Below are 56,666 nucleotides of genomic sequence, written 5' to 3' on the forward strand. Positions count from 1 at the left end.
GCCATCCATTTCATCCTGATCGGGATCACAAACATAAGAAGCAGCTGAAGATCCGGATATGTGACTGCATAGGCAAGGAAAATAGAAAGACTGATATAATATGTGGTAAAAATATTTCCGCCAAGAGAATAGGCGATCCCGTTCATAACCACATAACCACCTGTAAATACATGTAAAAGTACTGCTGCGATCACAGTAAACAAAACACCTGAAAAAATATACAATGTGTACCGGAAAGTTCCCCAGGTACGTTCCAGTGAAGTACCGATCGGATAATAGAAAAAAAAGATTGCGAGAAGGAACATCACAAGATTGCCAGTTCCTCCCACACTGGACGGCGGATAGATCACCCATGTCACCAGTCTCCAGATCTGTCCCTTCATGACCATGGACATATCAAGACTCAGCATGTTCAAAACTCCCGGAGCAAACATAGCCAGAAAATACCCCAACACATAACATCCGATGATGTAAACAGTCAGATTCGGAACCCCGAATCTTCCGAATTTACGTTCCAGTTTGTCAATAAATTTCATTAAAATCTCCTTTCAGAAAACTTTTGAAAATCAGAAAAATCGCTTCTTGGAAAGAATGATCGCTGCCACAACACTGATTGCCACAGAAATCAGGATAATGATCAGAAATCCCAATGGACTCCTTGATAAGGGCATACCGGAACCAGCCACATTCATTCCGTAAGCACTGAACACAATAGTCGGAATACTCATGACAATAGTAATGATTGCCAGTACCTTCATAACGATATTCATATTATTGGAGATGATCGATGCAAAAGCATCCATAGTTCCGTTCAGGATACCGCTGTACACATTGGCCATTTCGATCGCCTGCTTATTCTCAGTGATGACATCCTCCAGAAGATCGGTGTCCTCCGGATATTTCTTGATGCTGTCTATCTTCAGAAGCTTCTCCAGCACAACCTCATTGGACCGGAGTGATGTGATAAAATAAGTCAGGGATTTCTGCAGCTCCAGAAGCTCGATCAGCTCTTCATTTCTTGTGGAAAGATGCAGTTTTTCTTCCACCTGCTCACTTTTTTTGTCAATGATACGCAGATAACGCAGGTACATGCTCGCATTTCTGTAAAGGATCTGAAAGATAAAACGGGTCTTCATATAGGTAAAAAAGCTCCGGACTCTTCCCTCCATAAATCTGGTAAGAACCGGTGTGTCCTCTAGACAGATGGTAAAGATCATAGACCCCGTCACAATGATGCCAAGCGGTATTGTCCCATACCAGTCCTTGTCATTACGTTCCTCGATCATAGGAACATCAACCAGGATCAGTGTATAATTATCCTCAACTTCGATACGTGACCGTTCTTCCTCATCCAAAGGGGATCGTAAATCGTCAACCTCTATATCAAACTTCTCGGAAAATTCAAAAATCTCTGTTGCCGTCGGATTCGTCAGCGCAATCCAGCAGCCTTCCTCCGGTTCCTGTATCTGGTGGATGGCTCCGTCTATTGTCTTGTAAATCCTTACCACGATTCCCACTTCCCTTCTCTTGCTTTTCTTTTGCCAGGGCAAAATTCTTTTTTATTATAAATAGTCAAAATAGCTTTGTCAATTCATACCTTTTCTTTTTAAAAGAGCTTTTAAATAATTTCACATGATCTTTACATAAAAATTTATTCTGCCTTCCACGTTCTTTACATTTTTTCCGGCTTCCTATATAATGATTCCAGAATTCCAACGAAAGGAAGTTATACAAATGAGTCAGTCATCATTCGGAAAAAAATTCGTGGTTACCACCTGGGGAGAATCTCACGGCAAGGCTATCGGTGCCGTTCTCGACGGCTGTCCCGCAGGTCTTTCTCTCTGCGAAGAAGATATCCAGGTTTTTCTTGACCGGAGAAAGCCCGGTCAGAGCCGTTATACAACTGCCCGTAAGGAAGGAGATCTGGTGGAGATCCTTTCCGGAGTTTTTGAAGGAAAGACTACCGGTACTCCAATTTCTCTTCTGATCCGCAATACAGATCAGCGTTCCAGAGATTACGGAAATATCGCATACTCCTATCGTCCCGGTCACGCAGACTTTACCTTTGACCAGAAATACGGATTCCGTGATTACCGTGGAGGTGGACGCTCCTCCGGAAGAGAAACCGCCGGACGTGTGGCAGCCGGTGCCATTGCCATCAAGCTGTTAAACGAACTTGGCATTACATTTACTACCTACGCAAGATCCATCGGTCCTGTAGAGATCCGGTCCTTCTCAGAAGAAGAGATCCGAAATAATGCACTCTGCATGCCAGATGCCGACGCAGCCGCAAAGGCATCTGCCTATCTCGAACAATGTCTGAACAGTCAGGACAGTGCCGGCGGTGTGATCGAATGCCGCATCAAAAACGTTCCTGCCGGTCTGGGCGATACGGTTTTTGACAAGCTGGATGCTACCCTCGCTCATGCGATCATGTCCATTGGTGCTGTAAAAGCTGTTGAGATCGGTGACGGCATCAACGTGACACGTCTTACCGGTTCCGAAGACAACGACGGTTTTGTACAAAAAGACGGCATTATTTCCAAAACTTCCAACCACGCAGGTGGTATTATGGGCGGTATGAGTGACGGCAGCGATATCATTCTCCGTGCACATATCAAACCTACTCCTTCCATCAGTCAGTCTCAGTCTACTGTGACCAACACCGGAGAAAACCTGGAGCTTGAGATCAAGGGCCGGCATGATCCGGTGATCGTACCGCGTGCAGTAGTCGTTGTGGAAGCTATGGCAGCACTTACCATTACAGATGCACTTTTTAACAATATGAGTGCACGGATGGATCGTATCCACGAATTTTATCAGCGGTAATTTCACATTTTGACCTGTCAGATAAAAAAATATAAATGCACAAAAAAACAGACTCAGGGAAAATTCCTACTCGTCCCTGAGCCTGTTTTTGTCTGCCTGTGCAAGACTTACTTTGATCAATCCTGTTCTTAATCCAACTGCTCCCATGTATCCGGTACCGGCCAGATATGGATACAGTTCGGTGTCTCGATCTTTCTCGGTTTTTCGTTCATCATGATGATATTCTTTTCATAATCCACAGTGAAAACGGTAATACTGTTGCTGGCATGATTGGCAATAGCAATATGCTTGTTATCCGGGAAGATCATAAGATCCTTCGGGTAATCACCACTGATCGGAAGTGTAAATTTCTTGGTCAGAAGGCCTGTTTCCTGGTCTACTGCATACATAGTCACAGTATTTTCCCCTGCTGTTGTACAGAAAAGATATTTACCGTCCGCAGAAAGAGACATACCGGAAGCTGCGTTATGGAGCGCATCATTGGAATCCTCTTTTCCAAGAGTGGTAATGCTCTGAAGCAGCTGAAACTCCGGATTCTTACCACTTCCGTCATAGCTGTATACCTTCACCTCATTGCTGAGCTCAAAAAGAAGATATGCAAATCTTCCGTCATCACTGAAACGGATGATACGAGGGCCGCTCTCTCTCGGGCAGCGAAGAATGTCAACCAGCTCCAGTTTGTCTTTCTTCTTATTGATACGATAGATCTTAACCTGATCGATACCATTATCTACCGCACAGAGATACTTATTATCCGGTGTCGGACGTACACAATTAACATGCGGACGGAAGTTACGCTCTGCCACGCTTCCAAGTCCCTTGTGGAAAACGCCGTCCATAACACTTCCCAGACGGCCGTCTTTATGTGTATGTACAACCGTTACCTTACCATCATGGTACCCTGCCACATAAAGATATCTTCCGTCCACATCTGTTGCAAGATAGCAGCCTCGCATTCCGTTGATATCCACACTGTTGAGGCGGGTAAGATCACCGTTCTTGTCTCTTTCAAATACAGCTACACCCTCATCCTCAATGGAATACAGATATTTACCGTTTTTTGATACTGCCAGATGAGAAGCATTGCTAACTTCCACTTCGCTTCGTTCTGTGAGTGTTCCTTTTTCTACATCTACATCGTATACCTGAATTCCCTTACTGGTTCCATGGGTATATGTTCCCACGTAAGCCACGTACTTCTTTTTTCCCATAAGTTCTGGCCTCCTGCTTTTTACATTGGTTACGTATTTTTGTGTTTATTTTATCACAAAGCTTCTGCAAGAACAAGTTACCATCCTGTTATCTTTTGTGCAATTTTTTATGCAAAGCTGCCGTTCACTATGGCGTTCACACATGATCCACGCAAATGGATCGGCTCCTGCGCATCCATTACGCCTCTTTACAGATCTCCCAAAGCGCCTCTCATTGCTTCCAGAGTTTCATCAATTACTTCATCTGTATGCGCTGTGGAAAGGAACATCGCCTCAAACTGGGAAGGTGCAAGATGAATGCCTCGTTTCAGCATTCCCTTGAAATATTTTGCAAAAAGCTCCAGGTTGGATGTTTTTGCAGAAACATAGTCTTTTACCTCCTGGTCTGTAAAGAAAATACTTGCCAGAGAAGAATCATAGTTTACCTGATATGGAAGACCTTTTTCCTCCACGATCTTCTTCAAGCCGCCGTAAAGCTTCTCACCTTTAGCAGCCAGATCTTTGTAGATTTCCTGATGCTCATAGAGATATTTCAGCTGTGTGAAACCTGCAGCCATGGCAACCGGATTTCCGCTTAAGGTACCTGCCTGGTATACAGGACCACACGGTGAGATCAGATCCATGATCTCCTTACGTCCGCCATAAGCGCCTACCGGCATTCCTGCGCCGATTATTTTCCCGTAGGTGACAAGATCCGGACGGATACCAAAATACTCTGCTGCTCCGCCAAAGGCAAGTCGGAAGCCTGTGATCACTTCATCAAAGATCAGCAGACAATTGTGCTCATCGCAAAGCTCACGAAGCCGCTTTAAGAAGCCTGGTTTCGGAGGAACCACACCCATGTTTGCTCCTACTGCCTCCACGATCACGGCTGCCACATTTCCCTCTTCCTGTTTGAGAAGTGCTTCCACACTGGCGGCATCATTGTAGGTAGCCGTCATGGTATCCTGTGTACAGCCCTTCGGAACACCGGCGCTGTCCGGAATACCGCTTGCCATGACACCGGAACCGGCACTTACCAGAAGGCAGTCACTGTGTCCGTGATAGCAGCCTGCAAATTTGATGATCTTATCTTTTCCGGTAAAGCCTCTTGCTGCACGGATGGCGCTCATAACAGCTTCTGTTCCGGAGTTTACCATACGGATCATATCTACATGTGGGATATGTTCACAGATAAATTCCGCAATCTCCACCTCAATTCCTGTGGCGCAGCCAAAGCTCAGACCATTTTCACAGGCTTTTATCACGCTTTCACGGATCGCCGGGAAATTATGTCCCAGGATCATCGGGCCCCAGGAATCAATGTAATCCACATAACGGTTTCCATCTACATCATAGATGTAGCATTTATCTGCTTTTTCAATAAAACGAGGTGCCTCACCGATGGCTCCGTAAGATCTTACCGGGCTGTTTACGCCTCCCGGGATTCTTTTTACCGCACGCTCAAATAACTGTTCTGATCTTGTCATCAGCCGATCCTCCCTTCATCCATAAGTCTTGCCAGAAGCTCCGCATAATAGGTAAGATAGATCTGCGCGCCGGAACGGAATGCTCCTGTAGCCATCTCACCCACGATCCTTTCTTCGTCGATCCAGCCGTTTGCAGCTGCTGCTTTTACCATTGCATACTCACCACTGACACTGTATGCGGCAACCGGAACGTTTGTGATCTCCTTTACCTGCCAGATCATGTCCTGGTATGCAAGAGCCGGTTTTACCATGATGATATCTGCACCCTCTTCCACATCTGCAAGTGCCTCTTTCAGCCCTTCTCTGCTGTTGTGAGGATCCATCTGGTAGCTTTTTCTGTCCCCAAAAGACGGAGCAGAATCTGCTGCCTCACGGAACGGGCCATAAAATGCAGAAGCATATTTTACTGCATAGGACATGATCGGTGTTGTATAATGTCCGGCCTTGTCCAGACACTGACGGATCGCTGCAACACGACCATCCATCATATCAGACGGAGCAACCATATCTGCACCTGCCTCCACGTGGGAAAGTGCTGTTTTTGCAAGAAGCTCCAGCGTCTTGTCATTGTCCACATCATGACCGCAGAGAACGCCGCAATGGCCATGGGAAGTGTACTCACACATACATACATCTGTTACATAATAAAGCTCCGGAAATTTCTCTTTTGCAATGCGAAGAGCTCTCTGAACGATCCCCTCCGGATCATAGGCACCGCTGCCCACTTCATCCTTATGGTCAGGAATACCAAAAAACATCACACTGCCTACACCGGCTTTGGAAAGCTGTTCCAGTTTATACGGAAGACGGTCCAGGCTGTAACGGTACTGCCCGGTCATGGACGGAATTTCTTCTTCCTTATTTTCTCCTTCCATTACGAACATAGGATACATAAGAGAAGATTTATCCATTCTTGTCTCACGTACCATCTTACGAAGGTTTTCGCTACCTCTTAATCTTCTTGGTCTTTTTGTCAGTTCCATGATCATTCGCTCCTTTTCATATCCTCCACCAGCTTGACAAGACTGTCAATGGTGGCTTTTTCTGACATATATGCTTTCATTCCAAAGCTCTCAGCAGCCGCCTTCGTCTGTCTGCCGATGCAGGCCGCCTTAACCTTTGAATAATCCAGTCCTTTTGTTCCCTCTACAAATCCCTTCACAGTGGAGGCACTTGTAAACACCGCACAGCTGATCTGTCCTGTTTCAAATTCCTTCTTCTCATCGATGAGCTGGCTCTTTTCGTAAAGAGTCTGATAAGTCGGAACATCCTCGACCACAGCGCCTGCCTGTGCAAGAAATGCGGTGAGCTTTTCATTACCCTTTTCTGCCCGCGGGATAAATATCTTTTCTCCACCGGAAAGAAGCTCTGAAAGTTCCTTTCCAAGAGTATCCCCGTCATATACCGACGGCACAAAATCTGCCAGCAGACCTCTTTCCTTCAGGGCCTTTTTTGTTCCTTCCCCGATCACGGCCAGACGGGCATTTCCCATGGCACGGATATCTTTTCCATGGCGGATCAGTTCTTCAAAAAATACCCTTACACCTGTAGGGCTGGTAAATACAAGCCACTGATATTCCTCCAGGTGATCCAGCGCTTTATAGAGACGGCTCTGGTCTTCCATGGGGACAGTACGGATCGCCGGAAGCTCCAGAACCTCCGCACCTTTTTCACGAAGCTTGTCCGCAGTTCTGGAAACAAGCTCTTTCGGTCTTGTGACAAGGACCTTCCATCCTGAAAGCGGCAGTTCTTCATACCAGCCAAACTTTTCTGCCAGTGTACATACCTTACCCACCACAATGATCGCCGGTGTCTCGATCCCCTGGCGTTTCACCTCTTCTTCCAGGGTAGAAACTGTTGCTACGATCCGTTTCTGACCTGCTGTAGTTCCCTTCTGCAGGATCGCCGCAGGCATGTCCTTTTCCATTCCTGCACCTATCAGACCCTCGCAGATATCCGGAAGTGCGGACACGCCCATCAGAAATACAAGCGTTCCCCTTGTATCAACAAGTGCCCGGAAATCTATATCATATTCTTCTCCGGCTTTCTTGTGTCCTGTAATGATGTGGACTGAAGAACAGAAATCCCTGTGTGTTACCGGAACCCCGTTATATGCCGGTACTGCAATGGAGGAAGTAACACCCGGAACAACCTCATAAGGGATCCCATTCTCCCGAAGAAGCTCCAGCTCCTCTCCTCCTCTTCCAAAGAGGAATGGATCTCCGCCTTTCAGGCGCACCACACGAAGACCCCGCTGTGCCTCCTCAAGAAGTACCTGATTGATATTTTCCTGACGCATGATATGGTGACTGGCACGTTTGCCTACATTGATCAGCCTGGCATTTTCCGGGATTCTTGACAGAACTCCCTGACCTACCAGACTGTCATAGACGACCACATCTGCCTGTTCCAGCACTTTGAGGCCTTTTAATGTAAAAAGGCCGATATCGCCAGGGCCCGCTCCTACCAGCCATACTTTTCCTGTTTTCATCTGTTTTCTCCTTTTTTCCGAAGAGTTTCTGCCAGTTCCTTGCCTAAGCTTTCCGCATCTGCCTTATTGCCACGCAGTGTTCCTGTTACATAGGAACCGTCTTTTTCATTATAATAAAGCCCTCTGAGATAGATCTCATCCCCGAGAATTTCCGCATGGGCAGCCACCGGAGAAGAGCATCCTCCATCCAGGAGCTTTACAAAAGCACGCTCCGCACTTCCCGCGGTCCAGGCATCCTTATCACAGTAGCCCTCCAGGAAATCATAAGCTTCCCCTTTTCTTCCCTGTACAGCAAGGATTCCCTGACCAGCAGCCGGAATGATCTCATCTGCTGTAAAATACCGGTTGATCCTGGATTCCAGTCCAAGTCTCTTAAGGCCGGCAGCAGCCAGGATCAATGCACTGTACTGTCCTTCATCCAGCTTCCGGAGTCTTGTCTGAAGATTTCCGCGGATACTTCTGACATCCATATCCGGATACAGTTTTTTAAGCTGTAAAGTTCTCCTTAAGCTGGAGCATCCAAGGGGCTTGCTTTTATCAAGTTCAGAAGCTCCCTCAGGAAGAACCAGTACGTCTCTCGGATCTTCTCTTTTGGAAAAAGCCAGAAGCGGCAGCTCCTCCGGAACCTCCATAGGCATATCTTTCAGGCTGTGTACAGAAAGAATACTTCTTCCATCTATCAGTGCTTTATCCAGCTCCTTTACAAAAAGCCCTTTTCCGCCAACCTTATCCAGTGTACGGTCCAGAATGATATCCCCGGTAGTTTTCATAGTGAGGATTTCCACTTCCAGATCCGGATTTTTTTCTTTTATGTAGTCACGGACCATTTCGCTCTGCAGCACTGCAAGCTTACTCTCTCTGCTGCCGATCACGATCTTATCTCTCTTCATCTTCATCCTGCTCTCCCAATACTTTTTCCAGCGCATTCTGGATCTCTTCCCTTACACGCTTTGCTTTTTTGTGATCCAGTCCGCTGGCTGTAACTCCAACTACCATTTCATCCCGCATATATACGCCCGGGAAATAAAAATCACAGGCTTCCCGGTCGGAGGCTACATTAACATAAATGCCCTCCTCCTTACAGACACGGTGGATCTCATCATTCAGCTTCCAGTCATTGGTGGCTGCGATCACCATATATGCGTTGGCAAAATCTGAACGTTTCACGGGACGGATATATAAAGTTACAGTTCCTGCTTTTCCAAGATCCATAAGCTCCTGGGTCACTTTTGTAGCCACTACCGTGATATTTCTTGTAAATTTCAGAAGAGTCTTTATTCTTCTGGTAGCAATATTACCACCACCTGCCACAACGATATTTTTATCGGACAGGTCTATAAACATGGGGAAATAAGGTTTATTCTTCATAAAGTTTCTCCAGTCCTTCCACACATTCCAGAAAAGCATCCTGGTTCAGACTGTCCCGAAGCCCGAAGATCAGCTTGTTCACAACCTTTCCGGCTGCAGTATCCACTGCTTTTTTCAGGTTTTCTCTGTCTGAATCCTCCATAGGAGTTTTCCGGAAGATTTTTTCGATCCTCAGGTTCAGATCTTCCACAGCATCCGCTTTGATCTCCTGGATGCGCGGGATGATATCACGACCTTCCAACCACTGGAAAAATTCGTTCATCTGGGCCTTCACAATGGATCCTGCTGCTTCCAGGTTATCTGCAAGTTCCTTCGGTGTCTCGCCGGTTCGGAAGCTGTCCATATCATAAAGTGTGATGTTATCTTTTTTTCGGATCTCCGGATCAATATCTCTTGGAACTGCCAGATCGATAAGGATCATAGGTCGTTCCACACGTACATCCTCAAACAATTCTTCCGTCAGTGTATAATTGGGGCTTGCTGTTGCGCTGACCACCAGGTCACACTCCGGCAGATAATCCATTCTCTCACCATAATTGATCCTGCTGCATCCAACAGGAATGCTCACAACACCACTTCTGTACTGACGGATCGTAACCGTCACATCCGCTCCTGCTTCACGCAGTGTCTGGGCAGCCATCTTCCCCATCTCACCGTTTCCGATCACCATACAGACTTTATTGCGAACATGATAACCGCCCTCTTCCAGAAAACGGATGGCCTGATGGATCACAGAAGGATTTCCATGAGAAAACGGCACTTCCGTTTTGATCTTCTTGCCTGCAGTTACCGCCATACGGAAAAGCACCTCCAGAACACTGTCTGTGGTAAACTCATCCCTTGACATACTCAACGCCTCTTTTACCTGGGTCAGGATCTGATCTTCCCCCAGGATCTGGGATTTCAGTCCGCTGGTAAGATAAAAAAGGTGCTCCACCGCCTCTTCGTTTTCTCTGCTGGTAAAATACTTCTGGTATTGTTCTCCCTGCACACCTTTCAACGAGCAGAGCCACTGATACAGGTCCGGCTTCTCCTCATCTGCAGTACTTACCCACAGTTCCAGCCGGTTACAGGTCGACAGAATAATACACCCGCAGATCCCAGCTTCTTCTTTCAGCCTGCGCAGCGCCTCTCCGGTATTTTTACGGGTAAAAGCAAACTGCGCTCTGACATCTACAGGTGCCATATTATGATCGATTCCAAGCATGAATATACTCATGTCCTACATTTCTCCTTTGTTTCCACAATCTTTTATAATGATAAACATTTCCGTAAGGAAAGTCAACTACGATTGACAATGTCAGCCCTCCCTTTTATAATATCTTATGGTAGAAATTGCGGATCATCTTTATATTCCAGCGGAGAAATATAAAGAATTTATCATAATCACCATAATTATCAGGATGGAGGAAATCCCCGTATGAACTCAGCTTCAAAAAAAGCGATCCTAGTAGTAAGTTTCGGCACAAGCTATGAAAACACCCGTAAGCTTACCATCGAGGCAATCGAGCACGATATTGCCGATGCATTCCCGGCCTGTCCCACCTACCGTGCATGGACAAGCAAAATGATCATTGCCAAACTGAAAAAGCGGGACGGTCTTACGATCCACACGGTAAAGGAAGCTCTGGAACAGATGCTTCTGGATGGTATCACCGATGTGATCGTACAGCCGACTCATGTGATCAACGGTATCGAAAATGATCAGATGAAAGCCGATGCGCTTTCTTTTCGTGACCGTTTTTCCAGTATTGTTTTCGGAAATCCTCTTCTCACAACAGAAGAAGATAACCAGGCGATCGTCCGGGTAGTTGCAGATGAATTCCGGGACATGGATCCGGACACTGCACTTGTACTGATGGGACATGGAACAGAACACTACGCAAACACGGTTTATGCTGCTTTGGATTACCGTTTTAAAGATACCGGACATAAAAATATTTTTCTTGGAACTGTAGAAGCCTATCCGGCCCTGGACTCCCTTCTCCGGGCTGCCGACAGCTTTCATCCGAAAAAGATCGTGCTAGCGCCTTTCATGATCGTAGCCGGCGACCATGCACAGAACGATCTGGCCGGTGCAGATCCGGACTCCTGGATGAACCGTCTTTCTTCCGAAGGATATGAAGTCACCCCTGTACTGAAGGGACTTGGAGAATATCCCCAGGTCCGGCAGATCCTTGTGGAACATGTACAGCAAGCCATGAACGTTTCGGTCTGACAGAGATCAGATGATCCATATATATCCCTCATAAAAAAACTGCACCGTGATCCATCCCTGGATCTTCCGGTGCAATTTTTTATTTTTTATGAAATTACTTGAAATTCTGAAATTCCTATTATTTATGCCATCAGTTCATCCAGTTTTGTCTTTACAGCAAGGATAAACTCTTTGCTGTTCAATACCTGTACCTCTTTCAGGGAAGTGATCAGTGCAAGATCCTTGGTCATCTTTCCGCTTTCAATGGTATCCAGTGTTGCTTTTTCCAGTTTTCCTGCAAAATCAGCAAGTGCTTCATTTCCGTCCAGCTCGCCTCTCTTGCGGAGAGCTCCTGTCCATGCAAAGATCGTTGCAACAGAGTTTGTGGATGTTTCTTTTCCCTCAAGATGACGATAATAGTGTCTCTGAACTGTTCCGTGGGCAGCCTCATACTCAAAATATCCCTTCGGGGATACCAGTACAGAGGTCATCATGGCAAGAGAGCCAAATGCGGAAGATACCATGTCGCTCATAACATCTCCGTCATAGTTCTTGCATGCCCAGATAAAACCGCCATCTGCCTTCATAACACGGGCTACGATATCATCGATCAGACTGTAGAAATAGGTCAGGCCGGCTTCCTCAAATTTATCCTTAAACTCTGCATCAAAGATCTGCTGGAAAATCTCTTTAAATCTTCCATCGTATGTTTTGGAAATGGTATCCTTGCTTCCGAACCATACATCCTGCTTTGTGTCCAGTGCATAATTAAAGCAGCTTCTCGCAAAGCTCTTTACGGAATCATCAAGATTATGCATGCCACGGAGAACACCTGCTCCATCAAAATGCTGGATCAGCTCCTTACGCTCTTCTCCGTCTTCGCCCTCAAATACAAGATATGCATCTCCCGGCTTGTCAATATAAAATTCTGTATTCTTATAGATATCTCCATATGCATGACGTGCAAGTGTGATCGGTTTCACCCAATTCTTTACACATGGCTCGATTCCCTTTACAACGATCGGCGCACGGAATACAGTTCCATCAAGAATGGCACGGATCGTTCCGTTTGGACTCTTGTACATTTTTTTCAGGTCATACTCTTCCATTCTGGCTGCGTTTGGCGTGATCGTGGCACATTTTACGGCTACTCCGTATTTCTTGGTTGCTTCTGCTGCATCAATGGTAACCTGATCATCTGTCTCATTTCTGTGCTCAAGACCAAGATCATAATATTCTGTATTCAGTTCCAGATACGGTGTGAGAAGTTCATCCTTGATGATCTGCCACAGGATACGTGTCATCTCGTCTCCGTCCATCTCAACTAAAGGTGTCTGCATTTTGATTTTTTCCATATTATTTTCTCCTTTTGAGGTTTATTCTCCTGTTCGGATTCCAGGTGCTCTTTCCTTTAGAATCTTTCTTCAGCACTTTTACTGTACATTGTACTCATATTTTCCGGTTCCGTCAACGCTTTTGTGCTTTACCACACTATGTTTATAAGAATTGTATAATAATTCAGCCTGCCAACAGTTTTTCACAGTTAAATTTTCCCCATCCCTGCTGATTTCTGGGAAGTCCCATATCTTCTGCATTTTCTCTTAACAACATCTTTACCTCCACATTAGAAAGCCGGGGATCTTTTTCCAGAAGGCAGGCGATCCCTCCTGACACCAGAGGCGTCGACATGGAGGTTCCGCTTTTGAGCCCATATGAGTACGGCAGTCCCGGTGCACAGGCAATGACCTGGCTTCCCGGCGCTACCAGATCCGGTTTGCACACACAGTCAAAAGTAGGGCCTCTTCCGGAAACTGCCTTTCTGCCATTCAGCATATCACTGGAGCCTACGGTAATGATCTTCCGGCTGCTTCCCGGTGCTGTTACCGTGCCGGCCCCCGGTCCCTGATTTCCTGCTGCAGCTACCACCACAAATCCCAAATCCCAAAGTTTTTCCACTCCTTCAAGAAGATCTGTCTGTTCCTTATGATCCCGGGATGTTGTTCCCACTGAAATATTAACGATACGGATATGATAAATGCTTCCAAACTCCATGATCCACCGAAATGCCCGCATCACATCCTCCCTGCTTCCGTTCCCGAAACGATCCAGAACCTTCAGAGCAGCGATACTGCAGCCAGGTGCAGCCCCTTTATATTTTCCACCTGATGCAGTTCCGTCCCCTGCAAGGATCCCGCTGACATGAGTCCCATGTCCGTTATCATCATATGGGCTGCGTCTGACTCCTGTAAAATCACGAAACACGGAAATACGGCTGCCAAAATCTATATGAGGAAAAATACCGGTGTCCAGAACCGCCACGCCTATCCCTTTTCCTGTATACATCCTTTTATACCTTTCCAAAGCTCTCCCGTCGGACAGCTGACCTTTCTTTAGCTTATTCTGCGGACATCTTTCCCGCTACTCGTTTTATATAAAAAGACCCCGGGATCTTTGCTGTATATTTTATTTAGTTTCCTCTTCCTGTACGAAAATTAACTGTTTTCTGGATCTGATTGTCCATTATGGTGATCACTAGATCCTGACCTGCCGCATCCTTGGAGTCTTTCTTTTTGCTGTCATCCTCTTTTGCATCCTGAAGCTCTGCGGTTTCCTCCTTTGTCGTTATCTCGCCTACAAAAGCAGCTGTCGGTGCCCCCAGACACATCGCTGCGATCAATGCTGCCCCTAAAAGCACCTGTACTGTTATTTTTCTCATTTCTTATGTCCTCCTTTATAGCGTCAGTCCGCCTATTATACGGGCTGAATCTTTGTTGCCTGTAAGAATTTCGATCTGATTTCCGTCTGCTGCAAGAAGTGAACAGTCCAGATATAAGCAAAAACCGCTGCTGTCCGTTTTTCCATCTTCTGTGGAAACATCCATCGGAAATGCTTCATAAATCTTATCATGGTTCAATCTTATATAAATCCTGCTGTCTGTATCCAGATATTTTTCTTCAATACAGCCTGTGATCTTTTCCAGATTTCCCTGGATCTCGCACTGAACTGCTCTGGCACCGGCAGGAACCTTATTTGCTGATCACGTCCAGTACAATTTCCTTCCCTTTTTTGTCTTTGTATGTATTGACCCAGAATCTTGTGTATTCCAACAGATATTCCTGTCCGTCACCATAACAGCCATCTGTCTTTCTGGTACGAAGAGGTCTGCCAAGGACTTTCCGCAGTGCTGCAGAACTCTTTTCTCTTACAAATGCTTTCCTTATTCTTGAAGATGTTCTAGCATCGTATACACCAGTTTTTGTATTAAAAGCATAAAATCCGGCTCTGGACTGTCCATATGCGGAATAATAAACGCCTTTTACCATCTGTGCATACCGGTTAAATCCATAGTATTTCCCGCCGATCTTTTTTACAAGGAGATAGTTCTCCCCGAAGAATGTTCCACCTTTATAAGCCTTTCCGGTGTTGGAAAAATAGTATCTGTATGTCATTTTTTTGCCGGTAGTCTTATTAGCGACAGTCACGGTTTTCCATGTATTCTTTACTTTTTTTCCCTTCACATAATAGTAGTATTGTCCGCCCTCTTTTTTCCAGCCATTTTTAACAGCTGCTTTTGCGGTTGTTGTGGTTGCTGTTGTTGCTGCCTGCGCACACACTGTGCCAAATGTCAGGCAAAACAGCATTGTGATCATGAGAACAAGCTGTGCGAATCTTCTCTTTTTCATGGTTTCTTTTCCTCCTGTTTTAAAAATCTCCATACCCGGTGATAATTATATTTTCTTGCAATATAATGTATAAAATACATTATCTCCTCCAATACTTAACATATCTGAAAAATAAAGGAGGTTTTTCTATGCTTCTCTTTTTTCTTGTATTCTTCGGACTCCAGATCTTTGTTCTTTTCTGCTGTGCCGCTGCAGGAAATGACGCCGCTTCCCAGGAACTATCTGACCAGGAACAGCTTCAGTTTATCGCAGAATGGAAAAAACAACATCAAAAAAAGGACGTCTGCTGAAGAACGTCCTTTTTGCTTTGCAATTCTATTCTCCATTCATATGATGATACACACCAGTCCGCCTTTGCTGTCATTTACGATCTTCTTCATAGTATCCTGAAGCTTCACCTGACTTTCTTCGCTGATCATGGCAAGCTTGTTCCGGATTCCGTCTTCCACCAGCTGCTGTATGGATTTTCCGAAAATATTGGTCTCCCAGATACTTTCCCCTCGCTCCGGGCTTTCTCTGATATACTTTATCAGGTCCTCCGCCTGCTGTTCTGTACCAACAATCGGAGCGATCTCCGTTTCGATTCCCGCCCGGATCATATGAATGGACGGACTTTTTGACCGGATCTTTACTCCGAATTTATTTCCCTGACGGATCACCTCAGGTTCCTCAATAGTGATCTCGGAAAGCTCAGGCACCACAACCCCATACCCTGTTCCTTTTACCGCTTCCAGGGCAGCCTGGACTTTTACAAATTGTTCCTTCATACCGGCAAGCTCTTTTATGGTCTGGATCAGTTCATATTCGCTTTCCATAGATATCCCGCTCATTTCACTGAGCATCTGATAATAATAAATGTCTTTTACTGCGATCCGGATACGGACTTTTCCATCGGAAAGACTGACCTGCTCAAGCAATGTATCTTCCACATATGGACTTTCCAGATATACTGATTCTCTGCTTACATCACGCACATGAGTAAGTCTGGTCATCTTTTCCCGAATCTCATTTAACAGAGCCGCCTTTACCTCATGTTCCGGAGAAAGCATCTCCACCCATCTGGGAACAAAAAGCTCTATCTCACTGACCGGGAATTCATAAAGGATCTTCTCCAGGATTCTGGTCACATCCTCTTTTCGAAGCTGTTCACAGTTGACTGCCAGAACGGATACTCCAAATTTCTCTTCCAGATGTTTTACAGTTTTTCCGGTTTCCTCACTGTAGGGAGTCTGGGAGTTTACCAGGATCAGAAAGGGTTTTCCCTGGACTTTCAGTTCTTTTATGGTCTGTTCCTCTGCCGGAATAAAATTTTCTCTGGGAATCTCCCCAAAACTTCCGTCTGTTGTGACTACAATCCCAATGGTGGAATGCTGGCTGATCACTTTTTCCGTTCCAATGCGGGCTGCATCATGGAACGGGATTGCTTTTTCCTGCCAGGGAGTTTTGACCATCCGCTCCCTGCCTTCTTCCACATTTCCGGATGCATCCTTTACCAGAAAGCCTACACAGTCAATGAGTTTTACCCGGATTTTCTGGTTTTCCCCTATGGATACTTCCACTGCTTCTTTTGGAATAAATTTGGGTTCTACGGTGGTGATCATTTTTCCGGCACCGCTTAATGGCAGTTCATCCTGAAGTTCTGCTCTTTTTCCCTCGCTGATCGATGGCAGTGCTATCAGCTCCATAAATCTCCGGATGAATGTGGATTTTCCTGTACGGACCGGTCCCACAACCCCTATGTAGATATCCCCGCCCGTCCGCGCCTGGATATCACGGTAAACCTGAAAGTTTTCCATATAAAAAAGCCTCCCTGCATATACTGGCCTGTAAGTTCCGGGAAACGTCTTAAAAAAGACAGTTCCCGCATACCACAGTATATGCCCGGAAGGCTTCTTATATGCTGCTGTTCACCGGGAACAGCAGCTCTTTGTATTCCTCATATCAGTCTTTGATATAGAACTCATTGTGAAGCAGATGATGCTCTTTGCCTTTGAGGAGTCCCTCATAAAGCTCCAGAACCAGTGGGTTCTCATCGGATTTCTTGATGATCATGGTATTGTCTGCATTGTACAAACCTCTTGCTCTGGCTGCCTTGGTTCTGTCACCGGATCTGGTCGGCTGACCTCCACCCATGATACATCCACGGCGGCATGCCATAACCTCGATCAGATGATAGTTTGCCTCGCCGTTCTTTACACGTTCCATAACGGTTCTTGCATTTGCAAGGCCACTGGCTACGCATACATTGATATCCATTCCCTTGTACGGTACGGTAAATTCCTTGATTCCCTCTTCACCACGAACACCGCACTCTGCAATCTCATGCATGGCTTCCTTGCTGTGATCCGGGCTCAGTCTTCGAAGAACTGCCTCGGTAACACCACCGGTAACACCGAAGATAACGCCACCGCCGGAACCAAATCCAAACGGCATATCGCATGCTTCCGGATCCAGTGTTGCAAAATCAAGACCAAAGTTATCGATCATGCGGAGAAGCTCTGTGGTTGTGATAACGATATCGGTATCCTGCTCGCCATCGGTAAAGCTGTTGGGGCGGATTGCCTCTGCCTTCTTGGCTGTACATGGCATAATGGAAACCATAACGGTCTTCTTGCCTGCTGCATGCTCCGGATCACGGAAGTATTCCTTGATAACCGCAGACATCATTCCCTGTGGGGAACGGCAGGTAGAAATGTTCGGAACATATTCCTTATACTGATCTGTGATGAACTTCACCCATGCAGGACAGCAGGAGGTCAGAAGCGGAAGGTTCTCACCCTTCTCTACTCTGTTTAAGAACTCCTTGGTCTCTTCCATAATAGTAAGATCGGCACTGAATGTGGTATCGTATACTTCATCAAAGCCCATTCTGTGGAGTGCGTTGACGATCTTGCCCATAACGCTCCTGCCCTTTGTGAGGCCGTAGTGATCACCAACTGCTACACGGACTGCCGGCGCGATCTGGGCAACCACACGGGTATCCTTGTCCGCAAGTGCATCCCAAACCTCATCCATATGTGTACGAATGGAGATGGCTCCTGTCGGACAGTAAACACGGCACTGACCACAGTTTACACACTGTGTCTCAGCAATCTTTTTATTGAATGCAGGCATAACCATGGCCTCTGTTCCACGGAATGCGAATCCAAGAGCTCCGATTCCCTGAAGTTCCTCGCAGGCACGTACACAGTTGCCGCAGAGGATACATTTGTTCGGATCACGGATGATGGACGGTGAACTGTCATCGATCTCGTGCTGTTCTCTTGTATTTTCAAAACGGATATCCCGCACGCCAAGGCGATGTGCCAGCTCCTGCAGGATACATTCGCCGCTCTTTACACAGGTTGTACAGTCACGGCAATGTGCTGCAAGAAGCAGCTCCACGATCAGTTTACGATATTTCTTAATACGACCGGAGTTGGTATAGATAACCATTCCGTCTCTCGGCTGCTCGGAACAGGAGGCAAATGTTTTGCCTCTGTCATCCTCAACTGTACAGAGACGACAGGCACCAAAGGTGGAAACCTCTGAATGATAGCACAGTGTGGGGATATTGATACCGGCATTCCTGATGACTGTCAGGACATTTTTTTCGTCAGTAAATTCTACTTTTCTTCCGTCAATTGTCATTGTACCCATAAGATATCCTCCCTTCTATGCTTCCACATAAATCGCATCAAAGTTACAGTTATCCTTACAGGATCCGCATTTGATACATACGTCATTGTTGATTACATGTGGATGCTTGATCTTTCCTGAAATCGCACCAGTCGGACAGTTCTTTGCACACTTGCCGCAGCCGATACAGAACTCAGGATTGATATGGAATTGACGGAGCGCCGTGCAGACCTTCGCACGACATTTTTTATCTACGATATGCTCTACATATTCGTCACGGAAACGCTTCAGAGTACTGATGACCGGAAGCGGTGCACTCTTACCGAGTCCGCACAGGGCCATGCTCTGAACCATGTTTGCAAGCTCTTCCAGCTCATCCAGATCGGAAAGCTCACCCTTACCTGCGACGATTCTCTCCAGGATCTCAAGCATACGTTTGGTACCCTCACGGCAGGGAACACATTTACCACAGCTCTCACGCTGTGTAAAGCTCATGAAGAAACGCGCAACCTCTACCATACAGGTATTCTCATCCATAACAACAAGTCCACCGGAACCCATGATGGCATCCAGCTTCTTAACAGAATCAAAATCAAGCGGATGATCGATCTGATCGTCGATCAGACATCCACCGGAAGGACCACCGATCTGTACACCCTTAAATGCAGCACCACTCTTAAGACCACCACCAATGTCATAAATGATATGACGGAGGCTTGTTCCCATCGGCACCTCGATAAGGCCGGTGTTCTCAATGGAACCGGTAAGTGAGAAGGTCTTTGTTCCGGGGCTTCCCTCTGTACCGATGGTGTGGAACCAGTCAGCACCCTGAAGGATGATCTTCGGTACGTTGGCATAAGTCTCTACGTTATTGAGAACGGTAGGCTTACCCCACAGACCTTGCTCGACAGTTCTCGGAGGTTTTACTCGAGGCATACCTCTGTTGCCTTCGATAGAAGCAGTCAGGGCAGAACCTTCACCACATACGAACGCTCCGGCACCGCGATTGATATGTAAGTGGAAATTAATACCGGAACCAAGGATATTATCACCAAGAAGGCCATAGGACTCTGCCTGCTCAATAGCCATTCGAAGTCTCTGTACAGAAAGAGGATACTCGGCACGCACATAAATATAACCATCTTCTGCACCTACTGCATAGGCAGCGATCACCATACCCTCGATCATCTTGTAAGGATCACCTTCCATTACGGAACCATCCATAAATGCTCCCGGGTCACCCTCATCACCGTTACATACTACATAACGGACTTTTTCCGGCTGGCGTGCAACCTGTGACCATTTCTTGCCTGCAGGGAAGCCTGCACCGCCACGGCCGCGGAGACCAGACTTCGAGATCTCGTCGATAACACCCTGTGGGGTCATCTCAAAGAAAGCCTTCGCCATAGCGGAAAATCCGCCTACGGAAATATATTCATCAATGGACTCTGCATCGATCTTGCCACAGTTCTCAAGAACGATCCTTGTCTGCTGGTTCAGGAACGGAATGTCACTGGGATGTGGACAGGCCTCATCATTATGACGATAAAACAGACGCTCGACAGGCAGTCCGCAGATCACGGTCTTCTCTACGATCTCGCGACAGTCGTCTACCTGAACATGTACATACTGATAATCATAGGGTTCAATTCTCATAAGAGGACCCAGTTCACATAAGCCCTGGCATCCGGTCTTAACGATTCCTACATGAGGAACATCCTTTTGCATCTCAACCGCAACACCCTCGATTCCCTCACAGAGTCTTGACATTTCTTCATAAATCTTCTGAGCACCGGAAGCAATACATCCGGTACCGGAACAGACGAGAACACGGCAGGTATAGCCATCAAGATTCTTCTTAACCTCAGCCTGTTTGTTTTTCAGATCTTCCATACTGGTTATACTCATACGCTCTCACCTCTCAATTCATTTAAAAGCTCAACAGCCTTCTCAGGAGTCATCTTCGGGTGAACTTCATCATTTACAGTCAGTGTCGGTGCAAGTCCGCAGGCACCAAGACAGGAAACTGTCTCAACGGTAAACATCATATCATCTGTAGTATGCTTCTTATGACTCAGTCCAAGTTCCTTCAGCATTGCTTCCTTTACAGGCATGGACTTACGTACATGACAGGCAGTACCGTCACATACCTTGATGATGTACTTGCCTTTCGGCTCAAAGGAAAAGTTTTCATAGAAAGTAGCTACACTGTACGCCTTCGCTTCTTTTACACCAATCTGTTCCGCAACATAAGTAAGAAGCTCTCCCGGAAGATAACGGTACTCAGCCTGAATATCCTGCATGATCGGAATCAGTGATGCAGCTTTCCGGCCGTAGTGCTCGATGATCTCGTCCGTTTTTCTGTAATACGTCTGGTCTAACATTCGGTTCCCTCCTTGTTTCTCATAGATTTTCCACTTGATCAACCTGTTCCACTACAGGTTAATGCTTTAACACTCTGTCAGTGCCGCGCATTTATGCAAATCATTATTTTGCACTATTTCATGCCTTTAATTATAACTTATATGGTCATTTTTCACAAGCAGTTTTTTTGCTTTTTTCAGAATATATCGAAATGTTTACAACGGCTTACTGATTTTATATCTATTTTCCATAAAATATGTTCAATTTTTAACAGCTTTGATAATAAAGATACAAATCTGCTCTTTGTTTCTGCCCCAAAACATTAAAGCCGGTTATTGATTTTATTTCTCAATTACTTTAAGATAGATAAAAAGTGCGTGGAAAACATTTAATTAATTTATTTTGTAAAGGAGAACATCTATGCGAAATCTTGACACACCAGTAAAACAGATCCGGCGAAAGATTTTTACCGAAATTGCTAAGATCGGATTTGAATCCACGGACGAATCAATGATCCATGATATCGAATCCATTCCCTACAATATTGTAGAGGAACGCGCGAAATACCGTGAAAGCATCTATCGTGAAAGAGCTGTTGCAAGCGAACGTGTCCGTCTGGCCATGGGACTTTCCCTCCGCCCGGAAAATCGTTCCGTCCACCTTACCGATGGCGTGAAGGCCAGCAACATTGACGAGAAATATTATGAACCACCTCTTATGCAGGTGATCCCTTCCGCATGTTCCGCATGCGAATCCAACAAATACGAAGTCAGCAACATGTGCCGCGGCTGTGTCGCACATCCCTGTTTACTCACCTGCCCCAAAGGCGCCATTTCCATGGTAAACGGAAAATCCTTCATCGACCAGGACAAATGTATCCATTGCGGAAGATGCAAAGCTGTCTGTCCTTACGATGCCATCGCCCATAAAGAACGCCCCTGCGAACGTGCCTGCGGTGTAAAAGCCATCGAGAGCGATGAACAGGGACGCGCCTCCATCAACCAGGATAAATGCGTATCCTGCGGCATGTGCATGGTCAGCTGTCCATTCGGAGCTATCTCCGACAAATCCCAGATTTTCCAGCTGGCACATGCCCTCCGAGAAGGAACTGAGATCATTGCAGAAATCGCCCCCGCCTACATCAATCAGTTCGGCGAAGACGTCACCCCGGGCCAATTCCGCTCCGCTCTCAAACAGCTGGGCTTCTCAAACATTTATGAGGTAGCACTGGGCGCAGACATCGGCTGCATCTCTGAAGCACACCACTACGCCAAAGAAGTAGCAACCGGCCACCTCCCGTTCCTCCTCACCTCCTGCTGCCCATCCTGGTCAGTCATGGCAAAAAAATACTTCCCGGCTATGATCGACAACATCTCCCAGGAGCTGACCCCGATGGTGGCAACTGCCCGGATCGTAAAAAAAGAGCACCCCCATGCGAAAGTAGTCTTCATCGGACCATGCGCCTCCAAGAAACTGGAAGCCATGCGTCATTCCGTAAGAAGTGATGTAGACTTCGTGATCACCTTCGAGGAACTCTGGGGCCTGTTCGACGCCAAAAGCATCACCCCATCCACCTGCGAAGAGCTCCCGGAAGAAACCCAGGCCGCAACCGCAGCAGGAAGAGGCTACGCCATCGCCGGCGGCGTAGCTGGAGCCATCGAAAACTGTCTGAAGGAATACTATCCCGATGTACCAGTCCACATCGAACACGCAGAAAGCCTTGCCGAATGCAAAAAAGTCCTCACTCTGGCAAAAGCCGGCAAGATCAAAAACTGCATGATCGAAGGAATGGCCTGCCCCGGAGGCTGCATCGGAGGCGCCGGAACCAACGCCGGCTTCGCAAAAACCTCCAAGGCCCTCAAAAAATACGTAGACAGCTCAGAACCAAAACTCCCCTCACAGGAACTGGAAAACCTGGAGTTGAACTAAATACCTCAAAATATTCCACTATATAATTCCCCAAATATTTCAATTTGATTGAATAAAAAACGGAGATGCAACCTAGATCTTTAATCTTCAAGGTTGCATCTCCATTATTTTATCAACCAGGACAGGGCAAAGCCCGCCTCCATCCCTCATCCACATCCTATCGTTTAGCCAGACAACTTACCCCAACCAACGCACAGGCCCGGAAGGGAGTGCGGTACTGTCTGCGGACGACTCTGCAGGAGGTGTGCTGGATCTTAGGCGGCGGGACTTCTGCGTTATTTTTCAAAAGCCAGCTGTCTGAGCGGCAAAAAGCCGCGAGTTCTGGCTTTTGGAAAATGGTTTTAGCAGAATCCCGGCGCCTTAGATCTAGCCGCCGACGAAGCCCGGCCGCGGACAGAACCGCACTCCCTTCCGGGCCGTCCCATCTGCCACTACCGTCCCGTTCGCCACCACCACTACTTCTCCACCGTCTCCGTACTCTCCGGCCAGGTATACTCCTCCCCCTTCAACTCCGCCAGAAGACTCCTAAGCTTATATCCATAATTCCTCCCGGCGGCCCATCCGCCCCCATAAGGATTCTCCTGGATCCCAAGCCACTCCACATAAGGCGCACTCTCACGGGAAACATACTGGAACCGATTATCCACGCAAGCCTGGTTCAGCTCCTCCGAAGAAGCATAAGCCTTCAAATGCTGCACCTGCGCCCGAATTCCCGTCCTTACATCAGGAAAAGAATTACCGGCAACACCACCACCGGTAGTCCCCAGCCCCGAAAAATTAAACTGCCCTGCACTGGCATCCCCACCAAACTGAAGCCATCCGGTCTCAAGCATCGCCTGCTCAAAAACAACCTCTCCACGGACGCCCTCCGCATCCGCTTCCTCTATCACAATCGTGCAAAACGTATCAATATCCGGTGCACCACCCTCCGTCAGGATGCCGGAAGGATACTCCACATTCTGCGCCTCATACTGCACTACCATATCCTCCGCATCCACTGTGGTACACCCCATGATTGTATAATATCCATAAGTATTATCTGTGGAATCATCCACAAAACCCTCTGTATCACTCTCTCCAGATGACTGAGGCTTCGAAATCTGACCCTCCATAGAATGATCCGCTTCCTCTGCCAAAACACTTGCAGGCGTTCCGAACACCAGAACGCCTGCAAGTACCATCATCCGTAAACAAAAACTATTTCGGAATCTGTACATATATAAATGATCAATCCTTTATTACTGTTATTACTGCGCTTTTCTCATTGCAGCTTCAACCACATGACCTACAAGAACAGAAGTTGTAACACTTCCTACTCCGCCAGGAACCGGTGTGATCGCATCAACGATTGGCTCAACTGCCGCATAATCAACATCACCACAAAGCTTGCCCTCTGCATTGACATTGATACCAACATCGATAATAGTCTGTCCCTCTCTGACATAATCAGCGCCAACAACACCAGCACGACCAGCTGCAACGATGACGATATCCGCCTCTTTTGCAACAGATGGCATATCAACGGTTCTTGTATGGCAGATCGTTACTGTCGCATTTTTCTTAACAAGCATCATGGCAGCCGGTTTACCAACTACAAGACTTCTTCCGATAACAACCGCTTTTTTGCCTGTGCAGTCGATTCCATAGTGATCAAGGATCTCCATGCATGCCTGCGGTGTACATGGCGGGAATCCGATCTTCTTGCCTGTAAATACACCAGACATGGAAAGATCTGTCATACAGTCAACATCCTTCTCTGCTGCAAGTGCATTCTCGATCACTGCCTGATCCAGATGTTTTGGCAGCGGACGGAACAGAAGAACTCCATGGATCTTGTCATCTTTGTTTACTTTATCGATGGTTGCAAGAAGCTCATCCTGGGAAACATCCTCCGGAAGAAGGATTTTCTCACATGCAACACCAAGAGTCTCACAGCGCTTTGTAGCACCTCTCTCATAGGAAATATCGCTTGGATTCTCACCAACACGGATAATGCAAAGTGTAGGATCTACACCTTTTGCCTGAAGCTCTGCAACGTTAGCTTTGATCTTCTCGTTAAGAGCTGCTGTTACTTCTTTACCTAATAACTGCTTTGCCATTTGTCTGGTTCCTCCTATTTCAGTCTTCCGAGAACACTGTCAAATGTCTCGTCTGCAATCTTTGTATATTTCTCAAGCATAGCGTCTGCTTTTTTGTTTAATTCCTCTGCATACGCACGGTCAGCCATAGATTTTGTGTTAATGTACACATTCAGGCTTGCTCCCTTAAGAGCTGCTTTGCAGAATGCAGCACCTACACCAGCATCACTGATTGCAAGCTTGGAACCTTTTGCTCCGAACTCAACGATAAGTTCAATAGCCTCGCAGCATTTCTCCATGATCTCCATAGGAACAGAGCATGCTTCCTTGAGGGCAGCTTCCATTACTCGAGCCTTCTCAGCCTTCTCTTCTTCTGTCTCTCTCGGCATTCCGTAAGCCTTGGAAAGAGGCTCAAAAACTTCCGCATCTCTCTCGATCAGATGAAGGAAATCTTTCTGAAGCTGATCACATTTCTTTTTCAGCTCCCACATTTCATCTTCTACATCTGCATATTTTTTCTTACCGACAGTAAGGCTTCCAACCATGTTTCCAAGAGCTGTACCAACCGCACCTACAAGAGCAGAAGCGCCGCCGCCGCCAGGAACCGGTGCCTTGGAGCTTAATACCTCAACAAATTCAGTACATGTACTTGTAGAAAATCCCATAGGACTCTCCTCCTTATATTCTTATTTTAGCACTCTTTAGAGCCCATTGGGGGCTTTATAAAAAGCCCCCTCCGGTTGTTTTTGATCTTATGTTCCGATTAGAAGAGACCTGTGATCTTACCTGTCTCATCTACATCGATCTTGGTTGCAGCCGGTACTTTCGGGAGACCTGGCATAGTCATGATCTCACCTGTCAGAGCAACGATGAATCCTGCACCTGCGGAAATCTTCAGGTTACGTACTGTTACCTCAAAGTCTGTCGGTGCACCAAGTTTTGTCTGATCATCAGTCAGACTGTACTGTGTCTTAGCAACACAGATCGGGCAGTTGCCAAATCCAAGTGCTTCTAGCTGTTTTGCCTGTTTCTGAGCATTTGCTGTAAGAACAACTTTCTTACCACCGTAAACTTTCTGTACGATGTTATTCAGTTTATCCTCGATGGATCCCTCAAGCTCATAAGCATATGTGAAGTCATTCGGCTCCTCAACAAGACGGATTACTTCCTCAGCAAGCTTCATGCCGCCTTCGCCGCCTTTTGCCCATACCTCGGAAAGTGCAACGTTAACGCCAAGCTCTTTACATTTTGCCTCAACCAGGTCAAGCTCTGCCTTGGTATCGGTCGGGAATGCATTGATAGCAACTACACATGGAAGTTTGTATACATTCTTGATATTGCTTACATGTTTCAGAAGGTTTGGAAGACCTTTCTCAAGAGCCTCAAGGTTCTCGTTGTTCAGATCTGCCTTCGGAACACCACCGTTGTATTTCAGCGCACGAACAGTAGCTACGATAACAACTGCGCTTGGATGAAGGCCTGCCATACGACACTTGATGTCAAGGAATTTCTCTGCACCAAGGTCAGCACCGAATCCAGCCTCTGTGATAGCATAATCTGCAAGTTTCATAGCCATCTTTGTAGCTGTTACGGAGTTACATCCATGAGCGATGTTTGCGAATGGTCCGCCGTGTACGATTGCAGGAACATGCTCCAGTGTCTGTACAAGGTTTGGTTTCAGGGCATCTTTCAGAAGTGCTGTCATAGCACCCTCTGCATGAAGATCACCAGCTGTTACCGGTTTCTGCTCGGAAACTTTACCATAGGTATATCCGATGATGATTCTGGAAAGTCTCTCTTTCAGGTCTTTGATGTCACTTGCGAGGCAAAGAACTGCCATGATCTCAGATGCAACTGTGATGTCGTATCCGTCTTCACGAGGCATACCGTTTGTTCTTCCGCCAAGACCATCTACTACATTACGAAGCTGACGGTCGTTCATGTCCACGCAACGTCTCCATGTGATCTTTCTCGGGTCAATGTTCAGGTCATTACCCTGGAAGATATGGTTGTCGATCATTGCTGCAAGAAGGTTGTTTGCCGCACCGATCGCATGGAAGTCACCGGTAAAGTGAAGGTTGATATCCTCCATCGGAACTACCTGTGCATAACCGCCGCCTGCTGCACCACCTTTTACACCGAATACCGGTCCGAGGGATGGCTCACGAAGAGCTACCATTACTTTTTTGCCCATTTTCTGCATTGCATCTGCAAGACCAACGGTTGTTGTTGTTTTTCCCTCTCCTGCAGGTGTCGGGTTGATAGCTGTTACGAGGATCAGCTTACCATCTTTCTTGTCACTCTCTTTTAACAGATTGTAATCAATTTTTGCTTTGTACTTACCGTACTGCTCCAGATATTTGTCGTCAATACCTGCCTTCTCTGCAATCTGTGTGATTGGAAGCATTTCACACTCCTGTGCAATCTCGATGTCACTTTTAAATCCCATAATGTTACCTCCCTTTAGGTATTTTTACAGTTTTTAATCCCTTAAAACTGCATCTCTATAAAAACAGGTCCCATCCTGTTCTTAACTATTTTTCATTTTTAAAGACATTTCAGAAATGCCTTTAAAGACCCAATGATAACGTCTCCCATAACAGCCATGTCCTCGGCTGCAAAGGAAACCGGAAAATTATCAGAAAACAAGATCTGTGAGGACGGCGGAAATTCATCATCCCCCTCCCAGAGGATCATCTGAACTACATATCCCGGAAAGATCTCCACCTGATATGCAATATCTCCATGATCCACGGGAACCGCATGGATGTGTTCCATGATCTCCTTGAAATCCTTAAGTCTGTTTCCATATGTGAATGCCAGGCGTTTGATGCACCTGCCATCAAACTGACGGAGATAAACCTCTCCCCAGGGCATTTCCCTGTATGTTTTAAACCTTCCGCTTCCCTGAGATACATTCCCGTTCAGCAGAAAACGGATAGCAAGGATCTTTGCATAATGCATTTCCTCAAGAGGATAATATCCCGCATCATCTTCTTCATGAGTTACCTGAAAATCCGGCCAGGAAATATGATAAACGCTTCCCAGGAATTTCAGAGTCAGTTCTTTCTTCTCTTCGTCATAAGGAAGTGAAAGACGTCCGGCAATTTCTGCCGGGTCTGCCTTAGCGAACTCCTCTGTATAATGCTCCCAGGGCATTCTTTCCTTGCTGTCTTTTTCATAATTCAAGTCATTTATACTAAAAGCCATGTTTTACCTCTGCTGTTTTAGTCTGCTTTATCTCTTCTGCTGTTCTTCCATAACAGACGGAAACAGATTTGTGTCCGTATGCGGAATAAAGCATGCACCTACAAACTCATCCATATAGGTAGGAACTGTAGAAAGCTCCAGGTAAGTCATATTTGAAGCCAGTTCATAGGTTTTCTTCTCTGCTGATGTGGAATGAAGCATCAGATAAGCACCCGTCAGAGAAGAGTTACCAATATAATGGAACTTCTCAAGAGGGATATCCGGGAACATTCCGATATGTACTGCATTAGCCATATTGATCCCGCTTCCGATTCCACCGGCAACATATACGTCATCGATCATGGAAACATCGAAATCAAGAGAATTCAGCATAGTACGGATTGCAGAGAAAATAGCGCCTTTGGCACGGATAAAGTTATCAATATCTACTTCTGTGATCTCAACATCCTTGGCAGAACCGGCTTCCTCTTCAAACGCGATCACATAGCTTCCCATGCCATAGTGATCGTGACGGATTCTTTTGCCCTCACGGACAAATTTTCCCTTCGGATTGATGATTCCTGTCATAAAAAGTTCACTGATCACATCAATGATACCGGAACCGCAAAGTCCTACCGGTTTGGTTCCAGGTTCGCCTACAACCTTATATGTCGGCTCCATAGTTTCTTTATCAATGGTACATGCCTCAATAGCACCGTCTGTAGCACGCATACCGCAGCTGATATCTCCACCCTCAAAGGCAGGACCTGCGGAACATGCACAGCTCATCATAAAATCGGAATTACCGAATACAAGCTCTCCGTTAGTACCAAGGTCGATAAACAGAGAAAATTCCGGTCTGTTCCAGATCATACTTACCAGTGTACCGGCAGTGATATCTCCACCTACATAGCTTCCGATATTCGGAGCCATGATAATATGTGCATCCGGATTGATCTCAATTCCCACATCCGATGCAAACAAGGAATTTGTTTTGAAAAACGTAGGAATATACGGTTCCATACGAAGCGGATCCGCATTGATCCCTGCAAACAGATGATTCATGGTCGTATTGGAAGCAACACACATCCGGTAGATCTGTTCCTCCGGGAAATGAATGCTTCTGCACATCTCATGGATCATCGGGTTAATGGTCTCTTTGATCACTGCATCCTGAAGTTTCTTCTTTCCGCCAGGTTTCTGAGATTCGATGATACGGTTGATAACATCCGCACCAAAACGGATCTGTCCGTTTCCGGAAGAACTCTTGGCCAGGATCTCTCCTGTTTCCATATTGATCAGGACTGCAGAAACGGTTGTGGTACCGATATCTACAGCAAGACCACCGATCACAACATCTTTCTTACTGTCAAAAATATCATAAACATACATGTCATTTGGTGCTGTACGAACCACGCACTTCACAGAAAATTTACTCTCACGAAGTACATCCGGAAGCTTCTTAAGCACCGCATACGGAATTCTGACACGCTTCAGGTTCATAAACTTCTGAAGTGCACGGGTCAGTCTTTCATTATCCGGCATGGTATCATCCAGTGATGGAATATCCATCTGAAGTTCCACAACATCAAGACTGTTTGTAAGTTCTATGCCAGCCATCTCAACTTCATGCTTGGCATTTTCAAAAATAGCGATTTCTTCTTTTGAGCTCAAATCAGCCACTTTCATTCGGCTCTTATACGCGGATGCAATATCCGGAACAAGAACCTCCACATCTGCACTGATCTTGCTCATACAGGCCAGACGCCAGCCTGCGCCATATTCTTCATCCGAAATATGAAGAGTTTTCTTTGAGTCCAGTTCTCCGCTTTTTAACTGTACCCGACATTTTCCACAGGCTCCGTTTCCGGAACATGGTGCATCGATAGCCACATTGGCACTACGAGCAACCTCCAGTAAATTATCCCCCGCATTGGCAAATGCTTCTACCGTACTGCCATTTTCAAAAGCAAAAGTCACCTTAAACATTCGGCAACCACCTTTCTCGCCTCGTAAAAGTTATTCGTCTTCCACCTGTGGCGTTGGGAGTTAGACTAAACTATATTAGTAAAAAAGAGGCTGAAGGCCGAAGCCCCCAGCCTCTGAAACAGCGCTCCTGTTTTGTTCACACGCCAAATTAGATCTCAAGGTAAGAATCTGCGTAAAGTGTGTTACCCTTGAATACGTCACAGGATTTGATTGTCTCCATAAGACGAAGGTCGTTAGGGTTAACGATTGCAGATGTAAGACCATTCATCATAGCCATAGCTACAAGAGCAGAGTCCATGATCGGACGGATATGTTTTGGCATACCGTTACTGTTGTTGGAAAGACCGCCAGTGGAGTTCAGACCCATCTCGGAGAACATCTTGATTGCCTCAAGAACTTCCATCTGTTTGTCCTGCATTCCTTTTACAACAAGGAAAAGCGGATCAAACCAGAGATCCTCTGCTTCCATACCAAGGCCAAGACCTCTCTCAAGCATGTTCTGGCAGTGCATCATACGCTCGTCATTGTCTGATGCAACCATACCGGAAGAGCAAAGTGCGATACAGATCGCATCGTTAGCTGCTGCAAGGTCGATATTGGAAATTCTGTCTCCAGCATCTGCAGAGTTTACGATCGGTTTACCTTTGCTTCTGTTGTATACGGAAATACCAGCCTCAATAGCTTTCTGGTTTGTAGTATCCAGAGCAAGCGGAACATTGTCAAACTCAGACTGAAGGAGCTGTACTGCCCATTTCATAAGGTCCTCGCCATCGTTCTCAGCCGGTCCGATGTTTACATCAAGATATGTAGCGCCCGCATCAAGCTGCTGTTTTGCTCTTTTGATGATCGGCTCAGGATCTCTCTCAGTAAATGCTTTATTTACTGCCGGTGCTGTTGTTGAAAGTCTCTCCCCAATTGTTACAAATTTTGCCATACTCGTGTTCTCCTTTACATATTAGTAGGATATGGCTGTGCAGCAAACCTGCACAGCCGTTTATAACTGCCGGCGATATTGCCGGACAGCTGATTTCTTAAACCTTAAGTTTATGCATCAAGGTCTTTTAAGAATTTCACAAGCTGTACTGCTTCTCTTGGTCCTACGATGATCTCCCATCCAGGAAGCTTAGCCTCAAGATCGCCCTTAAGAACTGCTACTTTACCAGGAATAACCAGTCTTCTGCATTTAACCTTCGGCTCAACATTCTCTTTGATATACTCGGAGATGCTGTTTCCGGAGAATTTACCTGCTGCCCAGGATGTAAGTACGGAAAGTCCGCCTGCATCATTGATCACCAGGTTAAGCGGAACACCGGAACGCTCCAGCTCGCCAGATACTACGAAATATGTAAGAGCAAAGTCTACTGTTGTTACAACGAGAGAATTCTCGTCTGCTCCGTTCAGAGGATAAATGCCCGGTTCTACCTTCATTGGCTTCTGCGGGTCTGTAAATACGTTCTGACGAAGACCGAACAGCGGAAGTGCCTCTGCATATGTCATCTGCTCCATAACGATGATAGAACCATATTTCATAGTAAACATGGAAGCAAGTGCTGCCTGTAAATGTTTGTCACCCTTCGCAAGTTTAACAAGGTTAACGATAGAAGGATAACCAAATGTTCTGTCCTGATTCTTAAGAGCTGCACGACGAACCTGTACAGTATTTGCAAAGGTCTCTTTGATGTCAGCTCCTGTTGTATCAAGTACGAGATTCTTGTTGCCAAGTTTCTCAATAGCTGCTGTAGTATCATATAACTCATTGATGTCCTTACCGGATACACCGAGAACTACGCCTGCATCTGTAGCAACCTTGCTCATTGCCTCGTAGTTGGAAGCGTTTGCTCCGTTAAGAACCGGTTTGCCGTCCTTACATACTTCAAGGGCAGCTTTTGCGATCTCAGGATCTGTACAGCCAAGGATCAGTGTTCTTCCAAGACCTTTAGCCTTCTCTACAAGTGCTGTAAATTTTGCAGCATCTGCATTCTCATCGCAGTTTACATACACAAGCTCTACATGCATTCTCTCACCGATACGATCATAGTCAACGTGTGGGATCTCTGCAAGTTTTGCTTCTACTTCTTCATCACTCATGCATGTGCAAAGTGATACGGCATATCTTGTTTTGCTTACAAATGTCTTCTCATGTCTGAAAAGAACAGTCTCTCCACCAAGTGTAAACTCTCCATCGCCTGTTCCGATCTTGATAGTTTTCATTGGCGGTGCAGTTGCCTCAGAAAGAGATGCTAATGCATCCTCGGACATATGAGGACACTGCTCAATTTTCATAGCGCCCTGTGCAACTTTCATAGAGAAAGCCATACATGTAGGGCATCCACATTCCTTACAGTTTTTCTTTGGTGTTAATTTAAAGATCTGAATACCATTCAGTGCCATAGCTCTTTATCCTCCTATTTATTACGCAAGTGCTTTGATCAGCTTGGAAATTGTCTTAACAGATTCCGGATGTCTTAAGATAACTGCATCAGAACCAGCTGCAAGATCAGCTGCTGCTGTCTCAACTTCCATGTCGATTCCACGCTCGTCCTGTGGTCCCCATGCCGGCATGTCTGCTTCAGAAGCCATTGCCTCTTTAACATTCCATGTCTCAGCGGATACAGGTGTAATAATAGGCATCTGCAGCATGTTATCATTCTGCCCTAAAGCGGCACCTTTGATACGGTCCATAGTAGATACTACGTACTCATATCCATAACCAACTGCTGCACTACCGATATTCATAACGATCTTCTTAGCATCTACACCAAGCTGTGTAGTAACAACGTTAAGCTGTTTAGCAAGGTTGATATCAACGGCAGACTCAGCGCCTACGATCTGATTGTAAGCAAGACCTGCTGCTGCACCGATCGCTTTGTAGTTCTCCTCTTTCTCGGAAAGGATCAGTGCATTTCTGCCCTGAAGAGCCTCTGCAACCTTCGGAAGGAGCTCTGCATCCTTCTCAACATTCTTGCAGCCCTCTACAACCAGTGGACAGTCAACTGCATCTGCAACTTCTTTAACAACTGCGATCAGCTCATCGATAGATTTGTTAACACCGTTCGGGTCGCCGCCCTCAAGAATAAGTGCAACAAAGTCAGCACCCTCCATAGCTGCAGCTTTCTTAGCAATGTCAGCCATTGTAGTAGCGCCTTCATAGTAAGCTTTGATACCTTCAGATACGCCCTCAAGACCCATATCAGAGATCTCTACACCGATCTTCGGGCAGTTCTCTGACTCTGCGTCAAAGGAATAAAATGGGAATGTACAATCCCCACCAATTGTCACAGTCTTATCTCCGCTTCCGATTGTGACAGCATTAATCTTTGCATTGAACTTTTGTGGTTTCTGATTAAACGGCATTTTTCGTTAGCCTCCTTAAAAATAATAATTAAAAAACTACAGAGCTTCTTATATTATACTACATAGCACCAGTTATTGGCAAGATGCAGCACTATATTTCTGTTAAAAAATCAACAAACTTTTTAACAGTTTACAGGAGAAAGGATGTCCGCACATCCTTTCTCCCTGATAAATTACATCATCGGATCAAGTCCGAGAGCCGGATGTCCTTTTTCTGTAAGGAATGCAACCAGTGTCTCCGGATCTTCTGCGATCGTCTCATCACCGATCATGTCTGTAAAGTTATCGATTCCGTAAAGCTCTTTTGCAGTCTTATTAAGTCTGTCAGCTACGAATTCTTTCAGTTCTTTCGGCATCCATACGATACGCTCGATACCGCCCTCAGCCTTCATGAACTTCTTGGAGGAAATGAAATGTTTACCATGTCCCATGAATCCAGGTGTCTGAACTCCACCACCTGTCATGGATGCCATCTCAGGGAATGTCATTCCAAGTGGTGTCATGCCTGCATACTCACGGTTAGCAATAACAACACCGTTGGAGAATGGCTCGATACCACAGATACACTCGAAGCATCCGCAGGAAGTCATCGGATCCTGCATGATGGAGTACAGTGTAACGTGCTCCAGAGCACCCTGGGAGAATTTCTGAACTGCCTCATCAACGTCCTCATAAGAACCAAGATTCTCATCGATCGGACGCTCTTTTGTGATGATCTGGCAAGGACCAGCTGGGTCAAGCTGATGTGTAGCTTTTGCATCCAGCCATGAAACCGCACCGCAAAGACCAAGTCTCTCAGGTGTTACTACACATACGTGGCTTGGTGCGAATGCCTGGCAAAGGATACAGCTGTAATATACGTCAACAGACTCATCTGTCAGAGTATCAAGACGCTCATCACGTTTGTCAAAGATCGGAATTGCAACCTCATGACGGATTCTTGTACACTCAGCAGGATCTGTATAGATAACAACCTCACATTTATCAACAACCGCATCGAACTCATTCTTAACAGATGCATAAAGAACCTCACCGATATGTTTGATTCTGAAGCCTGCATTAAATGCGTCAATGCTGATACGGATACGCTGCATATCACGCTGTCCTGTATGGTATACACCCTCGATACAGTTGATGTAGTTGTGGAATTTACGCTCGATAACCGGCTCAAAGTCAGACTGCATATTCTTACCTGCAACTTTAACAACATATGCAATGCTGTTCTTGCTGCCGAATTCCATCTCATCTACTTCAGGTCCGATTACTGTGATCTTGTGATCCTCGATCTCAGAAGCATCGCAGGTCTGTACAAGCTCTGCACAGTCTACACGGGAACCATCGAACTCAACCTGCATATCTTTACGACGGATGATCTCACCCTCGAATGCAGATGCGAAAGCAACCGGAATATCGATATTTGTAATTTTGATCTTAATGTCACGTGCCTCAAGGGAAGTAGCGTTGAATTTGCTTACGTCCTCCTGAACGATAAGGCTCTTCGGTACACGGAAGATATTCTCTGTCTCATTTGTAACAACCGGGAATCCAAGTGCGATAGCGCCTGCACCGCATGCTACGATCACATCATCCAGAGGTTTGAATGCGTTAACAAATGCCGGTACACGATCCATTGTGTATTTCATAAGTGTTCCTGCATCTCCAGGTGTTACGTTACCGAAGATCAGAGCTGCACGGATCGCAACGGAAACTACATGAACAACAGATGTAACATCTTTTCCAAGAGGAATAACACGAACGTTGGCACCTGTCTTCATTCCGGCTTCTGCAACCTGATCAATGATTCCGCCAACAAGTGTTACCAGGATACCCTGTGCCTGATAGCTCTTTACAAGAGCAACACCCTCTTCTGTAGTAGGAGCAGCACCAAGGATAACAGCAACGCCTGGGATATCGCCTGTTACAAGCGGTACACCGAGCTCACGGATAACAGCATCACCAAGATGTCCATAGCATGGCTCTTCGTAAGGAGTTGCTCCGTCGATATATTTCAGAACCTCGATGAACTCTGCGCAGAGTGCTGTAGCAACACCGGACATGAATGCATCGTTCAGTCTTTTCTCTCTTGTCATAAGTGTTTTTACAACGCCAAGAGCTTCTTTTAATTCTTTTAATGTTGTAACTTTTGTTCCTGTTACAGCATAGTAGCAAGGAAGGCTGTAAGCGGTATTCGGGAAGCTGACAGCTTTGTCTTCGCCATACTGAGCGATCGCGCCGTCAATAGCACCCTCTGTTAAACCATATACAGCATCGTTTCCGCCGAATACTCTATCAAATAAAGTCACTGTAATACCTCCTATTTTTACAGAATTGAATTCTGATCAATTTTGTCTTTGATTTTTCTGATTTCAGCTGTTACAGTTTCACTGAAATCGTAGGGAGATTTTCCCTGACGATCAGCATCTATAACTTCTGTATTGTAGTGGATCATTCCAAGCAGATCCTCTGCCGGAATCTTACTCCGGATAAATTCCTCATCCTCCGGATTTCTTACCTTATTGGCCACGACCTTAACCTGAGAAACTCCCAGATCCTTTGCAAGACGTTTAACATTCTTATATGTCTGTACACTTCTTGCCCCTGGTTCGATCACTACAATAAATTCATCCATGCTCTCCGTGGTGCCCCGGCCCAGATGTTCCAGGCCGGCCTCCATATCCATGATCACCACATCATCTCTGTGGATCACAAGGTTATTGATCACTCTTTTAAGCATCACATGTTCAGGACAGACGCATCCGCCTCCACCTGTTTCCACAGTTCCAAGGACAAGCAGCTTTACGCCATTACAGGTTTTTCCATAAGTATCCGGAATATCGTCTACCTTTGGGTTCAGTTTATAAAACTGATTCTGGCTGTTGGCTCCGGTGCGTTCTTCTATGAGCTTACGCATTTTTGAGATTGGAACAATAGAATCCAAGGTTTCCTCGTCAAATCCAAGGGCAAGACCCAGGTTCGCATCCGGATCCACATCCGCCGCAAGGACTTTTTTTCCCTCATCTGCGTATAGTCTTGCAAGTGTTGCTGCGAAAGTTGTCTTTCCTACTCCGCCTTTACCGGTTACTGCTATTTTCATTTTACGTCTTCCACCTTTTATAACATTTTAAAGATCGCAACGGATTAGATTCCTAATGCTGTTCTCTTCTCTTCAATTCTCTCGATCATAAGATCAACTAATTTCTCGATGTCTGTCTCTACTGTGTAAGCAGCACCTGTCCATTTTCTTGTTCCCTCTGTAAGAAGTTCGCACATTTCTGAAGAACCGGAAACATATGGATCAACGCCAAGGAATGTATCAATACCAGTACCAACTACGTAGTTACCGATGGATACAGCTTTTTCAGACATCCACTCAGGAGCACATCCTACTACCGGAAGCTGATTGATCTGAAGTCCTGCATCTTTTGCAAGTTCAGCAGCCAGGATCATCATACGGGAGATATCTACGCAGGATCCCATATGAAGTACTGGTGGGATATCAGCCAGCTCACAGACACGTTTCAGACCTGCACCGCAGAGATCTCTTGCGGATTTGTCCATCAGACCAGCTTTAGCAGCTGCCTGTGCGGAACATCCGGAAGCGATGATAATAATATCATTTGCGATACACTTCTTCATCAGTTCGATATGTGCATAGTCAGGACGGATCTTAGGATTGTTACATCCAACCATAGCGACAGCACCACGGATAACACCGGAAGTGATGCACTCAAGTAATGGTTTGGTTGTTCCTGTTACATCAACCTGAGAGTTTGTAACACCATCAAGAACTTTAACGATCGCTTCTACTGAATAACCAACAGTAGCTTTCTGTTTCAGCTGTGGGATATGTACAAGCTCAGGTTTTCTGTTCTTGAAGTTATCGATAGCCATCTTAACGATTGCTTTTGCATTTTCTCCTGCTGTCTCAGCGTTGAATCTGATAAATTCAGAATCCGGCATCTGAGCGATCGGAGAAGTTGTAACAAATTTAGTATGGAAGCATTTGCTCAGAGGTCCTAATGCAGGGAAGATACACTGAACATCAACTACGATTGCCTCGCAGGCACCTGTCAGTACTACGTTCTCCTGCTGCAGGAAGTTACCAGCCATCGGAACACCACGACGCATAGCTACCTCGTTAGAAGTACAGCACACACCGGAAACGGTGATTCCTTTTGCTCCTACAGATTTTGCATAATCGATCATTTCTTTGCTGTCTGCATACTCACAGATCATCTCAGAAAGACTCGGATCATGTCCGTGTACAACAATGTTTACGTTCTCTTCAACCATTACTCCAAGGTTAGCCTCTGTATCAAGTGGCTTCGGAGTTCCGAATAATACATCAGAGAACTCTGTTCCCATCATGGAACCGCCCCATCCATCAGCCAGACCGCAGCGAATAGACTGTTTTACAAGTGCTTCCGGAAGAGATGAACATCCCATATGAGACATATGCAGGGAGCTTGCAACCTCACGGTCGATAGCACGTGGTGCGATTTCGTTCTCGATCAGTTTTTCTTTCTGTCCTGCAGGCATTCTGTCAAGGAATCTCTGATATCCGAACGGTTTACCATATTCCATAAGACCGATCTCAGCCATCTCATGAGCCAGATCATAGATATCCTTGCCTTCTGTTTCCACGCCCCACTCTTTAGCGATGCGAAGCAGTTTCTCAGGATCTTTTACCTGATAATTTCCGCCCTCTTTTGCACAGTACAGTGTATGGCAGATCTCACGACCATGATCGGAGTGAGTAGCTGCACCACCGGCTGTAAATTTAAGGAAGTTTCTTCCTACGATACCATGAGCATCACATCCGCAGATTCCTCTTGGAGCCTTCGGTGTAATACGACACGGTCCCATTGCACAGATACGGCAGCAGATACCCTGCTCACCGAATTTACAGTGCGGAGTCTGGTTCTTTGCACGGATCTGCCATGCATCTGCTCCTACCTTTGCACCTGTCTCGAGAAGACGGGCTGTAGCGGCTTCAAATTCCTCCACTGTAGTTAATTTGAATTCACTCATTATAGACCTCCTTTAATAGCACATCTATTTTTATTTTTCTTTTTATAATAAGCCCAGGGCAGGAACCCATCCCCACCCATGGGTTATTTTCTTTTTTAAAAAAAGGTTTATATTTCGTTATAAACCTAATTTATCAAAAATTTCAAAAGCTGCTTTTCTCATCGGATTATCCTCAGGAAGAGTAACGGTTGGTTTACCATCGCAGTCATATTCATAAACTGCCTCATCCTGTGGTACCACACCGATCAGATCGAGTCCCTGATTCCGGATTTCCTCAAGGATTCCTGAATTCAGTTCTGCTTTTGGCGCGCGATTGATAATAAGACCTACTCTGGAAGGCTTCATATCGCATTCCTTAATAAGCTCTGCGATCCTGCCAACTGCCTGAACGCCTCTTCTGGAGCAGTCACTTACAAGAATTGCTGTCTCCATGCTCGGAAGGATTCCTCTGCTGATATGTTCCATTCCAGCTTCGTTATCCACAACAATATACGGATAATTTTTCTGGTATTTGGCAAGCTGTGCCTGAAGCAGACCATTTACAAAGCAATAGCAGCCTTTTCCCTGGGTTCTTCCCATTACAAGAAGATCATAATCATCTTCCTCTGCAAGAGCATCCTCAAAACGTACCTCCGCATAATCTGCCTTGGACATTCCTTTGGGGATTGGGCTTTTCTCTGTCATCTCAGCATGTGCGATCTCCTCGCGGACATCGCCAAGAGTTGTATCTACTTCTACACCAAGAACCTCGTTCAGATTTGAATTGGCATCTGCATCTACAGCCAGTACAGGTCCTTTTTTCTTTTCGCAGAGATACTGGATCAGCATTCCGCATAATGTAGTTTTTCCAACGCCGCCTTTTCCTGCGACTGCAATAACATGTGCCATAAAACGGGCACCTCCTGATTTTATATCTGTTATGCCGGCGCATAAGGGAGGTGCCTGATACTGTTCTGACACCTCCGCATCGTGCCGGAATTCTTATTTATTTCGTTGATGATTAGATAAGTGTACGAAGTCCGGATCTGTCAATGATCTCGGATACATCTTTCCATTTGTTTAATGCATAAAGATGGATACCGTCAACACCAAGAGCGCGATACTCATCGATCTGTCTGATGGTGTATTCGATTCCTTCTTCTTTGAATCGTTTAACCTTGTCCTCATAGAACATGTCAAATGGTTTACCATCAGCATCTTTAGCGTTAAACGGATTCGGGAACAGCCAGTTTCTGGAGATCAGCCTGCAAAGCTCACTGTCCATTACACAGCCATTACGTGAAAGAGCCATATTAATGGTAGCTGCCTGATCCAGGATTGGCATTACACCAACATCTACAGGCATTGTCACTCCAGCCTCGCGAATAGCGTCCAACCAGTATTTAAACTGTTCCATATCCCAGCAGAGCTGGGTCATGATATAATCAGCACCATTGTCCTGTTTCTGTCTCAAAACAGCAATATCAGCATCCAAGCTTCTGCATGCGATATGACCTTCCGGTGAACCGGCTACTGCGATCTCGAACTTATCGCCAAATTCATCACGGACAAATTTAACAAGGTCTGTCGCATAATTGAAGTCTCCGCAGGTTGTTGTCTCACCAAGTGGAATATCTCCGCGAAGTGCCAGCATATGGTCAACGCCATCTGCCAGATACTGTTCCAACTGCTGTCTGATTCCTTCTTTTGTGTTCTTGATCACTGTGAAGTGTGTTACAGGAACAGTTCCTGCATTCCTGATCATCTGGCATACTTCCCTGTTGGCACCGACATTTCCGCCGCCGGCACCGTATGTACAGGAAATATACTCCGGTCTATACTTCATGAGATGTTCAATGGTTCCCGGCAGGTTTGCCATACCTTTTTCTGTCTTTGGCGGAAAAAGTTCAAAGGAAAGCAGCATTTTTTCTCTCATTGCTTCAGATAATTTCATTGATCGTCCTCCACGTATTTGTATCAGTCACACTGCAGTTTCACGATGCTGTTTGCAAGATCCACCATAAGGATACTGCCTTCTACCACGCGCTCATCTCCCATGATATCTCGAAGGATCAATTTATTTCCGTCCACATCGATCCGGCTTACATTCTTAAAGATCACAGAATTATCTTCTTCCTTATATACTGTTGCAAGACACATAATCATTCCTCCAAATAAGTGGCATCATTTAACCACTATGCTGTCAAAACTATTCTGTCGGTTTTTATTTCAACTCTTCCTTAACAAGTGTAAGGGCAAGTCCAAGTCTCATATTGCCTTTCTGAAAATCTGCAACTGCCTCTTTGATCGTCTTCGCAGCTGCATCCATGTTAAGCTTCTTAAGATTGTCAGCCATCTGATCAAGTTCTGCGGCATGATGCTCGTTATGCTGCAGCATGTAGGTAAGAAGTGCTACAGTCTCATTCTTGCAGTCACCGCTCTCGCAGGAACCGCAGTGTCCATCACCGTGTGTATGACAATGGTTATCTCCTTCCGCATGGCTGTGTGTATGGCTGTGAGTCACACCGTCCTCATGGGTGTGCTCATGTGTATGTTCATGGCTGTCTGCATGTCCATGCTGAACAAGATTGCCATTCTCATCTTTGATTAAATGCATAAATACCCCTTTCCTGTATCCGCCAGGCGGACACTCTCATGACAAGAATTTATCAATTAAATTTATTATACATCTTTTCACTGTTATTATCAAGAAAATAATTATAAAATATAGCCAAAATTATATGCTGTTTTTCCTATTTTTCCAAAAACTTTGACAGTAAATTAACTCGATTGTTTCATTTTTAACGAAGTTAGTCTCTTCAAACCACAACTTATTACCCAGTCTGCGCGTCTGTCCAACTCTAAGCTTTATCACTTTTGTAATATAATTGATGTGATTCTTTCATATTTTTGTGCTATAATAGCAAAAGCATGGAAAGCAGAACATACAAGGAGGAATTATTTTGAAAGAAACTGTTTTTCTGAACAACGACAGAGAAATGCCTCTTCTGGGGCTTGGCGTATACAAGTTGCCCGATGACGTACAGGCCGAAGCAGCAGTCACTTCTGCTATTTCCGCCGGCTACCGCATGATCGATACCGCTTCTGTTTATAAAAATGAAGAAAGCGTTGGCCGTGCCATTGCCAAATGCGGAGTTCCCAGAAAGGATCTTTTCATCACCAGCAAGATCTGGAACAATGCGCAGCGTCTCGGCGATGTCCAGGGAGCTTTTTCCCGTAGTCTCGACCGTCTGAAAGTCAGTTATGTAGATCTCTATCTGATACACTGGCCGGTTCCCGGCTGCTATTTGAGCACCTGGAAAGAGCTGGAATCCATTCTGGAATCTGGACGTGCTTTAAGTATCGGCGTCAGTAATTTTGATATCCGGCATCTAGAAGAGCTTCGTAAGATATCCGGGGTTATTCCTGCTGTAAACCAGATCGAGTGCCATCCTTTGTGTTACCCTGCTGAACTGATTGAATACTGCAAGGCTTTCGGTATTCAGGTACAGGCTTATGCTCCTCTGGCAAGAGGTGCATATTTTGATAATGATGTAATGTGTGTTCTGGGGACCAAATATGCCAGGACTCCTGCACAGATCGGGCTTCGCTGGGCAATACAGAAGGGAATTTCTGTCATTCCGAAATCCATCAACCCGGAACGAATCCGCAGCAATGGAAACATCTTTGACTTCAATATCGAGGATGAAGATATGGCGATCATCGATACACTGAACGAAGATCTGCATACTTCTCATGTTCCAGAAGATCTCCGTGATATTCAGTTTTAATTTCCATAATAATGCAAAAAAGATATCTGTCAGAGTATAAGTGATCTTCTGGCAGATATCTTTTTATTTTTTCTTTTCAGTTGATACGGCGATCCTGTTATTCCCAGCTTAGCATTTCACATATCTGAAACCCGGAAATATTTAACTGATCCGCTCACGCATTTTCCCACGGGAGCATGGGCGTTTCCACTTTTTTATCACGCAGCATCAGGTCCATTACTGCTTCCGCTGCTGATTTTCCTTCAAACAGTACGCGGTTCACTTCCGTTATGATAGGCATCTCCACCTCATATTTCTCCGCAAGCTCTCTTGCAGCTCTTGCAGAATAAACACCTTCCACAACCATCTGCACTTCTTTCATAGCTTCTTCCATCGTATATCCCTGGCCGATCAGATATCCGGCCTTTCGATTACGGCTATGCTTACTTGCACAAGTCACGATCAGGTCGCCGATCCCGGACAGGCCGTAAAAGGTTTCCATCTGCGCCCCCATTTTTTTACCAAGTCTTCCTATTTCCGTGATTCCCCTGGTGATCAGTGCCGCCTTGGTATTATCTCCATATCCAAGGCCGTCGGCAGTACCTGCTGCCAGTGCGATCACATTTTTCAGTGCTCCGCCAAGTTCCACCCCAAGGATATCCGGTGTTGTATACACGCGGAACACAGGGCTCATAAAAATGCTCTGAAGGTATTCCGCAGTTTCCTGTGTATGTGCGCTGATCACGCAGGTTGTAGGAAGTCCGCGTCCTACTTCTTCCGCATGGCTTGGACCGGAAAGTACAGCTACATTACCCTGCGGGATTTCTTCTTCAATCACCTCGCTGAGTGTTTTCAGTGTCTTTTCCTCAATACCTTTTGCAACATTGACGATCTTCTGGTCCCTGCACACAAACGATGCCATCTTGTGTGCAGTACTCCGGATATACGGGGAAGCTACTGCCAGAACTGTTACATCCACATCCTTAAGCGCACGCTCCAGATCTGTCAGGACATCGATTTCATCCGGAAGCCGTACCCCCGGAAGCCTGTCAGGATTTTCTCTTTTTTCCCGGAGTTTTCGGGCATTCTCCGGTCTTGCTGACCAAAGAAGGACTTCATGGCCATTATTATGCAACAGGAGTGCCAGGGCTAATCCCCAGCTCCCCGAACCCAGTACGCTGATTTTTGCCATAAATCTTACCTCTTATTTTTTATTCTTACTGCTTAAAAACACCTTATTCTCTGTTCCATGAAACAGTCTTACAATGTTTGCCCTGTGTCTGTAGAACGCCATTGCTGTAAGAACTGCCATCACGATATAAAGCTCAACAGTATGCGCCTGATCCATCCCATATTTTCCCATATGTCCAAAAACCAGGACCAGGATAAAAGCCACCGCATATGCACTGAGAGAGCAAAGCGATACATAATGAGTTGTAAAGAACAGTGCAAAAAAGACAACTGCACATACAATAAATATCCGCCAGTCAAAAGCAATGATCATACCCACAGAAGCAGCAATTCCCTTTCCACCGCGAAATTCCATAGAAATCGGAAAATTGTGGCCGAGGATACATCCCAATGCTGCATAAAGGGTAAGAAGCGGAAGGATACCATTCATGGAATTTCCATAAACCATTCTCACGATCACAATAGCCAGTACACACTTCAGGCAGTCTCCCAGCAGGGTGATCGCTCCCGCTTTCTTTCCAAAGGTCCGGAAGGCATTCGTAGTACCCGCATTTCCGCTGCCATGCTCTCTGATATCTGTCTTGTGGACTTTTCCAACAATATAGCCTGTCTGAAAAAGCCCGCATACATAACCGATAACAAGACAAATAATACGTTCCATACTTTTATTCCTTTTCCCCGCGCTCGCGGATGATAAATTTCAGGGAAGTTCCGGAAAATCCAAATGCATCCCTGATCTTGTTCTCCAGATATCTTACATAGGAAAAATGCATCAGTTCCTTGTCATTGACAAAGATAACAAATGTCGGCGGTTTTACCGCAACCTGTGTCATATAGAAGATCTTCAGTCTTCTTCCTCTGTCAGACGGCGGCTGCTGAAGAGCGACTGCCTCAGAAAGGATCTCATTAAGAACACCTGTCTGGATACGAAGTGTCTGATTTTCGATAACTGTATCGATATTTTCGAAAAGCTTTGGAAGTCTCTGACCTGTTTTTGCAGAGATAAAGATGATCTGTGCATATGGCATAAAGGAAAGGATCTGACGGATCTTTTCCGTATGCTTGTAGATGGTCTTGTCATTTTTCTCAATGGCATCCCATTTATTTACCGCTACAATGATACCCTTTCCTCTGTCATGAGCGATTCCCGCGATCTTAGCATCCTGCTCGGTAACGCCCTCGGAGGCATCGATCACAACTACAACCACATCTGCACGCTCTACAGCTGTCACAGTACGGATAACACTGTAGCGCTCAATCTCTTCTTTTACCTTACCCTTGCGTCGAAGTCCTGCAGTATCGATAAAAATATAATCTTTTTTGTTCCAGGTAACCTTTGTGTCTATAGCATCACGTGTGGTTCCTGCAATATTGGATACGATCACACGCTCCTCTCCAAGAAGCTTGTTGATCAGAGAAGATTTTCCCACGTTCGGCTTTCCTACAATGGCGATCTTCGGAATATCATCCTGATCTTCCTCTTCACTCTTATCCGGGAACTCTTTGATCACCTCATCCAGCATGTCTCCAAGACCTTGTCTGTTAGCTGCGGAAATCGGGATCGGTTCTCCGATTCCAAGATTGTAAAACTCATATACGTCCATCATATATTTCTGGTGGCTGTCTACCTTGTTAACTACAAGACGTACCGGCTTGCCGCTGCGGCGGAGCATATCTGCCACCTTGGCATCGGAATCCACAAGACCCTGGCGGACATCTGTGATAAAAATGATCACGTCTGCCGTATCAATGGCGATCTGTGCCTGCTCTCTCATTCTTGAGAGGATGATATCGCTGCTGTCCGGCTCGATTCCGCCTGTATCGATCAGGGTAAATGTCCTGTCAAGCCATGTGACATCTGCATAAATCCTGTCACGGGTTACTCCTGGTGTATCCTTTACTATGGAAATATTGTCACCTGCCAGAGCGTTAAACAGAGTGGATTTGCCTACATTAGGCCTTCCCACTATCGCTACTACTGGTTTGCTCATAAATCTGTCTCCTTCTTGTTTGTTTATGTTCCGGAGGGTAGATCACGGCTTCCACCAGATCACGTCCTCCTGTGTCTACGATTACAATTTCTGTGTTCAGTGCTTCCGAAAGCTCTTCCAGCGTCATGTCATCCAGAAAAATCTCCTCATCACCTTTCAGCATGCTGCATGGGATCAGAAGCTTCTCTCCAAGGTCAAGACCGGAAAGCTGCTCTTTCAGATCCTGCCCTGTGATCAAACCGGACACCGTGATCTTTTCACCGAAAAAACGATTCTCGATGGTTGTGACCGAAATCTGCACATTGGGATATTTCTTCTGGATCTCTTTTATATAGCGTGCGATAAAAGGCGCTGCCAGTTTTCCTGTAGCGATCCTGCCTGTCACCTTACGGTCGTCACCGGAAAGCCCCTCCAGCGTTTCTTTTACTTCCGTTTCCAGAAGTCTGAGCATTCCCACGCCATTCTCAAGCTGCAGATATCCATCATATTCATCCTCACAGGGAAGCTCCCTGTCTGCCAGAATATACCATTCGTCTGAAGCATGGATAAAATGGATCCCGTATTTCTCCATCATGATCTTCTGCCAGCGTTCGATCTGCCCCAGGACTTTTTCAGCATCTTCCTTATTAAAAGGCTCCAGAGGATAGAGACCTTCTCTGTATTTGGTAAGTCCTACCGGTACAACAGAAACGCTCTGAAGGACCGGCGCATAAGCGGAAAGCTTTTCAAGGCTGTATTCCAGCTCGTCTCCGTCATTGACACCCTTACACAGTACGATCTGTCCATTCATGGTGATTCCTGCATTGTACAGCATATCCACCTTATCCAGGGCCTTTCCTGCAAAACGGTTATGCAGCATTTTACACCGGAGTTCCGGATTCATTGCCTGGAACGAAATGTTGATCGGTTCCAGATGATAGCGGATCACACGCTCAATATCCTTCTCACTCATATTGGTAAGCGTAACATAATTTCCCTGAAGAAAGGAAAGCCTGGAATCATCATCCTTAAAATACAGCGTCTCACGCATACCTGGCGGCATCTGGTCAATAAAACAGAACATACACTTATTTGAACAGGAGCGATAGTCATCCATCAGTCCTCCGTTCTCAAATTCTATTCCAAGGTCTTCCTCATATTCCTTCTCTACCTCCAACTCCCACTCTTCGCCATCAGGCTTCTCTACCAGAAGCACCACGAGCTCTTCATTCATGAGATACCGGTAATCGAAGACATCTTCCACAGGCTGTCCGTTTACAGACACAAGTCTGTCTCCCGGCTCCAGCCCCAGCTCCTCGGCAATACTGTCGGGCAGCACCCTGGAAATCATATGTTTTCTTAATTTCATCATTATCTCCCTTTTCTATCCCGTATATAATAACAACTTTGCTCTTAAAAATCAACACTTTGAGAAAACACCTTGACTGACACGTGGGTCTGATGTTATAAATAGACTGAGAATTTTTAATGACATACACTTAGGAGGAATATTATGCCAAACATAGAATTGCTGGAAAAGTCTATGCCTGTTGCCCCGATCCGAATCGCCGCACTTGCCGGATGCCGCGAACTGGCCGAGGAGGTTGACAAAAAGCTGGTTAAATTCCGTAAAGAACTTGTAGCCGCCAAGAAATCCACCATCATCCCACAGGGATATGCAGAAAAATCTTTCCTTGTAGACTGCGAATGCCCACGTTTCGGAACCGGTGAGGGTAAGGGTTACATCAAGGAATCTGTCCGCGGAACAGACCTTTATATCATGGTAGATGTGACCAATTACAGCCTTACTTACAGCGTATGCGGTCATGAGAACCACATGTCTCCGGATGACCATTACCAGGATCTGAAGAGAATCATCTCCGCAGCCACCGGTAAAGCACACCGTATCAACGTTATCATGCCATTCCTTTACGAGGGACGTCAGCACAGACGTACCAAGAGAGAATCTCTTGACTGTGCACTTGCACTTCGCGAGTTAAGTGCCATGGGTGTTTCCAACATCATTACTTTTGATGCTCATGACCCACGTGTACAGAACTCTATTCCGCTGAAGGGCTTTGATAACTTTTTCCCCACATACCAGTTCCTGAAAGCACTGGTCAAAAATGTCCCTGATTTCAAGCTTGACAATGATCATCTCATGATCATCAGCCCGGATGAAGGTGCCATGTCCCGTGCTGTATACTTCTCCAATATCCTTGGAGTCGATATGGGTATGTTCTACAAACGCCGTGATTACTCCACCGTTGTCAACGGAAAGAATCCGATCGTTGCTCACGAATTCCTCGGAGATTCCGTAGAGGGCAAAGATGTTGTCATCATCGACGATATGATCTCTTCCGGAGAAAGCATGCTGGATGTTGCTCGTCAGCTCAAAGAGCGTAAAGCCGGACGTGTATTCGTCTGCACAACCTACGGTCTGTTTACAGATGGCGTAGCCAAATTTGATGAATATTACGAAAAAGGCTGGCTGGACAGAGTCATCACAACCAACCTTAACTATCGTATTCCTGAGCTTCTTGACCGCCCATACTATATCGAAGCAAACATGAGCAAATATCTTGCAAGTATCATCGATATCATCAATCATGATGTATCTGTCGAGAAGGTTCGTTCCAGCAACGAAAAGATCATGAATCTCATGAAAAAAGTCAACGAACAGTAATAAATGCTCCCAGGTTTCCACGTTTCCCGTGAGAAGCCCTGTGTGAATAAAGAAAGAGCGGATTACAGCAGGTGCAGATGCCCGGCATTGAGATCCGCTCTTCTTTTATGCCTGCATCCAGAAAGATCCTTCGGTTCGCCTCCCACAGATTCAGCTGGTATTTCCCATCTGGTTTTCTGTAAAAAAGCACATCCCAGTATTTTTCTTCAAACGCCTCTCTAAACTGATCGATCACATCTTCACTGACTTCATAGCAATCCTGACAGATAGAAGGACCAATGGCTGCATAAAGCTCTGAAGGATCTGTCTGAAATTCCTCAGTCATCTTCTCCACCGTCACTTTTCCGATCTTTCCTACAGTACCTCTCCAGCCGGAATGAGATAATCCCACAGCTCTATGTACCGGATCTATAAAGAAAAGTGGTACACAGTCCGCATAAAACGTTGCCAGCACCAGTCCCGGCACATTGGTGATCATTCCATCCACATCTGTATAAGGTCTTGGTTTTGTGATCCCATTTCCTCTGTCTTCTTCCGTGACCACACGTACATTGGTGGTGTGTGTCTGATCAGAGGTTACGATATCTTCCATGGAAAATCCCATAGCAGCAGAAAGTCTGCGGTAATTTTCCCGCACCGCAGACTCTTCATCCCCTCTTGTGAAGCTTAAGTTCATAGATTCATAAATCCCCTGGCTTACTCCTCCCAGGCGGGTACTGAAGCCATGTACGATCCCGGAAAATTTCTCAAAAGCAGGATATGTAAGCCAGGTAACCTTGTTCTTCTGATTTACATTCATTAGCTGTTTATCTTTATACCATTTTATTTTCATCTTATGTGACCAGTCCTTTCAACTGCAAAAATCAAAAGCATTTTTTATCCAGTGGATGTTCTCTCCATCAATTCCTACTACGTCAAAACGGCAGGGAGGCAGCTCCCGGTATCCATGTGCAATCAGATAAAACATTGCCACTTTGCTGATGATCCTCTGTTTTTCTCTCCCTACCGCTGAAAAAGGACTTCCACTCTTTCCGTTCTTTCTGTATTTCACTTCAATAAACACCAGATATCTTCCATCCTGTGCAACAAGATCGATCTCACCACTTCGGCAGCGAAAATTTCTTTCCTTGATCTGTAGCCCCTTTTCTTCCAGGAACGCTGCAGCAATTCCTTCATAATAGCTGCCCTTCTGTCTTCTATTTTCCTTCAGATAAACAAAACCTTTCTGTTTTTGATGTCGGTATCTTAAGTATTTTTATACAAAATGTGTGATAAACGTTTTTCTATGTATCGGACTTGGTCCATATTTCTTCAATGCTTCAATATGCGCTGCAGAACCATATCCTTTATTGGAGGCAAATCCGTATTCCGGAAGAACCTTATCATATTCTTCCATCATCCGGTCTCTGGTCACTTTGGCAACAATACTTGCTGCCGCAATGGATACACTTTTTGCATCACCTTTGATGATGGGTACCTGCGGAATCTGGATTTCCGGTATGGTAACCGCATCGTTCAAAAGCAGCTGCGGCTGCACAGAAAGCCTGCTCACTGCCTGACGCATTGCCTCATAGGTTGCCTGCAGGATATTGATCTCATCAATCCTCTCCGGACTTGCCATTCCAATTCCAACAGAAACTGCTCCCTCCAGGATCACATCGTACAATTCTTCTCTCTTCTTAGCTGTAAGCTTTTTAGAATCATTCAGCCATAAAATATCGCAGTCTTTCGGAAGGATCACCGCACAGGCGACTACCGGTCCGGCAAGAGGGCCTCTTCCCACCTCATCGATCCCGCAAAGATATCCAAGATGCTCATATTCATGTTCATATTTCTTCATGCTCTCTGTACGTACACGCTCATCCTCCAGAGCCTGAAGCTTTTTGTGATACTGCTGGATCAGTTTCTGTACACCGCTTCTCTCATCATTTTCATAATGACGAAAAAGGGCGTTATATTCGCCCTCCTTCGCTGACGCAAAACGCGCCTTGATATCTTTCATTGTTTCCATTACGCTTCCTCCGGACCTTTTGGAAACTCCAGAGTCACTTTTCCCAGTTTTCCGGAACGAAATTCTTCCAGCAAAAGGCGGGATGCTTTCTCATAATCAAGCTCTTCGCCCTTTTTCAGACATCCTCTTGCTTTCGCAACTGCAGTAAGGATATCCAGCGGTTTCAGCTCTTCTTCTACATTGTATCTCTCTCTGATCGCTGCCGGATAAAACTCCTGCAGATATCCGATCAGACCCAGGGCAAGTTCTTCGATGTTCAGAATATCGTCCTTGATCGAACCGATATAGGCAAGACGCATTCCAACTTCCTGATCTTCAAATTTTGGCCAGAGAATTCCAGGGGTATCCAGAAGCTCCACACTTTTATTCAGACGTATCCACTGTTTTCCTTTTGTAACTCCTGGTTTATTACCGGTCTTGGCACAGGCTTTTCCTGCAAAGGTATTGATAAATGTTGATTTTCCAACATTAGGGATTCCTGCAACCATCGCACGTACCGGACGGTTTTTGATTCCTCGTCTCCGGTCTCTCTCTGTCTTTTCCTTACATGCCTCTGTGATTGCCGCAGAAACGGCCTTCATAGATCCCTTATTGCGGGAATCAATACTTACCGCATAGATTCCTTTTTCTTTGAAATATTCCATCCAGGCACGGTTCTGTCTCTCATCGGCAAGATCTGCTTTGTTGAGAAGGATCATACGCGCCTTGTTTTTTCCCAGCTCATCAATATCCGGATTTCGGCTGGAAAGAGGAACTCTTGCATCTACAAGCTCAATGATCAGATCGATCAGCTTGATATCTTCCTGCATCTGACGCTTCGCCTTCGTCATATGGCCTGGATACCACTGTACGTTCATAATTCACCTCATTTATCTATACTTTAATCTGTTTACTTTGATCTATTTTATAAAACCTATTTTATTTTTCGGAGAAACTGTAAACCAAACTTTCCCGACAATGTACTTCTTACTGATATTTCCGATATCGCTGAAGCGGCTGTCCTCACTGTTATTGCGATTATCACCAAGGACAAAATATTCCCCGCTTTCCAGAGTTATAGCACTATTTGCAAGTCCTCCATCTGTCATATCCTGATAAGCTCCGTTTTCTTCATAAACCTTGCCGTTGATATAGATCTTCCCGTCTTTAACCTGAACAGTCTCCCCGGGAAGGCCGATCACACGTCGGATATGCAGGGCTGCCGAGTCACTGGCGCTTGTTTTAAAAACGATCACATCTCCACGTTTTGGTGAACTGACCTTATATAAAGCCCTGTTTACAAAAAACTTTTCACTTACAGAATACGTGGGTTCCATGGCACTTTCTTGCAATGTCACAGTCTGAAATGCAGAAATTGCAACCAGCACAGCAAAAACCAGGGTCACAATAATTTCAAACACCCATTTCACGATTCCTCTTGTCCTGTCATCACGAAGCTTCTCCCTTGCTTCGGAAACAGCTCTGTTTTCCTTCAGATTTTCGATATTAATCTTCTTATTTAATCCCATATTCTATCCCCTGTATGTGTCTTTACACGCATACGCACTGATGTAAAAAGAGGGACAATAGCAAATGTTATTGTCCCTGCCTCTTTACTTATGAAATTATTTTACAAGCTCTTTAACCTTAGCTGCTTTACCTACACGATCTCTCAGGTAGTTCAGTTTCGCACGGCGTACTTTACCATGACGGATAACCTCAACCTTAACTACATGTGGGGAATGAAGCGGCCATGTTTTCTCAACACCAACACCGTTGGAGCTCTTTCTTACTGTGAAAGTCTCTCTTGTGCTTCCACCCTGTCTCTTAAGTACTGTACCCTCGAAGATCTGAACACGCTCACGTGTTCCCTCTTTGATCAGTGCGTGTACTCTTACTGTGTCTCCTACGCGGAACTGCGGTACTTCAGCTTTCAGCTGAGCGGACTCAATGTTCTTAATAATTTCGTTCATTTCTTTCTCTCCTTAATTATACTGGATGTTCTTAATACACATATGGTAACAGAGGACCATCTTTTTTCACAACATATGTGATTATACACTAGATAACTTCTCATTGCAAGGACTTTTTTTCCGGATTTTCGATGGCTTTTACCAGCAAAGGACCTCATGTCCTGTTTCTGTAACAAGGACCATGATCTCCCACTGTGCCGATGGCAGACCATCCTCTGTCCTCACTGTCCAGTCATCGATCTCATCTGTATAGATTTCATCAGATCCCATATTGACCATTGGTTCAATAGTAAAGATCATTCCGGGTACCATGAGTACACCTGTATCTTCCTTAGATGTGTAGCTTACCCATGGATCTTCATGAAACTCAAGACCTACACCATGTCCGCCAATTTCTCTCACAACTGTATAGCCGTTTTCCACTGCATGTTTGTGTACAGCACTTCCCATATTTCCGATCGGTGTCCATGGTTTTACCTGTTCAAGGCCAAGCTCTATGCATTCTTTTGTCACACGGACAAGCTTCTCCTTCTCCGGACTTACCTGTCCAATACAGAACATACGGGAGGAATCAGAAAAATATCCCTGATAAATGGTGGATACATCTACATTGACAATATCACCTTCTTTTAAGACAATTTCTTCATCCGGGATTCCGTGGCATACTACCTCGTTGATAGATGTACATACGCTTTTTGGAAAACCTTCATAATTAAGTGGTGCCGGAATTCCGCCATGACGTACTGTTTCTTCATGTACCCAGTCATCAATCTGCTGTGTCGTCACGCCTGGTCCGATATGCTCTGCAACATAATCAAGAACTGCAACATTGATCTTGCAGCTCTCTTTGATCTTCTCGATCTGTGCAGGTGTCTTGATCAGATCATGGTCAAGAACTGCATACCCCTTCTTTTTCATGAGTTCCATTTTTTCATCAAATGCTTCATGACATTTTTTATATTTTTTTCCGCTTCCACACCAGCAGGGATCATTTCGTTCAATTTTTTTAGACATCTTTTTCTTCTGCCACTCAAAATATGTGTAAATATACTCACATCGAGATAACGTAGACTCTCACGAGTTCTACTTACTGCTTCACCGTGTATGTTTTTGATTGACCGAAATCATATCTACTCACAAGTTCTTGTACACTCCGCAGTCGTAAATTCCCGAAAATAGCCTTCGGTACATACTTACGTTTGCGTTTTAGTTATGCAACTTCGTAAGTTATTGCATCTCTCAAATTAAGTGCAGCATTGAGATCTCTGTCTTCGACATAACCGCAACTGCATTTGAATATTCTATCTGAAAGCTTTAAATCTTTTTTGATAGCGCCACAGCAGTGACAGGTTTTAGATGATGGATACCATCTATCTACTATTCGAAGTTCGATCCCATTTTCATTGCATTTGATTTGCAGCTTTGTTCTAAATTCATAAAACTTTTGTGATGCAACTGCTTTTGAAAGATGTCGATTCTTCATCATACCATTTACATTTAAGTCCTCGATCGTTATATAAGATGGCTTGGTTTTCACTATCTCAGCGATTGTCTTGTTAATGTAATCAGTACGGATATTATCTATCTTATGATGAAGTTTCTGTACCTTGAGTTTTTGTTTTTGTATATTCGCCCTTTGAGTGACTTCTCCTTTCTTTAGATTTTCATACTTACGGGAGAGACATCTCTGTTCCCGAATAAATTGTTTCTCAAGCTTTTTCAGTCTTGCTGACTTGTTGATGTTCTTATAAGTCTTACCATTAGAAACAATGGCAAAATCCTTTAATCCCAAGTCTATGCCAATTCCTGCATTGGAATTATCAGCAATCTTGTTATCAGAAATTTCTACAAGAACTGAAACATAGTATCTGTCAGCTTTCATTGAGACCGTGCCACTTTTAACCACATATCCGTCTTTAGTTGTTGGAATATATCCTTTTTCTTTGATACGGACCCAACCAAGTGACGGAATATTGATTCTATGCCTTTCGCAACGACAATCCTTTGGATTATTCTTTACAAAATACATCTTTACATCAGATCTGCCTTTCTTTTTGAACTTAGGAAAAGCACTCTCGTGATTGAAAAATCTTGTAAAAGCAGTTTGTCCATTATTTACTGACTGTGTTACTGCTTTTGAATAAGCTTCCTTGATCCACGAATACTCCGGATGCTCAGAAAGATATTCATTGTTAAGCCAGACTCTAAACCTGTTACTGCTCATAAACTTTTCACCGTTGTTGTAAAGTTCTTTATTATGGGCAAGATAGAAATTATAAATAAATCTACAAGTTCCTATCGTCTTATGAATCTTGACTTTCTGTTCCTCTGACGGATTTATTTCCGTCTTGAAGCTCTTTAGCAATTTCCACATCCCTTTCTATTTGTTTTTTATACTTACGAAGTCCGTACAACCTGCAAGAGAACACATGGAGTATTGAAACAATATCCTGCACGAGGTTTTGATTTTTTGTTCCATCACTTCATCTAATAATTCGTTCCACTTTTTACGATTGTAATTAAGGCCACTTCCATAATCTTCAATACACTGGTCTACAATAATACCTTTGGCATTACAAAACTGTCGTAAAAATGCAACCTAGTTTTGTAAATCATCTTTTTGATTTCTTGTAGATACCCTGGCATAAATAACTACCTGACGTTGGTCATCTTCAGTACTTATTCCTTTGAATTGCAGATATTGGTCATAAGTGTAATAACGTCTATCAGTTGGAGTTCGGTTTGCCTTTAGAGTTCCGTCTCTATCCCAACGCTGTAATGTTTTTACAGATACACCTAACAGTTCAGCAAAATCTTTTGGCTTGTAATTTGTGATATTTGATGTGTTCATAATAATTTACTCTTTTGAGTACTTTTAAACACATTTGATCACATTAGTCAACAAATTTGATTACTTAAGATATTCTCCTTTTCGCAACTGTATGGCTGCTTTTTCTTTTGTATTTTATATGTTCAGATATGTTATATCTGTCTGAAATATTTTAACCGAATCAAAGAAGTCTCCTATGTGGTTGCGAAAAGCAATAAACTGTAGGTGGGGACTTGCCTTCATCCGTTTGAATGGGAAATTATTCCGCCTGATTATCATAGCACAACTTTCTTTAGGTGAAAAGTATTCTTTGTGTTTTTGGTTTGTTTTATATAACTTTTTGTGATTTTTCAATAAAAAAAGATCGTAGTAGCTTGAACGATCTATTTTTATTTATGTGTCTGTATTAATTATTTTTCGGTGGCTGCAGATTGTCGATTTCCACCAGTTGCCATTATTCGCATTCGCCCAAGTGCACGGGATACTGCCGGAATAGAAATTACTACGATCGTCAGTACACCTTCCAGAAGAATATAACTGTAATTGTAAATAATCGGATACAAAGCTGTCAGAGACTTCGGAAAATTATCCGGCATATAATCCATCCAATAAAGATATCCGCCAAGTGCATGGAATGCCCCTCTTGCCAGAATTGCTAGTATGTATGCTTTAAGAAGACCATGTTTTCTGGATTTTGTAAATAATCCGGAAAGCCCCATGGCTCCAAATGCCAGAATGTAATCACAGCATACCTGAAAAAATGAAAGGACATATGGCTCCTGGAGGAACTGAAAAATCCCATATACAAGACCGGTAAGAATTCCTACCTTAATGCCATACCAGTAACCGATCAGAACAATAAACAACATACTGAACAAGGTCACAGATCCGCCAAATGGCAGTTTAAATATCTTAATGTAGGAAGTTACATATGCAAGTGCCAATGCTACTGCACAGGTAACCAGCTGCTGTGTGGTAAATTTTAATGCAGATGTGTTTTTCTGAAGTAATACTGCTACCAGAATTATCAAAATCAGGACTGCAATAACAGATACGGCATATCCTGCCGTTGTGAGACCGCCTTCGGCAGTCACAAGAAAATTAAACATACTCTTTTCTTTCCTCCTTACGATTAAATTGCCCAAATCAAGTTCAAAGGTCAAAGCCTGCACCTCCTCACAGCCTGGTCAGGCTCCTTTGGTCTTACCTATTGTAGCATATGGAAAAAGAGATGTAAATGGTGGGAGATGTATGATTATATATAATAAAAACAGGAGAAAAATCCATGTACTGATTTTTCTCCTGCTTTCCTCTTTCCCTTTGTACCTTAAAAACTACATACATGCTTTGTTGATGGTTAATCAAACTTTTTGAATCAAATTTAACCTGCGTACCGATACTACAGCGGGGGGGGTATCCCCGCTTCCTCGGCTTTTTGGTCAAGCCCTCACCCGATTAGTAACAGTCAGCTCCATGT

The 56,666-nt window shown here is 45.1% G+C and carries 53 protein-coding genes and 1 pseudogene (1 of these 54 running past the window's edge); 6 read left to right on the plus strand and 48 right to left on the minus strand.

Features of this window, described 5'->3' with window-relative positions:
- Nucleotides 1–536 carry the 5' portion of a DUF1751 domain-containing protein gene (locus DWW77_RS03415; protein ID WP_059085913.1) on the minus strand. The gene continues 355 nt to the left of window position 1, outside the view, so only the first 536 of its 891 coding nucleotides appear in the window; it begins with the start codon at nucleotides 534–536; the stop codon falls past the left edge of the window.
- Between the two features lie 30 nt (nucleotides 537–566).
- The gene (locus DWW77_RS03420; RefSeq protein ID WP_022426904.1) at nucleotides 567–1,508 is read right to left on the minus strand and encodes a magnesium transporter CorA family protein; all 942 of its coding nucleotides are present in this window, start codon (nucleotides 1,506–1,508) and stop codon (nucleotides 567–569) included.
- A gap of 226 nt (nucleotides 1,509–1,734) precedes the next feature.
- Between DWW77_RS03420 and aroC the strand changes: the two genes are divergently transcribed.
- Nucleotides 1,735–2,829, plus strand: coding sequence for a chorismate synthase (gene aroC / locus DWW77_RS03425; RefSeq protein ID WP_022426905.1), 1,095 nt, complete (start codon nucleotides 1,735–1,737; stop codon nucleotides 2,827–2,829).
- 128 nt (nucleotides 2,830–2,957) lie between these two features.
- On the opposite strand, the gene DWW77_RS03430 is transcribed toward aroC, so the two are convergent.
- The 7 genes from DWW77_RS03430 to hemA form a co-directional block, all read right to left on the minus strand.
- A complete protein-coding gene (locus DWW77_RS03430) occupies nucleotides 2,958–4,040 on the minus strand; it encodes a lactonase family protein (protein WP_015525261.1) in 1,083 nt (360 codons plus the stop codon).
- Between the two features lie 188 nt (nucleotides 4,041–4,228).
- Nucleotides 4,229–5,509, minus strand: coding sequence for a glutamate-1-semialdehyde 2,1-aminomutase (hemL, locus tag DWW77_RS03435; protein WP_118608059.1), 1,281 nt, complete (start codon nucleotides 5,507–5,509; stop codon nucleotides 4,229–4,231).
- Nucleotides 5,509–6,492 (minus strand): porphobilinogen synthase, encoded by a 984-nt coding sequence (hemB, locus tag DWW77_RS03440; RefSeq protein WP_022426908.1) that lies wholly within the window; start codon nucleotides 6,490–6,492, stop codon nucleotides 5,509–5,511. Before hemB ends, hemL begins: the two co-directional genes overlap by 1 nt.
- Nucleotides 6,493–6,494: 2 nt before the next feature.
- Nucleotides 6,495–8,000 (minus strand): uroporphyrinogen-III C-methyltransferase, encoded by a 1,506-nt coding sequence (gene cobA / locus DWW77_RS03445; protein WP_118608060.1) that lies wholly within the window; start codon nucleotides 7,998–8,000, stop codon nucleotides 6,495–6,497.
- Entirely contained in the window at nucleotides 7,997–8,890 is an 894-nt protein-coding gene (gene hemC, locus DWW77_RS03450) for a hydroxymethylbilane synthase (RefSeq protein WP_334297631.1), read from the minus strand. The genes cobA and hemC overlap by 4 nt, the downstream gene beginning before the upstream one ends.
- The gene (locus tag DWW77_RS03455; RefSeq protein WP_015525267.1) at nucleotides 8,877–9,368 is read right to left on the minus strand and encodes a precorrin-2 dehydrogenase/sirohydrochlorin ferrochelatase family protein; all 492 of its coding nucleotides are present in this window, start codon (nucleotides 9,366–9,368) and stop codon (nucleotides 8,877–8,879) included. Before DWW77_RS03455 ends, hemC begins: the two co-directional genes overlap by 14 nt.
- Complete coding sequence (hemA, locus tag DWW77_RS03460; RefSeq protein WP_092071998.1) at nucleotides 9,358–10,587, minus strand: glutamyl-tRNA reductase; 1,230 nt, start codon at nucleotides 10,585–10,587, stop codon at nucleotides 9,358–9,360. The genes DWW77_RS03455 and hemA overlap by 11 nt, the downstream gene beginning before the upstream one ends.
- 201 nt (nucleotides 10,588–10,788) lie before the next feature.
- Here hemA and DWW77_RS03465 point away from each other — a divergent pair, with 201 nt between their 5' ends.
- Complete coding sequence (locus DWW77_RS03465; RefSeq protein ID WP_021653025.1) at nucleotides 10,789–11,586, plus strand: sirohydrochlorin cobaltochelatase; 798 nt, start codon at nucleotides 10,789–10,791, stop codon at nucleotides 11,584–11,586.
- A 122-nt stretch (nucleotides 11,587–11,708) separates the two neighbouring features.
- On the opposite strand, the gene DWW77_RS03470 is transcribed toward DWW77_RS03465, so the two are convergent.
- The 5 genes from DWW77_RS03470 to DWW77_RS03490 all read right to left on the minus strand — a co-directional run bounded on the left by DWW77_RS03470 (nucleotide 11,709) and on the right by DWW77_RS03490 (nucleotide 15,248).
- Nucleotides 11,709–12,920 (minus strand): NADP-dependent isocitrate dehydrogenase, encoded by a 1,212-nt coding sequence (locus DWW77_RS03470; protein WP_059085918.1) that lies wholly within the window; start codon nucleotides 12,918–12,920, stop codon nucleotides 11,709–11,711.
- Nucleotides 12,921–13,083: 163 nt separating this feature from the next.
- Nucleotides 13,084–13,908 (minus strand): S8 family peptidase, encoded by an 825-nt coding sequence (locus DWW77_RS03475; RefSeq protein WP_015525272.1) that lies wholly within the window; start codon nucleotides 13,906–13,908, stop codon nucleotides 13,084–13,086.
- A gap of 124 nt (nucleotides 13,909–14,032) precedes the next feature.
- Nucleotides 14,033–14,281: a hypothetical protein gene (locus tag DWW77_RS03480; protein ID WP_092072001.1), complete on the minus strand. Its 249-nt coding sequence runs from the start codon at nucleotides 14,279–14,281 to the stop codon at nucleotides 14,033–14,035.
- Between the two features lie 15 nt (nucleotides 14,282–14,296).
- On the minus strand, nucleotides 14,297–14,479 hold the full coding sequence (locus DWW77_RS03485) for a hypothetical protein (RefSeq protein WP_092072004.1): 183 nt from the start codon (nucleotides 14,477–14,479) through the stop codon (nucleotides 14,297–14,299).
- A gap of 112 nt (nucleotides 14,480–14,591) precedes the next feature.
- Nucleotides 14,592–15,248, minus strand: coding sequence for a hypothetical protein (locus DWW77_RS03490; protein WP_092072007.1), 657 nt, complete (start codon nucleotides 15,246–15,248; stop codon nucleotides 14,592–14,594).
- Nucleotides 15,249–15,376: 128 nt separating this feature from the next.
- On the opposite strand from DWW77_RS03490, the gene DWW77_RS17925 reads away from it, so the two are divergent.
- Complete coding sequence (locus DWW77_RS17925; RefSeq protein ID WP_015525281.1) at nucleotides 15,377–15,538, plus strand: hypothetical protein; 162 nt, start codon at nucleotides 15,377–15,379, stop codon at nucleotides 15,536–15,538.
- Between the two features lie 36 nt (nucleotides 15,539–15,574).
- On the opposite strand, the gene spoIVA is transcribed toward DWW77_RS17925, so the two are convergent.
- The 4 genes from spoIVA to DWW77_RS03510 all read right to left on the minus strand — a co-directional run bounded on the left by spoIVA (nucleotide 15,575) and on the right by DWW77_RS03510 (nucleotide 21,250).
- Nucleotides 15,575–17,044: a stage IV sporulation protein A gene (spoIVA, locus tag DWW77_RS03495; protein ID WP_022426914.1), complete on the minus strand. Its 1,470-nt coding sequence runs from the start codon at nucleotides 17,042–17,044 to the stop codon at nucleotides 15,575–15,577.
- A gap of 145 nt (nucleotides 17,045–17,189) precedes the next feature.
- Nucleotides 17,190–18,887 (minus strand): [FeFe] hydrogenase, group A, encoded by a 1,698-nt coding sequence (locus DWW77_RS03500; RefSeq protein ID WP_015525283.1) that lies wholly within the window; start codon nucleotides 18,885–18,887, stop codon nucleotides 17,190–17,192.
- Between the two features lie 15 nt (nucleotides 18,888–18,902).
- Nucleotides 18,903–20,774 carry an NADH-quinone oxidoreductase subunit NuoF gene (locus DWW77_RS03505; RefSeq protein ID WP_021653014.1) on the minus strand — a complete coding sequence of 624 codons (1,872 nt, stop codon included), beginning with the start codon at nucleotides 20,772–20,774 and terminating at the stop codon, nucleotides 18,903–18,905.
- Nucleotides 20,771–21,250, minus strand: a complete 480-nt coding sequence (locus DWW77_RS03510; protein ID WP_015525285.1) for a complex I 24 kDa subunit family protein — start codon at nucleotides 21,248–21,250, stop codon at nucleotides 20,771–20,773. Before DWW77_RS03510 ends, DWW77_RS03505 begins: the two co-directional genes overlap by 4 nt.
- 400 nt (nucleotides 21,251–21,650) lie before the next feature.
- Between DWW77_RS03510 and DWW77_RS03515 the strand changes: the two genes are divergently transcribed.
- Nucleotides 21,651–23,159: a 4Fe-4S dicluster domain-containing protein gene (locus tag DWW77_RS03515; RefSeq protein ID WP_118608062.1), complete on the plus strand. Its 1,509-nt coding sequence runs from the start codon at nucleotides 21,651–21,653 to the stop codon at nucleotides 23,157–23,159.
- A gap of 455 nt (nucleotides 23,160–23,614) precedes the next feature.
- Here the strand turns inward: DWW77_RS03515 and DWW77_RS03520 are convergent, their stop codons facing one another.
- The 16 genes from DWW77_RS03520 to DWW77_RS03595 form a co-directional block, all read right to left on the minus strand.
- Nucleotides 23,615–24,271, minus strand: coding sequence for a glucosaminidase domain-containing protein (locus tag DWW77_RS03520; RefSeq protein WP_330689686.1), 657 nt, complete (start codon nucleotides 24,269–24,271; stop codon nucleotides 23,615–23,617).
- A gap of 135 nt (nucleotides 24,272–24,406) precedes the next feature.
- Entirely contained in the window at nucleotides 24,407–25,258 is an 852-nt protein-coding gene (locus DWW77_RS03525; RefSeq protein WP_015525289.1) for a bifunctional 5,10-methylenetetrahydrofolate dehydrogenase/5,10-methenyltetrahydrofolate cyclohydrolase, read from the minus strand.
- 14 nt (nucleotides 25,259–25,272) lie between these two features.
- Nucleotides 25,273–25,902 carry a cyclodeaminase/cyclohydrolase family protein gene (locus tag DWW77_RS03530; protein ID WP_021977714.1) on the minus strand — a complete coding sequence of 210 codons (630 nt, stop codon included), beginning with the start codon at nucleotides 25,900–25,902 and terminating at the stop codon, nucleotides 25,273–25,275.
- Nucleotides 25,903–26,000: 98 nt separating this feature from the next.
- Nucleotides 26,001–27,686, minus strand: a complete 1,686-nt coding sequence (locus tag DWW77_RS03535; RefSeq protein WP_015525292.1) for a formate--tetrahydrofolate ligase — start codon at nucleotides 27,684–27,686, stop codon at nucleotides 26,001–26,003.
- 98 nt (nucleotides 27,687–27,784) lie between these two features.
- The gene (locus DWW77_RS03540; RefSeq protein ID WP_118608064.1) at nucleotides 27,785–28,447 is read right to left on the minus strand and encodes a DUF3786 domain-containing protein; all 663 of its coding nucleotides are present in this window, start codon (nucleotides 28,445–28,447) and stop codon (nucleotides 27,785–27,787) included.
- 27 nt (nucleotides 28,448–28,474) lie between these two features.
- Nucleotides 28,475–30,415 (minus strand): corrinoid activation/regeneration protein AcsV, encoded by a 1,941-nt coding sequence (acsV, locus tag DWW77_RS03545; protein WP_092072018.1) that lies wholly within the window; start codon nucleotides 30,413–30,415, stop codon nucleotides 28,475–28,477.
- Between the two features lie 148 nt (nucleotides 30,416–30,563).
- On the minus strand, nucleotides 30,564–31,349 hold the full coding sequence (gene acsE / locus DWW77_RS03550; RefSeq protein ID WP_015525295.1) for a carbon monoxide dehydrogenase/acetyl-CoA synthase methytransferase subunit: 786 nt from the start codon (nucleotides 31,347–31,349) through the stop codon (nucleotides 30,564–30,566).
- Nucleotides 31,350–31,459: 110 nt separating this feature from the next.
- The gene (gene acsC / locus DWW77_RS03555; RefSeq protein WP_015525296.1) at nucleotides 31,460–32,806 is read right to left on the minus strand and encodes an acetyl-CoA decarbonylase/synthase complex subunit gamma; all 1,347 of its coding nucleotides are present in this window, start codon (nucleotides 32,804–32,806) and stop codon (nucleotides 31,460–31,462) included.
- Nucleotides 32,807–32,827: 21 nt separating this feature from the next.
- A complete protein-coding gene (gene acsD / locus DWW77_RS03560; RefSeq protein WP_015525297.1) occupies nucleotides 32,828–33,769 on the minus strand; it encodes an acetyl-CoA decarbonylase/synthase complex subunit delta in 942 nt (313 codons plus the stop codon).
- Between the two features lie 173 nt (nucleotides 33,770–33,942).
- Nucleotides 33,943–36,072 carry an acetyl-CoA decarbonylase/synthase complex subunit alpha/beta gene (gene acsB / locus DWW77_RS03565; RefSeq protein ID WP_092072021.1) on the minus strand — a complete coding sequence of 710 codons (2,130 nt, stop codon included), beginning with the start codon at nucleotides 36,070–36,072 and terminating at the stop codon, nucleotides 33,943–33,945.
- A 17-nt stretch (nucleotides 36,073–36,089) separates the two neighbouring features.
- Nucleotides 36,090–36,863 (minus strand): ATP-binding protein, encoded by a 774-nt coding sequence (locus DWW77_RS03570; RefSeq protein WP_015525298.1) that lies wholly within the window; start codon nucleotides 36,861–36,863, stop codon nucleotides 36,090–36,092.
- 44 nt (nucleotides 36,864–36,907) lie between these two features.
- Nucleotides 36,908–38,800 carry an anaerobic carbon-monoxide dehydrogenase catalytic subunit gene (cooS, locus tag DWW77_RS03575; protein WP_059085929.1) on the minus strand — a complete coding sequence of 631 codons (1,893 nt, stop codon included), beginning with the start codon at nucleotides 38,798–38,800 and terminating at the stop codon, nucleotides 36,908–36,910.
- A gap of 117 nt (nucleotides 38,801–38,917) precedes the next feature.
- On the minus strand, nucleotides 38,918–39,688 hold the full coding sequence (locus DWW77_RS03580; RefSeq protein WP_021975845.1) for an ATP-binding protein: 771 nt from the start codon (nucleotides 39,686–39,688) through the stop codon (nucleotides 38,918–38,920).
- A gap of 112 nt (nucleotides 39,689–39,800) precedes the next feature.
- On the minus strand, nucleotides 39,801–40,733 hold the full coding sequence (locus tag DWW77_RS03585; protein ID WP_059085931.1) for a methylenetetrahydrofolate reductase: 933 nt from the start codon (nucleotides 40,731–40,733) through the stop codon (nucleotides 39,801–39,803).
- Between the two features lie 23 nt (nucleotides 40,734–40,756).
- The gene (locus DWW77_RS03590; protein ID WP_021975843.1) at nucleotides 40,757–40,939 is read right to left on the minus strand and encodes a CooT family nickel-binding protein; all 183 of its coding nucleotides are present in this window, start codon (nucleotides 40,937–40,939) and stop codon (nucleotides 40,757–40,759) included.
- A gap of 64 nt (nucleotides 40,940–41,003) precedes the next feature.
- Nucleotides 41,004–41,396 carry a DUF8180 domain-containing protein gene (locus DWW77_RS03595; RefSeq protein WP_015525305.1) on the minus strand — a complete coding sequence of 131 codons (393 nt, stop codon included), beginning with the start codon at nucleotides 41,394–41,396 and terminating at the stop codon, nucleotides 41,004–41,006.
- Between the two features lie 346 nt (nucleotides 41,397–41,742).
- Here DWW77_RS03595 and DWW77_RS03600 point away from each other — a divergent pair, with 346 nt between their 5' ends.
- Nucleotides 41,743–42,570: an aldo/keto reductase gene (locus DWW77_RS03600; protein WP_022426672.1), complete on the plus strand. Its 828-nt coding sequence runs from the start codon at nucleotides 41,743–41,745 to the stop codon at nucleotides 42,568–42,570.
- 154 nt (nucleotides 42,571–42,724) lie between these two features.
- Here DWW77_RS03600 and DWW77_RS03605 read toward each other — a convergent pair whose 3' ends face one another.
- Genes DWW77_RS03605 through DWW77_RS03620 form a run of 4 tightly spaced genes read right to left on the minus strand, consistent with a single transcriptional unit; the run spans nucleotide 42,725 to nucleotide 47,079 of the window.
- A complete protein-coding gene (locus tag DWW77_RS03605) occupies nucleotides 42,725–43,741 on the minus strand; it encodes an NAD(P)H-dependent glycerol-3-phosphate dehydrogenase (RefSeq protein ID WP_059085933.1) in 1,017 nt (338 codons plus the stop codon).
- A 12-nt stretch (nucleotides 43,742–43,753) separates the two neighbouring features.
- Nucleotides 43,754–44,401: a glycerol-3-phosphate 1-O-acyltransferase PlsY gene (plsY, locus tag DWW77_RS03610; RefSeq protein ID WP_059085934.1), complete on the minus strand. Its 648-nt coding sequence runs from the start codon at nucleotides 44,399–44,401 to the stop codon at nucleotides 43,754–43,756.
- Nucleotides 44,402–44,405: 4 nt separating this feature from the next.
- Nucleotides 44,406–45,731, minus strand: coding sequence for a ribosome biogenesis GTPase Der (der, locus tag DWW77_RS03615; protein ID WP_015525309.1), 1,326 nt, complete (start codon nucleotides 45,729–45,731; stop codon nucleotides 44,406–44,408).
- Nucleotides 45,694–47,079: a DUF512 domain-containing protein gene (locus DWW77_RS03620; RefSeq protein WP_118369140.1), complete on the minus strand. Its 1,386-nt coding sequence runs from the start codon at nucleotides 47,077–47,079 to the stop codon at nucleotides 45,694–45,696. Before DWW77_RS03620 ends, der begins: the two co-directional genes overlap by 38 nt.
- 144 nt (nucleotides 47,080–47,223) lie before the next feature.
- Here DWW77_RS03620 and DWW77_RS03625 point away from each other — a divergent pair, with 144 nt between their 5' ends.
- Nucleotides 47,224–48,396: a ribose-phosphate pyrophosphokinase gene (locus DWW77_RS03625; protein WP_059085936.1), complete on the plus strand. Its 1,173-nt coding sequence runs from the start codon at nucleotides 47,224–47,226 to the stop codon at nucleotides 48,394–48,396.
- Here the strand turns inward: DWW77_RS03625 and pgeF are convergent.
- The 10 genes and pseudogenes from pgeF to DWW77_RS03675 all read right to left on the minus strand — a co-directional run bounded on the left by pgeF (nucleotide 48,383) and on the right by DWW77_RS03675 (nucleotide 56,298).
- A complete protein-coding gene (gene pgeF, locus DWW77_RS03630) occupies nucleotides 48,383–49,195 on the minus strand; it encodes a peptidoglycan editing factor PgeF (RefSeq protein WP_330606051.1) in 813 nt (270 codons plus the stop codon). The genes DWW77_RS03625 and pgeF overlap by 14 nt on opposite strands.
- Before the next feature lie 51 nt (nucleotides 49,196–49,246).
- Nucleotides 49,247–49,606, minus strand: coding sequence for a YraN family protein (locus tag DWW77_RS03635; RefSeq protein ID WP_092072031.1), 360 nt, complete (start codon nucleotides 49,604–49,606; stop codon nucleotides 49,247–49,249).
- A 45-nt stretch (nucleotides 49,607–49,651) separates the two neighbouring features.
- Entirely contained in the window at nucleotides 49,652–50,407 is a 756-nt protein-coding gene (gene rnhB / locus DWW77_RS03640) for a ribonuclease HII (RefSeq protein WP_015525313.1), read from the minus strand.
- Nucleotides 50,407–51,264: a ribosome biogenesis GTPase YlqF gene (ylqF, locus tag DWW77_RS03645; protein WP_015525314.1), complete on the minus strand. Its 858-nt coding sequence runs from the start codon at nucleotides 51,262–51,264 to the stop codon at nucleotides 50,407–50,409. Before ylqF ends, rnhB begins: the two co-directional genes overlap by 1 nt.
- 42 nt (nucleotides 51,265–51,306) lie before the next feature.
- On the minus strand, nucleotides 51,307–51,915 hold the full coding sequence (gene lepB, locus DWW77_RS03650) for a signal peptidase I (protein ID WP_015525315.1): 609 nt from the start codon (nucleotides 51,913–51,915) through the stop codon (nucleotides 51,307–51,309).
- Nucleotides 51,916–52,011: 96 nt separating this feature from the next.
- A complete protein-coding gene (rplS, locus tag DWW77_RS03655) occupies nucleotides 52,012–52,359 on the minus strand; it encodes a 50S ribosomal protein L19 (protein WP_015525316.1) in 348 nt (115 codons plus the stop codon).
- 138 nt (nucleotides 52,360–52,497) lie between these two features.
- Complete coding sequence (locus DWW77_RS03660) at nucleotides 52,498–53,373, minus strand: methionyl aminopeptidase (RefSeq protein WP_015525317.1); 876 nt, start codon at nucleotides 53,371–53,373, stop codon at nucleotides 52,498–52,500.
- 196 nt (nucleotides 53,374–53,569) lie between these two features.
- Nucleotides 53,570–54,724 (minus strand): RNA-guided endonuclease InsQ/TnpB family protein, encoded by a 1,155-nt coding sequence (locus DWW77_RS03665; RefSeq protein ID WP_353616909.1) that lies wholly within the window; start codon nucleotides 54,722–54,724, stop codon nucleotides 53,570–53,572.
- A pseudogene (locus tag DWW77_RS03670) lies at nucleotides 54,663–55,195 on the minus strand (IS607 family transposase). Before DWW77_RS03670 ends, DWW77_RS03665 begins: the two are co-directional and overlap by 62 nt.
- 404 nt (nucleotides 55,196–55,599) lie before the next feature.
- Nucleotides 55,600–56,298 carry an energy-coupled thiamine transporter ThiT gene (locus tag DWW77_RS03675; RefSeq protein ID WP_022427325.1) on the minus strand — a complete coding sequence of 233 codons (699 nt, stop codon included), beginning with the start codon at nucleotides 56,296–56,298 and terminating at the stop codon, nucleotides 55,600–55,602.
- Nucleotides 56,299–56,666 lie beyond the last annotated feature (368 nt).

It is taken from the genome of Ruminococcus sp. AF17-12 (assembly GCF_003479245.1).
Lineage (GTDB): Bacteria > Bacillota > Clostridia > Lachnospirales > Lachnospiraceae > Blautia_A > Blautia_A fusiformis.

Bases quoted from the DNA above. Each gene is read 5' to 3' on its own strand.
- cobA (WP_118608060.1), bottom strand. From the start codon at position 8,000: ATGAAAACAGGAAAAGTATGGCTGGTAGGAGCGGGCCCTGGCGATATC.
- DWW77_RS03585 (WP_059085931.1), bottom strand. From the start codon at position 40,733: ATGAAATTATCTGAAGCAATGAGAGAAAAAATGCTGCTTTCCTTTGAA.
- DWW77_RS03490 (WP_092072007.1), bottom strand. From the start codon at position 15,248: ATGAAAAAGAGAAGATTCGCACAGCTTGTTCTCATGATCACAATGCTG.
- hemL (WP_118608059.1), bottom strand. From the start codon at position 5,509: ATGACAAGATCAGAACAGTTATTTGAGCGTGCGGTAAAAAGAATCCCG.
- DWW77_RS03660 (WP_015525317.1), bottom strand. From the start codon at position 53,373: ATGTCTAAAAAAATTGAACGAAATGATCCCTGCTGGTGTGGAAGCGGA.
- lepB (WP_015525315.1), bottom strand. From the start codon at position 51,915: ATGGGATTAAATAAGAAGATTAATATCGAAAATCTGAAGGAAAACAGA.
- DWW77_RS03480 (WP_092072001.1), bottom strand. From the start codon at position 14,281: ATGAGAAAAATAACAGTACAGGTGCTTTTAGGGGCAGCATTGATCGCA.
- acsD (WP_015525297.1), bottom strand. From the start codon at position 33,769: ATGCCGTTTAATCAGAAACCACAAAAGTTCAATGCAAAGATTAATGCT.
- spoIVA (WP_022426914.1), bottom strand. From the start codon at position 17,044: ATGGAAAACTTTCAGGTTTACCGTGATATCCAGGCGCGGACGGGCGGG.
- DWW77_RS03500 (WP_015525283.1), bottom strand. From the start codon at position 18,887: ATGGGTACAATGACAATTGACGGAAGAAAAGTAGAATTTACTGACGAA.
- DWW77_RS03620 (WP_118369140.1), bottom strand. From the start codon at position 47,079: ATGAAATTAAGAAAACATATGATTTCCAGGGTGCTGCCCGACAGTATT.
- pgeF (WP_330606051.1), bottom strand. From the start codon at position 49,195: ATGAATGTAAATCAGAAGAACAAGGTTACCTGGCTTACATATCCTGCT.
- DWW77_RS03470 (WP_059085918.1), bottom strand. From the start codon at position 12,920: ATGGAAAAAATCAAAATGCAGACACCTTTAGTTGAGATGGACGGAGAC.
- DWW77_RS03505 (WP_021653014.1), bottom strand. From the start codon at position 20,774: ATGAGTATAACCAGTATGGAAGATCTGAAAAACAAACAGGCTGAGGTT.
- plsY (WP_059085934.1), bottom strand. From the start codon at position 44,401: ATGGAACGTATTATTTGTCTTGTTATCGGTTATGTATGCGGGCTTTTT.
- hemB (WP_022426908.1), bottom strand. From the start codon at position 6,492: ATGGAACTGACAAAAAGACCAAGAAGATTAAGAGGTAGCGAAAACCTT.
- DWW77_RS03540 (WP_118608064.1), bottom strand. From the start codon at position 28,447: ATGGCTTTTAGTATAAATGACTTGAATTATGAAAAAGACAGCAAGGAA.
- DWW77_RS03510 (WP_015525285.1), bottom strand. From the start codon at position 21,250: ATGTTAGACCAGACGTATTACAGAAAAACGGACGAGATCATCGAGCAC.
- cooS (WP_059085929.1), bottom strand. From the start codon at position 38,800: ATGAGTGAATTCAAATTAACTACAGTGGAGGAATTTGAAGCCGCTACA.
- DWW77_RS03465 (WP_021653025.1), top strand. From the start codon at position 10,789: ATGAACTCAGCTTCAAAAAAAGCGATCCTAGTAGTAAGTTTCGGCACA.
- rplS (WP_015525316.1), bottom strand. From the start codon at position 52,359: ATGAACGAAATTATTAAGAACATTGAGTCCGCTCAGCTGAAAGCTGAA.
- DWW77_RS03595 (WP_015525305.1), bottom strand. From the start codon at position 41,396: ATGCATTTAATCAAAGATGAGAATGGCAATCTTGTTCAGCATGGACAT.
- DWW77_RS03525 (WP_015525289.1), bottom strand. From the start codon at position 25,258: ATGGCAAAGCAGTTATTAGGTAAAGAAGTAACAGCAGCTCTTAACGAG.
- DWW77_RS03455 (WP_015525267.1), bottom strand. From the start codon at position 9,368: ATGAAGAATAAACCTTATTTCCCCATGTTTATAGACCTGTCCGATAAA.
- DWW77_RS03570 (WP_015525298.1), bottom strand. From the start codon at position 36,863: ATGAAAATAGCAGTAACCGGTAAAGGCGGAGTAGGAAAGACAACTTTC.
- DWW77_RS03520 (WP_330689686.1), bottom strand. From the start codon at position 24,271: ATGGAGGGTCAGATTTCGAAGCCTCAGTCATCTGGAGAGAGTGATACA.
- ylqF (WP_015525314.1), bottom strand. From the start codon at position 51,264: ATGAACGTACAGTGGTATCCAGGCCATATGACGAAGGCGAAGCGTCAG.
- der (WP_015525309.1), bottom strand. From the start codon at position 45,731: ATGAGCAAACCAGTAGTAGCGATAGTGGGAAGGCCTAATGTAGGCAAA.
- acsE (WP_015525295.1), bottom strand. From the start codon at position 31,349: ATGGCAAAATTTGTAACAATTGGGGAGAGACTTTCAACAACAGCACCG.
- DWW77_RS03475 (WP_015525272.1), bottom strand. From the start codon at position 13,908: ATGTATACAGGAAAAGGGATAGGCGTGGCGGTTCTGGACACCGGTATT.
- acsC (WP_015525296.1), bottom strand. From the start codon at position 32,806: ATGGCACTGAATGGTATTCAGATCTTTAAATTAACACCAAAGAAAAAC.
- DWW77_RS17925 (WP_015525281.1), top strand. From the start codon at position 15,377: ATGCTTCTCTTTTTTCTTGTATTCTTCGGACTCCAGATCTTTGTTCTT.
- DWW77_RS03515 (WP_118608062.1), top strand. From the start codon at position 21,651: ATGCGAAATCTTGACACACCAGTAAAACAGATCCGGCGAAAGATTTTT.
- hemC (WP_334297631.1), bottom strand. From the start codon at position 8,890: ATGAAGAGAGATAAGATCGTGATCGGCAGCAGAGAGAGTAAGCTTGCA.
- hemA (WP_092071998.1), bottom strand. From the start codon at position 10,587: ATGAGTATATTCATGCTTGGAATCGATCATAATATGGCACCTGTAGAT.
- rnhB (WP_015525313.1), bottom strand. From the start codon at position 50,407: ATGGAAACAATGAAAGATATCAAGGCGCGTTTTGCGTCAGCGAAGGAG.
- DWW77_RS03625 (WP_059085936.1), top strand. From the start codon at position 47,224: ATGCCAAACATAGAATTGCTGGAAAAGTCTATGCCTGTTGCCCCGATC.
- DWW77_RS03535 (WP_015525292.1), bottom strand. From the start codon at position 27,686: ATGGGATTTAAAAGTGACATCGAGATTGCACAGGAGTGTGAAATGCTT.
- DWW77_RS03590 (WP_021975843.1), bottom strand. From the start codon at position 40,939: ATGTGTCTTGCAACAGTATATAAGGAAGAAGATAATTCTGTGATCTTT.
- DWW77_RS03580 (WP_021975845.1), bottom strand. From the start codon at position 39,688: ATGGCACATGTTATTGCAGTCGCAGGAAAAGGCGGCGTTGGAAAAACT.
- DWW77_RS03675 (WP_022427325.1), bottom strand. From the start codon at position 56,298: ATGTTTAATTTTCTTGTGACTGCCGAAGGCGGTCTCACAACGGCAGGA.
- DWW77_RS03605 (WP_059085933.1), bottom strand. From the start codon at position 43,741: ATGGCAAAAATCAGCGTACTGGGTTCGGGGAGCTGGGGATTAGCCCTG.
- DWW77_RS03530 (WP_021977714.1), bottom strand. From the start codon at position 25,902: ATGGGATTTTCTACAAGTACATGTACTGAATTTGTTGAGGTATTAAGC.
- DWW77_RS03430 (WP_015525261.1), bottom strand. From the start codon at position 4,040: ATGGGAAAAAAGAAGTACGTGGCTTACGTGGGAACATATACCCATGGA.
- acsV (WP_092072018.1), bottom strand. From the start codon at position 30,415: ATGTTTAAGGTGACTTTTGCTTTTGAAAATGGCAGTACGGTAGAAGCA.
- aroC (WP_022426905.1), top strand. From the start codon at position 1,735: ATGAGTCAGTCATCATTCGGAAAAAAATTCGTGGTTACCACCTGGGGA.